Source organism: Nonomuraea sp. NPDC059194 (assembly GCF_042754765.1).
Lineage (GTDB): Bacteria > Actinomycetota > Actinomycetes > Streptosporangiales > Streptosporangiaceae > Nonomuraea.
Window position 1 is genome coordinate 110,378 of record NZ_JBHZBH010000020.1, and the last position, 49,408, is coordinate 159,785.

Consider the following 49,408-nt stretch of genomic DNA (forward strand, 5'->3'; position numbering starts at 1 on the left):
TGCTCGGCCAGCGTCCGCACCATGCCCGCGTGCTCTCTCAGCAGGTCGACCACCCGATCCCTGAGTTTGGCCTCCTCTCCTCTCGGCCACATGAGCCTGCCCGCCAGCAGCGCGAGCGCGCCGCCGGCGACCGTCAGCAGCACCCTGAACCAGGCCGCGTTCCAGTCGAGCGTGACGGAGAAGTCGGACAGCATGAGCGCGAGCGGCGTGGCGAACACCGACCAGTAGGCGTAGCTGACCTCGCGCACCGCGAACCCCACCGCCGCGAACGCCCACACGACCACCACCAGCGTCACCGGGCCCGGCACGGCGGCCAGCAGCAGCGCGGCCATCGTGGAGCCGATCACCGTGCCGCCCACGCGCAGCGCCACCCTGTCGATGGTGTCGCCGTAGGTGGGACGCAGCGCCACCAGCACCGTGAACACCAGCCATCTGCCGTAGTGCTCGTGCAGGCCGACCATCAGCGCCATCGAGAACGCGACCGCGATCCCCGACCTGATCGCGTGCGCGGTCGCGTCGGCGCTGAGTGAGGGCGCCTGCCAGGTCAGGTTCGGCAGCGTGGCCGGTGCCCGCACGCCCTCGGTGGCCTGCGCCGAGATGGCCCGCACCGCCACGCCGATCCGGTCCATGCACCGGCGAACCTGGCCGAGCACCGCCCGCTGGACGGGCGTCAGCTGCTCGCGCACGGCCGCCACCCCCTCGGCGAAGCGCGCCACCGCCGCCAGCGCCGCCTCGCTGTCGGGCCTGCCGCCCAGGAGGCCCGCCGTCCGCAGCGCCTTGGAGAGGGCGGCGACCGCCTCGGTCAGCTCAGGCGGTGTCGCCTCCGCCTTCACCGCCTGGTGGCGCAGCGACCGCAGCGCGACGCTCTCGTGGAAGACCCTGGTCAGGGACGAGATGACGGCGTCGGGCGAACGGTCGCTCTCCTCAGGGCTCTGGAAGGCGGCCGAGGCGGTCCGCGCCTCACCCAGCGCCTCCGACGCCTTCAGGCGCAGCTCCGCCCACTCCTCCGGCTTCTCGTCGAACCCGTCCAGCAGGTCGGCTATCGCCGTACTCGCCGCCCCCAGGGCCTGCCTCAGCGGATCGAGCCTGCGCACCGGCCACGGCGCCAGGGCGATCACGCAGTAGAGGACCCCGCCGAGCCCCATCAGCAGCAGCGGGCCCACCCCCGGCGGCAGGCCGCTGTAGAAGCCGGCCACCATGGCCAGCACCGGCGGCATCCCGATCGCCTTCCACTGCCCGCTCGCCGCCGCGGCCAGCCCCACGCACAGCGCGGCGACCCACGGGTTCACCGTCAGGAAGGCGCCGAGCCAGAAGCCCACCGCCACCAGCGGCACCGTACGCAACAGGGTCGTGGCCCGCGTGCCGTACGGCTGGCCGTACGTGTCGCCGAAAGCGGTGAAATAGGCGCCGAGCGCGACGACCGCGCCCTCCTGCGGCCGCCCGGCCAGCGCGCCGACCGCCAGCGGAAGCGCCACGGCCACACCGCACAGCAGGCCATACCGCCAGGGTGGCTTGGCGGGCAGCGAGAGGAACCCGTCGCGCAGCGCGGTGATCGCCCCCCGCATCCGATCCCCCTCACAGCGCCGACCAGCGAGAACCCCGGATGTTCATACCCGGCATGAGGCTGGAGACGACGCCTCGGAGCTGGCGGTGCAGGTACGGCTCTGCCCACGCCTTCGCAGGCGGCGCGGGAGGCGACCCCGCACGCGGTCAACCAAGCCGCCAACCTCGCCTCGCAAACCGCGCTTGCCACCGGCACCACTCGCAAATACGCCCTGCGTAAGCACATCTACGCGACGTTCAAGGAACGCGAGCTGGCTGGGCGCACGGATCGCCCAGCAGGTGATCGGTGAGTCACGCTGCCGACGACGCGGCCTGACCCGTCGAATCCATCGACGGCGATGAGCCGCACGCTCGGTCGTTCACGGCCGAGAAGCCGACTGCTCCTTGGGGTCCCAGTGGGTGACCAGGCGTCCCTCCCCTGGCCACAGCTCCACCCACGGCGCGTCGACCTCGACTACGGCGAACGCGCCCGGTTTGAAGGTGAAGTCGCCGCCGGTCAGGCTCATCGCCATCTCGTGCACGGAGGGATTGTGCCCGCACAGGACCAGCGTCTCGACGTCGGGGTCGAGGCGGCGGATCAGCTCGTAGAGGTCTTCGGGATAGGCCCCGTAGATGTCGCCCTCGAAGCTGGTCTCCACCGTGGGGAAGGCGAGCTCGGCCGTCCTGGTGGTACGGCGTGCGGGTGAGCACAGGACCAGCTCGGGAGCCAGGCCGAGCGCCTTGACCGCCTCGCCCGCCCTGACGGCGTCGCGCTCACCCCTGTCGGTGAGGGAACGCTCGCGGTCGGCCAGCCCCGGCACGTGGACGGCTTTGGCGTGCCGCAGCACGATCAGCGTGCGCACTCGCTCAGCCTCCGTTCGACGCCCACACGGCCAGACCGGCGATGACCGCGAGGATCGCCAGCATGGCGAGCAGGATGATCACCAGCGCCTTCGCGCCGGAGTTGGCAGGCTCTCCCATGCCTCCCAGTCTTCCACCTCGAAGGCGCGCCCCCGCAAACACCCTTCCCACGGCGACCTTCCCGCAAAACCCCCAATCACCGACCGCCGGGTACGGCGCCCGCCGCCCGCCCAACCGGGGACCGACCTTCGGCCACTGCACCCGGCTCCCCCCATCCGGAACACCGACCCTCGGGACAGCATGCGCCTCCCGCCGTCCCAGGCACAGACCGCGGGCACGGCAGCCGCTTCCCGCCCCACCCGGACACCGACCCTCTGGCAGGACACGCGCCTCCCGCCCGAGCCCAGCTCGCCCGTGACCGCCTCCCGCCGGGCGGGTCCCGGACATGGGGACGGCCCGCGCCAACGGAGGGCGCGGGCCGTACCAGAGCGACGGGTCAGGACCTGACGGTCTCCGCCTTCTTCGGGGTGCTCTCCGCGGGCGCGACGCTCACCCTTCGACGCTTGGAGATGACGATCGCCACCACCACGACGACCACGGCCACCGCCGTGACGCCGATCCGGAGGGCGACGTTGTCCGCGTAGACCACCACGGCGGGTGCGATCAGCAGCGCCACCAGGTTCATCACCTTGATCAGCGGGTTGATCGCGGGACCGGCCGTGTCCTTGAACGGGTCGCCGACGGTGTCGCCGATGACGGTCGCCGCGTGCGCCTCGGAGCCCTTGCCGCCGTGGTGCCCGTCCTCGACCAGCTTCTTGGCGTTGTCCCACGCACCACCGGAGTTGGCGAGGAAGACCGCCATCAGCGTGCCGCACGCGATCGCGCCCGCCAGGAACGCGCCCAGCGGCGCGTACCCGAAGGCGAAGCCGACCGCGATCGGCGTCATCACGGCCAGCAGGCCGGGCGTGGCCAGCTCGCGCAGCGAGTCGCGGGTGCAGATGTCGACGACGCGGCCGTACTCGGGCTTGACGCTGCCGTCCATGATGCCCGGGTTGTTGCGGAACTGGTCGCGCACCTCGAACACCACGCGCATCGCCGCCCGGCCCACCGCCATGATCGCCAGTCCGGAGAACAGGAACACGACGGCGGCGCCGATCACCAGACCGACCAGGACGTTCGGCTGGTCGATGCCGAGGTCGAAGGTCTGGAACGCGCCGAGCGCGCTCTTGACCGACGCGCTGGCCGTCGCCAGCTCGGCCTCGACGGCGGTGCGGAACGCGCCGAACAGCGCGGTCGCCGCCAGCACGGCCGTGGCGATCGCGATGCCCTTGGTGATGGCCTTGGTGGTGTTGCCGACCGCGTCGAGGCTGGTCAGGACGCGTGCGCCCTCCCCGTCGACGTCGCCCGACATCTCGGCGATGCCCTGCGCGTTGTCGGAGACGGGGCCGAAGGTGTCCATGGAGACGATGACGCCCACCGTGGTCAGCAGGCCGGTGCCCGCCAGCGCGACCGCGAACAGCGCGATCGTCACGTTGCCGAAGCCCAGCAGGAACGCGCCGTAGACCGCACCACCGATGATCAACGCCGAGTAGACCGCCGACTCGAGGCCGACGCTGATACCGGACAGGATGACCGTCGCAGGGCCGGTGAGCGAGCTCTCGCCGATCTCCTTCACCGGGCGCCTGTTGGTCTCGGTGAAGTAGCCGGTGAGGATCTGGATGGCGCTGGCCAGCACCAGGCCGATCAGCACCGCGCCGATCGCGATGATCCGCGGGTTGGCGTCGGACTGCACCGTCGCGCCCGACAGCTCGCTGAAGGTGGCCGGCAGGTACCAGTAGGCCGCGCCCGCCACCAGCACCGCGGAGATCGCGGCGGAGATGAAGAAGCTGCGGTTGATGGCCGCCATGCCGTTGCGGTCCTTGTCGCGCAGGCCGGTGACGAAGATGCCGATGATGGCGGTGACGACACCGATCATCGGGACGATGAGCGGGAAGATCAGGCCCTGCTCGCCGAAGGCGACCTTGCCCAGGATGAGGCTGGCCACCAGCATGACCGCGTAGGACTCGAACAGGTCGGCCGCCATGCCCGCGCAGTCGCCGACGTTGTCGCCCACGTTGTCGGCGATCGTCGCCGCGTTGCGCGGGTCGTCCTCGGGAATGCCCTGCTCGACCTTGCCGACCAGGTCGGCGCCGACGTCGGCGGCCTTGGTGAAGATGCCGCCGCCGACTCGCATGAACATCGCGAGCAGCGCCGCGCCGAAGCCGAAGCCTTCGAGCACGCCGGGCGCGTCGCCCTGGTACAGCAGGACGACGACCGCCGCGCCCAGCAGGCCGAGGCCGACGGTGAACATGCCCGCCACACCACCGGTGCGGAAGGCGATGCGCATCGCCTTCTTCTCACCGGACGTGCGGGCGGCAGCGGCGACGCGCACATTTCCTCGTACGGCCAGCCACATGCCCATGAAACCGGTCAACGCGGAAAAGCCCGCGCCGACGATGAAAAAGATGGAGCGCCCGATTTTCACATCGGTCGCTCCAGGAAGGAACCAGAGCACGATCGGAATCAGGATCACGAAGATCGCGAGTGTCCTGAACTGACGGGTGAGATACGCCGCCGCGCCTTCCTGTACGGCGCGCGCGATGTTCTGCATGCGTTCGGTGCCCTGGTCGGCGGCCAGGACCTCGCGCACGAGGCCGCCGGCCACGGCTAGCGCGATCAGGGCCACGGCGGCGACCACGACGACGATGGTGATGTTGTTTCCGCTCAGGGACAGCGCTGAGGCTGGCTCGGCGGCCAGATAGAGGCTAGACATCCGTTCTCCTCGGCAAGACGGGTACGTCCTGCCCGGACGGCGCTGCGGTATGCGGAGGGCCTGGTCAGCGGCGTCCGGGTTATGGGCTGCCGCTTCCGGTTGAGTCCCGCTGTTGTGCCGGATCACCTTGGCCGGTGCCGGGAGTCTACGCACGGGTTCCGCGGATATGAAGGCTCTTGGGGTCGCCAATTATCGGCGCGTCCACTAAGTCCCTGACAGTGGGCCGATTTGGTATTGACAGGGAAGAATTTCGTGTCGGTTACGGCCACCGCCGAGCACCAATTATGACCAGACCGAAATACAGGCAGACCGACTACGGCAGGGTCCGAGCGAACACGCGGTCGAGTTCCGCATGTGGCCGGACCGAACATCCGCTCGCGCTCCACGCGACCGGAGGAGCATGCGGCCGTGCGGGCACCTGGTCCGGACGGCATGCAGCCCGAAGGACATGCGGCCCGAACGGCATGCGGCCCGAACGGCATGCGGCCCGAACGGACGGCATGCGGCCCGAAGGGCTTACTCCTACGGTCAGGCGGCCAGGCCGGGCACGCGGTTAGGCGGTCGGGCCGGGCATGCTGTCAGGCCAGCCGCGCGGTCAGGCGGCCAGGCTGGGAACGTGGTCGCCTGCCGCGTCACGGTGCCCAGCCCCGCGCGCTGGAGGAGCGTCTCCCTGGAGGGACGCCCGCCCCGCGCATCGGGTGGGGCCAGACCGGCTTGCCGTACAGAAGACCGACCTGCACACCGGAGCAAACCCGCACCCCCGGGATACGGCCAGCCCACACCGAACAATCCCTCAGGGACTGACACGGCTGGGGGCGGGCCAGCTCATGCGGATGCGCATGCCCTTGGGGCTGGGGAAGACCTCGACGTCGTCGGCGAGGCCCGCGATCACCGCGATCCCGAAGCCGGACATGAAGGAATCGGACAGCGACCCGAGGTCGAGCGGCTGCTCCTGTTTGATCTCGTCGCTCGGGGCCTGATCGCTGACCGTGACCTCGAACCGCCCCGAGTCGTCCTTGAGCTCGATGCGGATCGGCTCCCCCGGGCAGTGGGCGCGGTGCGCCTCCACGGCCCGGGAGCATGCCTCACCGACGGCGAGCCTGACCTCGTCAAGAAGCGACTCCTCCACGCCCGTGCGGCGGGCGATCGCCGTGGCGACCAGCCGTGCGGTCCGCACGTGCGCGGGGAGAGCGCTGAACGTCAGCTCGACGGTAGCCATGACTACTTGTCTCGGCCGTGAGCTTCCTTGGCCTCGTCGACCGAAGCGTAGATGCCGAACACCTTGGTCAGACCGGTGATCCTGAAGATCTTCAGGATGCGCTCCTGCGTGCACACCAGCTCGAGGGAGCCGTCGTGCGCCCGAACCCGCTTGAGCCCGCCGACCAGGACGCCCAGCCCCGTCGAGTCGAGGAAGTCGACCTTCTCCATGTTCACGAGGAGGTGGTAGCTCCCCTTGTTCACCAGGTCGATCAGAAGCTCACGCAGCCTTGGCGCGGTGTAGACATCGATCTCACCCTCGACCTCAACGATGGTGAGTCGGTCGTCCTGGTGGTGATCCAACTTCAGATCCACAGATCCTCCAGCGCCTCGCCTGCGAAAGTACCCTTGCGGGCCTGGCAGTGTGGAACTGCCCGACCCCGACGCGCGGCATTCAACCACGGTCGCTGCTTGTGTCTATACGAAATCACGATTCCCGGCCACTTTGCCCATGGATGTCAGACTGGAAACCAGTGAGTTCCTCCGCTTCCTCCCCACACCGAGTCGGTCCACTCCTCCATCACCTGCTCGGCGTTCCCGCACGCCATGATCGGGTCACCCATGTGGAGCACGTTCCTGCACGTCAGGCGGGTAATGTTCGCTGGCCGGAGTGGGTTCATGACCTTCTGATTACGCGCTTGGCGAACCAGGGGATCTCGGGGCTTTGGTCGCACCAATATGAGGCCGCCGATCTGGCACGTCGTGGCCGAAACGTGATCATTTCCACAGGCACGGCGTCGGGCAAGTCGCTCGCCTACCTCGCTCCCGCCGTCACGGCCGCCATCGAGGGCGGCACGATCCTCTACCTCACCCCCACCAAGGCGCTCGCGGCCGACCAGCTGCGCGGACTGAGGGAGCTGCGGATCGCCCAGCTCCGCGCGGCGACCTTCGACGGCGACACCCCGTTCGAGGAGCGGGCGTGGGTGCGCCAGCACGCCAACTACGTCCTCACCAATCCCGACATGTTGCACCGTGCCCTGCTGCCGCAGCATTCGCGCTGGTCGTCGTTCTTCCGGCGGCTGCGGCTGGTCGTCGTGGACGAGTGCCACGGCTACCGCGGGGTCTTCGGCTCCCACGTGGCGCAGATCCTGCGCAGGCTGCGCAGGGTGTGTTCGCGGTACGGCACGACGCCGGTGTTCGTGCTGGCCTCCGCCACGGCCAGCGAGCCCGCAGCGTTCGGGACCCGGCTGACCGGCCTTGAGATGGACGAGGTGACCTCTGACGCCTCTCCCAAGGGTGCGACCACGTTCGCGCTGTGGGAGCCGCCCCTGACCGACCTGCGGGGCGAGGGCGGGGCTCCCGTACGGCGGACGGCCGCGGCCGAGACGGCCGACCTGCTGGCGGACCTGGTGCTGGCGGAGGTCAGGACACTCGCCTTCGTCCGGTCGCGCCGGGGAGCCGAGACGGTGGCGTTGACGGCCCGGGCCCGGCTGGAGGACGTCACCTTCGGCACCCCCCGCCACTTCGCCCACACCTTCCCCCTCCCGACCGACCTCACGCGATCGGAACCCCAACACACGATCGCGGAGGACACCGGCCTCGGGGACCCCACGCCATCCGCCGCCGCACCGTGCGATTCCGCCTCGTCCGCCGTCCCGCCGCCCGGCTCCGCGCCGTCCTCCGCCCCCGCCCCGTCCGGCTCCGCCGTACCGGCTCCCTCTCCCGCGGCCGACGACGGGACCAGCCCGCGCGCTCCGAAGGGCACTCTCGCCGACCGGGTCGCCGCCTACCGCGCCGGTTACCTCTCGGAGGACCGCAGGGTCCTGGAGAAGGCCCTGCGCACCGGCGAGCTCCTCGGCCTGGCCACCACCAACGCCCTCGAACTCGGCGTCGACGTCTCCGGCCTCGACGCGGTCCTGATCGCGGGCTGGCCGGGCACCAGGGCCTCCCTCTGGCAGCAGGCGGGCAGGGCAGGACGCGCCGGCCAGGACGCGCTCGCCGTCCTCATCGCCCGCGACGACCCTCTCGACACCTACCTCGTCCACCACCCCGAGGCGCTGTTCGGCCGCCCGGTGGAGGCGATCGTGCTCGACCCCGACAACCCCTACGTCCTCGGCCCGCACCTGTGCGCCGCCGCCGCCGAGATCCCCCTCACCGACGACGACCTCTCGCTGTTCGGCCCGACCGCCGAGAGCCTGGCGGCCGACCTCGTCGAGCAGGGCATGCTCCGGCAGCGTCCCGCCGGATATTTCTGGACCCGCCGCGAACGCGCCACCGACCTCGCCGACATCCGCGGCTCAGGTGGCGCGCCCGTCCAGGTCGTGGAGTCGTCCACGGGACGCCTGCTCGGCACCGTCGACGAGCCCTCCGCGCACTCCACCGTCCACACCGGCGCCGTCTACCTGCACCAGGGCGAGACGTTCCTCGTCGAACTCCTCGACCTGGAGGCGGGCATCGCCCTGGTGTCGTCCGCCGAGCCGGAATACAGCACGTTCGCCCGCGATGTCACCGACATCTCCGTGCTGTCCACCCTCCGCTCCCACGACCTCGGTACGGCCCGCCTGAACTTCGGCGAGGTCGAGGTCACCCGCCAGGTCGTCTCCTATCTCAAGCGCCGCCTCCAGACCGGCGAGATGCTCGGCGACGAACCGCTCGACCTGCCGCCACGCACGCTGCGCACCCGCGCCGTCTGGTGGACTCTGCCCGCCTCCCAGGTGGCCCCGCTGGCCGAGGAGGGCATCGACCTCGGCGGCGCTGCACACGCGGCCGAACACGCCTCGATCGGGTTGCTCCCCCTGTTCGCCACCTGCGACCGCTGGGACATCGGCGGCGTGTCCACCGAGCTGCACGCCGACACGGGGCTGCTGACAGTGTTCGTGTATGACGGGCACGAGGGCGGAGCGGGGTTCGCCGAACGCGGCTACGCCCGCGCCACCGACTGGCTCACCGCGACCCGCGAGGCGATCGCGTCGTGCGAGTGCGAGCGGGGGTGCCCCTCGTGCATCCAGTCGCCCAAGTGCGGCAACGGCAACGAGCCGCTCGACAAGGCCGGCGCCATCCGCCTCCTCGACACCCTCCTCACCACCGAACCTTGACCCCACCTGTGATACGGCTCGTCCGGAAGACACGGGCCGTACTGGATCGCGGGCCGCACCCGAGGTCATGGGACCGCGAGCCGCACCGGACGAACTCAAGGAAAAGCAAGCCGTACGCAAGATCGAACGGACACGGGCCACACCCGTGACCGGAGGACGCGCGCCACACCCGTGACCGGAGCGCGTACCGCATCCGACAACAGAGGACGCGCGCGCCACACCCGAGGTCGGGGCGCGGGACGCACCCAGGACCGGAGGACGTGGGCCGCACCCGAACCGGATGGCACACGCCTCACCAGACACCGGAGGACGCGGGCCGTACCGACAGGTGGTGGGTCAGCTCTCGCCGCCCAGGTGGCGCCGCCCGATGTATGCCGCCTCGTCGTCGTCCGCCGCCCAGAAGTCGCCCGCCCCGGGCTGCGGACGCTCCCAGAACCCGCTGTCCTCCATCGAGCGCGGCGCCGGTGGCAGGTAGTCGTCCCAGCGGTCCTCGATCCGGGCCGCCGTCGGCCGTACCGGCGGGATCTCAGGCTCGGCCGCCACGGTCGTCACCGCCGAGCTGGGCAGCGCGAGGCGGATCGGCTCGGGCCGTACCGGAGGCTCGGCCTGCTTCGCCTCCTCCGCGCTCACATACATCGGCAGCCGCAACCCCGCGCTCTCCGGCCCCGGCTGCTCGGGAACGTGCGGCTGGGGCTTGCGGGTCTTGGCCACCGCCAGCACCACGGCAGGTCGGCGCGGCGCGGCGGCGGTCGGCGGGATGCTGTCGCCAGGCTGCGGCGCGTCGGCCGTCGGCGGCACGGGCGCGGCCTGCGGACCACCGCCCGCGGAGGCGAGCGCTCGCCTGCGCGCCCACGCGCCGCCGTGCGCGGCCAGCAGCAGGAGAAGGAGGCCGCCTGCCACATAGATCCCGTACTGTCCGATGTTGCCGATCGACGACTCGGACGACTGCGCCTTGACACCCGTGTCGACCGTCGCCGCCTCGGACTCCTTCGCTGGCTCATCCTCGGCGGACGGCACCAGCACCTCATCGTCCGCCTTCTTCGGCTTGGCCGTGGGGAGCCGGTACTCGCCCTTCTTGTCCGTTTCCGTGGCGGGCAGCGCGGGCATCTTGCTCACGCTCTTCGGCACGGTCTGCTGCGGTTTGACCGTCGGCGTCACCCGCTTCTTCGGCGGGATCGACGGCAGCGGCTCCACGCCCGTCCGCGTCTTCTTGGCCTGCTCGGTGCCGCCCGTCTGCGCCTGCTTGGTCTGCGCCGCCTTCGGCTGCGCGGGTGGGGACGGCGCGGGGATGTTCACGTAGGCCGTGTTCGAGTTGCCCGAGCCGAGCATCCCGCCCTCGCCGTCGCTCCTGTAGGCCTTGACCGTGAAGCCCACCTGCTGGCCTGCGGCCTTGCCCGGTACGGCGAGCGTCGCCTTGCACGAGCCGCCCGGGCACGCGCTGTCGGCCGACACCTTGCCCACCGAACCCGACTGGCTGGTGGAGATCTCGTAGGACTGAAGGTCGGGCTCGGACCCCTTGCTCCACGTCACCACGATCTTGTCGCCACCCGACAGCGTGGCGGCCACCCCCGACGGCGGCTCGGCGGGGATCGCCTGGCGCAACGTCGAGGTGCTCTCGTCCCACTTGCCGCCGAGCAGCTTGCCCTTCTGGACCAGCCGGACCTGGTAGCTGCCGTTGGCGTGCTCGGCGGGGTTCCAGGTGTAGGTGACGCGCTGGTTGCCCTTGGCGACCTCGGTGCCGTCGACGTAGAGGATGGCGTCGAAGGCCAGGTCGACGGTGCCCTGGATGGTGACGGGCGCGTTCGTCGTCACCCGTGACGGCATGTCGATATCCGCTCGGGCCTGCGCCGGCGTCGCCACGCCGAACACCGCGGCTCCGATCACGATCGGCATCACCACGCCTGCGGCCATCAGCCTGCGAAGTGCCGTCACGACGCTTCCCTTCATCGAGAGCCTCGCACCGCCCGACCCCTCGCCCCCGACGAGCGACCAAACGGCGACCGGAAGTGCCAGTTCCTCGAATCCGCAACCGTCAGCCTCGACGGTGTCGTGCAGCCTAGCGAGAAAGGTCCGCGATATTACAGACCTCACCACCAGACGGCATGGACCGAAGTAAGCGCGACCTTATGGGAGAATTCCCGCTCTTGGACACGCCGTCCAAGAAGTCGTGATTCGATTGCGACATTGCCCCTCTGGCCTCTCCCGTCACCACCGTCGATATCGCGACTCCCCCAGGTTCAGCGACTTGAGCCGCCGCCCCGACCTCACCAGAGGGCACATCGGCGAGCTGAAGGGGGACGGTCTCGGCGAGCCTCCCCGACGGCTGTGCACCCCCGCCAGCAGGCTTGATCGCGGTGTCTTGCTCACGGGTCTCCGTCGCGACGAGGGTCCCTCGATGGGGTCGGGTTGAGAATTGACAGGGGCTCGGACAGCGGTCGCTTGCATGGCAGTGCCATCGGTCTCTTCACCGCCTACAATCACCGCCCATGACCGACCTGGACGAGCAGGGCCGACCGGAGCCTCCTCTTGCCTCGGACGAGGCCGCCACCCTCCTGGGCTTCCTGGACTACCAGCGCGCCACCCTGGCGTGGAAGTGCGCGGGTCTGGACGCGTCCGGCCTTCGAGCGACCGTCGGCGCCTCGTCGATGACCCTCGGCGGGATGCTCAAGCACCTGGCGTACGTCGAGGACAGCTGGTTCTCCCGATGGCTGCACGATCGAAACCGGCAGCCCCCATGGGACACCGTGGACTGGAAGGCCGACCCCGACTGGGACTGGAACTCGGCCGCCGAGGACACACCCGAGCAACTTCATGCCCTCTGGCGGGAAGCCGTGGCCCGCTCCCGCACCCTGGTCGCGGAGGCGCTGGCCGACGGCGGCCTGGAACGGCCCGCCCGGCGCACCTGGCCCGACGGTCGAGCCCCTAGCCTGCGGTGGATCCTCGTCCACATGATCGAGGAGTACGCCCGGCACAACGGCCACGCCGACCTCCTCCGAGAGTCGGTGGACGGACTAACCGGGGAGTAGCCGCCCTCGTTGCTGGGTGGTTAAGCCCTCAGGAGTCGGTGTCGCCGCCGTACAGCAACCCACCTGTCTTAATGATCAACATGGTGAACTGGAGCGTATTCAGCCCCTTCGAAGCCCGCTTATGGCAGACCTGTCAGATCATCGCCGTGCGCTTCTTCAAGCATCCGGGCGACCCCGACCTTCCTCGGCCGACGACCACGATCCCCCTGCGTCCGAGTGACCTCGTGTTCGCTGCCGAGACCGCGAGGGTGCGCTGGCTGAAGTCGAAGGCCCCCCAGCCGTACGAGCGCGCCACCTACCGCGACGCCATCGGCATCAGCAACGCGAACGACATCAGGTACGCCCAGTTCGGCCTGGCCATGAGTGACGAGATGAGCAAGTACACGCCAGGAAAGACAAGGATCTCGGGGTGGGCATGCTGACCATCACTGACTGCGGTCTCACCTTCGAGCGGCCTCGCCAGCCGAACCTGGTGGTCTACCACCAGCGCGTCGAGGGTACCGACCTGACGGCCGAGGGCGTCGTCGAGATCGCCACCGACAAAGCGGACGGCACTCGACTGGTCTTGGAGCACCACACCCGACCATCGGATGAGCGCCGTCGGACGAACACCGACGCACGAGCGCCATCGAACGAATACCGACGGACGAACACCGTCGGGCGAACACCGTCGGGCGAGCACCGTCGAGCCACCACCGCCGAGCCACCACCGCCGAGCGAGCACCGCCGAGCGAGCACCGTCGAGTGGGCACAAAGGTGTACACAGCGTTGGGTCCGCGGGAGGAGGCCAGCCGGTCCTCCCGCCTGAAGGATCGCATCATGACAATCGCCCTGTTGCTGACCCTCGCCGCGCTGGCGATCGTCGACAGCACGAGCTTCGGCACCCTCGGCATCCCCATCTTCCTGTTGCTGTCCTCCCAGCGGTCACAGGTGTCGCGCCTGATGGTCTATCTCGCCACTGTCGCGATCTTCTATTTTCTGGTCGGTGTGGCGCTCATGCTGGGCCTGTCCACATTGCTGGAGAACTTCGGTGATGTGCTGCGCAGCCGTACCGCCTACATGATTCAGCTCGCCCTCGGAGTCGGCCTGTTCGCGTTGAGCTTCCGGTTCGACCCCAAGCGGCGTAGGAAGCTCGGCAAGCCCGAGCACCGCTTCGAGCCGCGCATCGGCGGGCCGCGGGTGATGGTGATGCTCGGGCTCACCGCAGGGCTGCTCGAGGTGGCGACCATGGTGCCGTACCTCGCCGCCATCGGAATGATGACGACCTCGAGCCTGCCTGTCGCGCAGTGGGTGCCGCTCCTCGTGGCGTACGTGCTCATCATGATCTTGCCGCCGCTCGTGCTCGTCGGGCTCCGCGGCGTCGCGAGAGGGTGGCTGGAGCCCAAGCTGGAGCGATTGCGCGCCTGGATGGCCAAGCATTCGGCATCGGCTGTCAGCTGGGCCCTCGCCATCGTGGGCTTCCTCCTGGCTCGTGATGCGGCGGTGTATTTGTTCTTCCGCTGACGCCCAGCCCGCTCGGCTATCGTGCGGCGAGCGACCATGGCCACTCAGGGGCTGGGTGTTCGCGGACTTGATTCCCGGGCTGGGGCTGTCTGCGGACTTGACTCCGGGGCTGGGGCTGTCTGCGGACTTGACTCCGGGGCTGGGGCTGTTTGCCGCCTTGAGGGTGTGGGCAGCGCAGGGGTTGCGGCGGCTGGACCGGCGCGAGCGCGTGCATGGACGGTGCGTTCGCCGACTCCGGGGAGTGAGAGTCCGACAGCGACCGTCACGTCGGCCGTTGCCTCGGTGAGAGCGCAGCGGACCAGCCGGGCACCGTTCTGGACGGCCAGGCGGGATGCGCGTTCACACGCGTTCTCGGGGGAGGCGAGCGCCCATCTGGCGGCCACGAGGGCGCTCAGGTCCGCTGTGCTCTGTGCGCGATGGTGGGCGACTCGAACCGTCCCGAGCAACGCGAAGGCCGTCGCGACCGTGAACAGCACCGCCGACAGGGCCACACACCACAACGTCGCGGAACCCCTGTCCGGCGGTATGGCGGCTCGCCGGCTGCCACGAGACGCCGGGGACCGTTCGACGACTCCCCGCCGTCGAGGGCCACGTGGCGTGGGTCGCTCATGGCGCGCCGGCGGTCGCTGAGTGTCAATCGACGCCGCTCGTCGTTCAACGCCACGTGCCAGAAGCCACCACCAAGCGCCACCCGATACGGCCCGCCGTTCGGTGTCATGCGGCGCGGGTGGTCGACGAGGGTCCAGCGACGTCGATGGCGGTTCCTCTGGCGGAAGCTGCCGTCGGACACCATGCGCTACGGATGGGCGTTCGAGGTCACGCGGGGCGGATGGCCGATGAGAGTCGACTGGCGTCGCTGGCGGTGCGACCTCACGTTGGAGAAGCCGCCGCCGAGTGCCAGACGGTACGGCTGGCCCTGCGAGCGGGGCGGGTGGTCTTCTTGGACCGCAGACTGCGGTTGGGCATCTCATGCTGCTCTTCTCCCTCGGGCCTGGTCCGAGCGCTGGGAACGCACAGTGGATCTGTCGAACTCGTCGTCCGTCCACCGCTCGAGGTGCCGGTGGTTGTGCGGGTGTCTGGGGGCGTTGGTGTGCGGTCAGGGTTGGGCGGCGCCGGGTTCTGTTGCCGTGACCGCTGAGGCTTTGACCTCCACGGGCGGCAGTGCGGAGGCCCAGGACGGGCGAGCCTGAGTCGTGATGTCGACGCGGGTGACCTCGGCACCTCTGGTGATGTCTATGTGGGCGCCCCGGGGAGCGATTGCCTTGGTGCGCTCGCGGACTTGGGCGAGTGGTTCTCCTCGGGCGGCGGCTCGGGCACCTGTGCGCGCGGCGTCGACGCAGCGCAGGTGGGTGTTGACCACGGTGACCGCCCACAAGGCAGCGGCCAGGACGACCATGAGGGCTGGCAGTACCGCGGCGGTCTCCGCTGTCACGGAGCCTCTTGAACGTGGACTCGGTGCGGGTGGCGGGCTGGCGTGGCTTGGTGCGGTACTGGCCATCGGCCGGGCCGCAGGCCGAGCGGATCGTGCGTCGGCTGGACAATCGGGTCCCGAGCTCATAGACGGGCCACGCGACGCGAGCCCCGGCGAGCACGCGACCAGCGCACGGCCCGCGATGGTGTGGTGGTGGGGCGACGATCTCGGCATCTGTGGGGCTCCGCTGTGGACGACGAAGGGGATCTCGGGGGCCGGGGTTCAAGCTGCGGCCCCCGAGGCGGCTCATCCGAGATGGCGGTGTGTCAGGCAGGCATGGCGGTGTGGAGGAGGGTCAGCCGGCCGTGTTGAGGGCGCGGTTGACCAGCGTGGTGAGCATTTCCTGGACTTCGGTGCTGGTGACGACCTTGAAGAGCAGGGCTGCGAAGCCGCAGGCGGCGATGGTGCCGACGGCGTACTCGGCGGTCGACATGCCGCGGTCGAGGCCGAGGCGGGCGGCTTGGGCGGTGCGGGTGGTCCACAGCCTGTGGACGGCGGCGCGGGCACGCTTGGCGAACGGGGTGATGGAGCGGGGGTGTCGCATCGTTGCCTCCCAGGGTGGGGCCGGGTGGAGTCCGGCGATCGGGGGTCCAGATTCGCTGAGCGGTTGGGGGTCGGGAGGGGCCGAGTGCGGTTCTGTGGATAAGCAGGAAAAGGACCGGCGGGGTTGTGGATAACTTCACGACCTCGGCCCAACGAGTGGCCGACACCGTGGTCGGCCACGCCTGACGCTGACCGTGTCTTCAGGGGATGAGGACGCCGGCGGCCAGGCCCGCGACGACGGGGATGACGCCGAGGAGGACGAAAGCGGGCAGAAAGCACAGGCCCAGAGGAGCGACGGCCTGGACGCCGACTCTGCGGGCGGCGGCGAGCGAAGCCGTACGGGAGGCTTGTCGGGCGTCGTCCGCGAGTCGGGTCAGCACGTCGGCAATCGGGGCGCCGCTCTGGGCCGCCCGGGACATGGCGCGGGCGAGCGGTCCCATGGAGGGTTCGCGAGCGAGGGCCATCCAGGCGGGTTCGGGGTCGGCGCCGAGGCGGAGCTGACCGCTCACCCAGGCGAGGCGCTGTCCGAGGGGCCCGCCGACGGCCGTGGCGGCGATCTCGGTGGCGGCGCTGACGGGCTGGCCCGCCTGGAGGCAGGCCACCATCAGGTCCATCGCGAACGGCAGGTCGGCCGTGATGCGCTCGCGGTCACCACGGGACTGGTCTGCCGCCTGTTTGTGGACGAGTACGGTGGCCAGCGCCCCGACGACCGGGCCCGCCATGACGCCCGCGACACCGCCGACCAGCAGCATGGTGATGACCGCGACGCCGCAGCCGGACATGATGGCCCGGCGACCGGGACGTCGTCTCGCGGCGACGGCATGCCGGGGAAACCAGTCGGCGGCCGAGGGATGCGGTCTGCCACCGAGTGAGGCAGCGGGGCCATCTGGTGAGGTGGCCAGGCCGTCTGGTGAGGTGGCCAGGCGATCGAGTGGGATGGCGGGGCGGAGAGCGGCGAGGCGGTCTGCCGGGGTTCGCGAGGGGAACGACAGCCAGACCGCCAGGAAAGCGCAGGCGATCGCGACGATCACGCGGACTCCGCTCGGGACGACATCCGATGGGTCCACCACAGTCCGCAGGCGTCGAGGGCCACGCCGACGATCAGACAGCCCAGTCCCGGGAGGCTGCCGAACAGGAAGCCCAGCGGGTTCATGCCCAGGCCCGCGGCCATGAGGAGACCGAGCGCGGGCAGGGCGGCGAGCATCCTGGCGGTGGCTCGGGGGCCGGCGAGCTGGGCGGACACCTCGCCTCGGTGGGACTGAGCGGCGCGCAGCGAGCTGCCGACGCGGTCGACCAGCCCGGACAGGCCCGCGCCCACTGACACGCTGACTTCCCAGCAGGCGGCCAGCCGTCGCAGTCCTTCGCCGCCTTGCTTCGGGGCCACCTCGCGAAGGGCCGCCGCGACGTCGCCACCGTCCCGCGCGGCTGCCACCAGGGGGCTCAGCGGGCTGGAGAGTGCGGCCATGGGGTTGAGCGAGCCAGGGAGCGTGGTCACGGGGCTCAGCGCGCCGGGGAGCGCGCCCCTATAGCTCAGCAGGCGGGGGCGCGTGATCGCGGGGCTCAGCGGGTCGGAGAGTGCGGCTTGGGGGCTCAGTGGACCGGAGAGTGCGGTCACGGGGCTCAGCGGGCCGGGGGGTGAGGCCGGAGGGTTCAGCGGGCCGGGGAGGTCGACTGCGGCCAGGGCGCGGGTGAGGGCCTCTCCTGGGGTACGGCCGGCGGCCAGCTCGGCGGAGAGCGCTTGGCACAGCTCGATGGAGGCCACGCGCCAGGACTCGGCTTGGCGGGCGGCGGACGGGCGTTTGACCCTGGCCCAGAAGGAGGAGGGCCACGGCAGTGATGGTCGGGCGCCGAAGAGGCGGTCGAGGCGGAGCCGGGCGTGGGTGGGGCCGGTCCATAGCCAGACGGCGAGCGCCCCGCAGAGTGCGGCGGTGATGGTCATGTGGATTTCCGTAGTCGAGGGACGGGCTGGTCCTGGCGTGTCAGTGCGTGGGCGGGCTGGGGCTGTCGGTCGCGGGCGGACAGCGGGTCTCTCAGGGGGCAGGCAGGGGATCCCGCGGGCGGACAGGGGTCTCTCGGGGAGCGGGCAGAGGGTCCCGCGGGCGGACAGGGCGGGCAGGGGTCCAACCGTCCCGAGGCGCGGGCGAGGAGGCTCTACCCGACAGGCGCGCGCGGGGGAGGCGCGGCTCCGACGGGCAGGGCGCGGGCGGCTGAGGGGCGGTTAGGGCTCGGGTGGAGAGGACTGGGCGGCTGAGAGGCGATCAAAGCTCGGGCGGAGACAACGGGGCAGCTGAAAGGCGGTTAGGGCTCGGGCGGAGACAACGCGGCGGCTGAAAGGCGGTTAGGGCTCGGGCGGAGATAACGCGGACCCGCTGAGAGGCCGTCAAAGCTCGGGCGGAGGAGGCGCGGGCCGGGAGGGGGCTCTGGCGGTCAGGGCTGGAAAGGCGGGCCCGATATGAAGGCGCCCCTGGTCGTCGAAGGTCAGCGCCGGGTCCCCCTCCACGAACCCCGACTCCCGGCGGGACAACAGGCAGATCTCCGACACCCGTCGCCGTCCGTCGGACCGCCGCCGGGACAGGTGGATCACCACGTCGAGGGCCGCCGCCAGCTGGCTGTGGACCGCCTCGCGGCTGAGCCCCGCCGCGCAGGCCAGCGCCTCCAGCCGTGGCGGCACGTCGGCCGCGGTGTTCGCGTGGAGGGTGCCGCAGCCGCCCTCGTGCCCCGTGTTGAGGGCGGCGAGCAGGTCGACGACCTCGGCACCGCGTACCTCTCCGACCACCAGCCGGTCGGGCCGCATGCGCAGCGCCTGCCGTACGAGATCGCGCAGGCCGACGCCGCCGGCGCCCTCCAGGTTGGCTGGGCGGGTTTCGAGGCGGACCACGTGGGGGTGGAGGGGGCGCAGCTCGGCGGAGTCTTCCACGAGGAGCAGGCGTTCGCCGGGATCGGCCAGGGACAGCAGGGCGCTCAGCAGGGTGGTCTTGCCGGTGCCGGTGCCGCCGGTGACCAGGAAGGCCAACCGGGCCTCGACGACGGCCGACAGGACGGCGACCGCCTCCGGCGGGATGGTGCCCGCGGCGACCAGGTCGGTGAGGGTGAAGGTACGGCGGGGCGGCAGCCGTAGCGACACGCACGTGCCCTCGGCGGCGATGGGCGGCAGGATCGCGTGGAGGCGCACGCCACCGGCGAGCCGGGCGTCGACGTGCGGGGAGGCGTCGTCGAGTCGGCGCCCCGCAGCGGCGGCCAGGCGCTGGGCCAGACGCCGGACCGCCCCGTCGTCGGGGAAGGTGACGGTGGTGCGGCGCAGCCCGCGTCCGTCGTCGATCCATACCTCGCGCGGCCCGTTGACCAGGACGTCGGTGACGTCGGGCGCGGCCAGCAGCGGCTCCAGCGGCCCCGCGCCGATGAGGTCGGCGCACAGGGCGCGGGCCACGGCCAGGATCTCGGCGTCGCCGTACACGGACTTCTCGGCGCGCAGGGCCACGGCCACCTGGGCCGCGCTCGGCTCGACCCCGGCGCGGGCGAGGCGGACCCTGACCGCCTCGACCAGCTCCTGGGACACGCCGCTCATGCGGCCATGAGATCGGTCAGCAGCGTGGCGCAGAAGTGTCCGAGCACCGAGCGGCCGTCGATGAGGCTCAGGTCGCCCTTGTTGAGGGCGCCTGCCAGGCGGGGCTGGTCGGCGAGGTGACCGGCGCACGGCAGGTCGAGGGTGGTGGCCACGACCGGCTCCTCCAGCACGCCTGGCCGCAGCACCATGCTCACCTCGCCGGTGTGCCGTCTGACCTCACCGAGCACCTGGGCGGCCGCGAGGACGCCTCTGACGTCGGCGGTTACCAGCAGCAGGGTGGCCGAGGCCCTGCTCAGCGCCTCGGCCGCGGCGGGGTCGAGGTGGCGGGGCAGGTCGACGACGACGAGGTCGAAGCCGCGCCGGCCCGCCTCCAGCACCGATCTCATCGCCTCGGCGGGGATGGCGGCGACCTCGCCCCGGTGGAAGGCGAGCACGGTCAGGTCGCCGAAGGCGGGCAGCGCGGCCCGCAGCGCCGTGGAGCTGACGCGGCCCTCGCGGGAGACGAAGTCGGCCCAGCGCGCTCCCTGCGACTCCTCCTGGCCGAGCAGGACGTCGATGCCGCCGCCGAGGGGGTCGGCGTCGACCAGCAGCGTGCGGAGTTTGCGGCGGGCTCCGGCCAGCGCGAGGCAGGCCGACAGCAGGCTGGCGCCTGAGCCGCCGTTGCCGCCGACGACGCAGACGACGACTCCCGCCCGCGGTGAGGGGTCGAGGGCGTCGGCGAACTCCTCCACCAGCCGCAGCTCGCCTTCGGGCAGCTCGACCACCGCGTGGCCGCCGACGGCGACGCAGCGCCGCCAGCTGTCGGGTTCGCCGGGCTGCCGGGTGGCCAGGAACACCCTGGGTCTGCGGGGTGGGCCGGTCGCGGCGACGGCGTCGGCCTGGTCGTCGCCGACCACCACGATCGGCGCCTGCGCCCAGAAGGGGCGGGCGAGCGCGGGGGTGTGGGCGACGTCGAGCTGGGAGCCTGCCGCGGCGGCGACGCGCACCAGGTCGTCGAGCAGCTCGCGGTCCTCGGTGATGACGAGGGGTCGGGTCATGGGTGCCTCCTGCCGAAGGGGACGGGCGGAGGCACAGCATGGGCGAGGAGGCGTACGGCACGCGGGACCGAACGAGATTCTGTGGATAAAAAGCGGCGACCCCCGCCGGGGGGGAGAGCGGGGGTCGCCTGACCGGTCCGGCTCCGGGGGGGTAGAGCCGGTCCCGTTTCAGAAGAAAGCTTTCAACAGTTAACCAGAGCATGGCAAGGGACTTGCATAGCAATCCCGTGCACAGTCGCTCCAGTTTCGGGAGATACCCCCGTATGCTGCCCGATCAACTCGAGTTTCGTCGAGGAGCAATCTCCAATTTTCGCCAGTTTTTTTGGGGCGTAGTTGAACGACTACAGACCGCTAGATCACTCTCCGTGATCACCAGACCGGGGTAAAGGTCTTGGTCCAAGGGCTTCACATCGCCCCTGATTCGACGTAGAAAGGTGACACGGACGACATGTCCGGGTGCGTCAGCCGGGCACCCACGCGCGACCAGCCGCGGGAGGCGCGTCGTGACGGGCTTGACCCGCTCCGACGAATACAGGTGCACGCTTGGTAACCCGGTGTGACGCGCCGGCAGACGGCGTCTCGCTCATGAGGCGCCGTCAGCTATTGGGCACTAGCGCTGCATCGCCTCGCAGATCGCCGTCGTCTCCTTGACCCCCCATGTCACCGCGGCGGCACATTGCCGTACCCAAGCGGAGACCCCCTCGGACGTGCCCGACAGGTAGGCGCGCAGCCCCTCGGCGTACGGCAGCTCCAGGTGCCCGACCTCGGCAGGGACCAGCGACTTGGGGTCGAGGCCGTACTCCACCAGCGTCAGCCGCTCGGCCGCGCGCGCGACCACGCCGTCCGCCACCCCGAAGGGGCGCAGGACGGCCAGCTCGGCGTGCACGATCGCGGCCATGACCAGGGCAGGCGCCTTGGTCGGGCTGCCGATGAGCGAGGTGAGGGCGTCCATCCTGGCCGCGGTCTCCTCGACGCTCGGGACGGGACCGAGACCGAGCGGATCGGGTGCGAAGTCGGCGGAGCCGTGGCGGGGACGGCCGAGGTCCTCCTGGGCGGCGAGTCCGACGGCGGCCAAGGTGTGGAGCCTGGCGAGCACCTGCCGTGGCGCGCTTCTCCAGGTGGAGCCCAGCCTCCCCAGCTCGGCCGACGCCCTCAGCGCCCCCTGGACGACGGGCGAGGACGCCTCTCCCCTGCGCAGCACGTCCAGCGGCACGTCGTCACCCGACAGCGCCGCCGACGCCCGCGCGCCGCGCAGCGCGGCCTCGGCCGAAACCTCGGGGCTACGGCGGCGCAGAACGCGATGCCGGTAGAGCCGGTCGACGGCCTCGCGCGCCTCTTCGACGGCTTCTGGAACACCGGGAAGCCCGGCAATGATCGCCAATGGGTCACTCACAGGATCCGACCTTACCCGCCAGTAGCCAGCAATTCGTTCGGCCCATTCCGTAATTCTGAGATTTCAGGATGACAACGTTTTAATAGCGGTTGTCAGCGGCCCAGGTCAGCGGCAGGCTCTTGGTACAGACCTGTCTAGACCTCTTGTGGTGGCCCTGGGTTGCCTGGTGAAGTGGGACAGCAACACTCAATCTGGCCATATGAAGGAGCATGAAGTGGCCCCGGAGAACCCTGGCACCGAGCCTCAGGCGCTGTCCAACCTGCTGCAGGAGAACCGGCGGTTCGCACCACCCGCCGACCTGGCCGCGGCCGCGAACGTGACCGCCGCCGCCTACACCGAGGCCGAGGCGGACCGGCTGGCGTTCTGGGAGAGCGCCGCCGACCGGCTGACCTGGGCCAGGCGCTGGGACAACACGCTCGAATGGAACCCGCCGTTCGCCAAGTGGTTCATCGGCGGCGAGCTCAACGTCGCCTACAACTGCGTCGACAGGCACGTGGAGGCTGGCAACGGCGACAAGGTCGCCTACTACTGGGAAGGCGAGCCCGAGGGCGACAGCCGTACCATCACCTACGCCGACCTCCAGCGGGAGGTCAACAAGGCCGCCAACGCCCTCACCGAGCTGGGCGTGACCGAGGGCGACCGGGTCGCGATCTACATGCCGATGATCCCCGAGCTGCCCGTCGCGATGCTGGCGTGCGCCCGCATCGGCGCCGTCCACTCGGTGGTCTTCGGCGGCTTCTCCGCCAGCGCGTTGCAGAGCCGGATCGAGGACGCCGACGCCAAGCTCGTCATCACCGCCGACGGCGGTTACCGCCGCGGCGCGCCGTCCGCGCTCAAGCCGACTGTGGACGAGGCCGTCGCCAAGACCCCCGGCGTGGAGCACGTGCTGGTGGTCCGGCGCACCGGCCAGGACGTCGCCGTGCAGGAGCGCGACGTCTGGTGGCACGACCTGGTCGAACGGCAGAGCGACCAGCACGAGCCGCAGCCGCACGACGCCGAGCACCCGCTCTACATCCTCTACACCAGCGGCACCACCGGACGGCCGAAGGGCATCCTGCACACCACCGGCGGCTACCTGACGCAGACCGCCTGGACGCACCATGCCGTCTTCGACCTCAAGCCCGAGACCGACATCTACTGGTGCACGGCCGACATCGGGTGGGTGACCGGACACTCCTACATCGTGTACGGCCCGCTCGCCAACGGCGCGACCAGCGTCATCTACGAGGGCACGCCCGACACCCCGCACCGCGGCCGCTTCTGGGAGATCATCCAGAAGTACAAGATCACGATCCTCTACACCGCGCCCACGGCGATCAGGACGTTCATGAAGTGGGGCGACGACATCCCCGCCAAGTACGACATGTCGTCCCTGCGCATCCTGGGCTCGGTCGGCGAGCCGATCAACCCCGAGGCGTACGTCTGGTACCGCGAGCACATCGGCGGCGAGCGCTGCCCCGTCGTCGACACCTGGTGGCAGACCGAGACGGGCGCCATCATGATCAGCCCGCTGCCCGGCGTGACCTCCGGCAAGCCGGGCGCGGCGATGCGCCCCCTGCCGGGCATCGTCGCCGACGTCGTCGACGACCAGGGCCAGAGCGTCCCGAACGGCGGCGGCGGCTTCCTCGTCGTGCGCGAGCCGTGGCCCGCGATGCTCCGCACGATCTGGGGTGACGACCAGCGCTACATCGACACCTACTGGTCGCGGTTCGAGGGCATGTACTTCCCCGGCGACGGCGCGAAGAAGGACGACGACGGCGACCTGTGGCTGCTCGGCCGGGTCGACGACGTCATGCTCGTGTCGGGCCACAATATCTCGACGACCGAGGTGGAGTCGGCGCTGGTATCGCACCCGAAGGTCGCCGAGGCGGCGGTCGTGGGCGCGACCGACCCGGTGACGGGGCAGGCGATCGTGTCGTTCGTCATCCTGCGGGGCAGCGCGGAGGAGAGCGACGACATCGCGGCCGACCTGCGCAACCACGTGGCCAAGACGCTCGGGCCCATCGCCAAGCCGCGCCAGATCCTGGTGGTGCCCGAACTGCCGAAGACGCGGTCGGGCAAGATCATGCGGCGACTGCTGCGTGACGTGGCGGAGAACCGGAGCATCGGCGACGTCACGACGCTGGCCGACAGCACGGTGATGAACCTGATCTCGGAGAAGCTGCCCAGCGCCAAGTCGGAGGACTGACCCCAGCGCAGCTGGTGGATGTCGATTTCGACTCCGGCGGCGGCGCAGTAGGTTTGCCAGCGGTGGTGGGCGGCGGCGTGGGACAGCGGCCCACCAGCGCCGTTGATGCTGGCGCGGAGCAGTGGGGTAGCCGGCGCGGGCCGGGTCTTCGACGTACAGGCCGCACACCTCCAAGGCGCGGGCGCCGCAGACGTAGGCGGTCTCGAACAGCAGCCGGTCCAGCGGGAGGTCCTTGCGCGGCCGCCGGGTGCAGATCGCGGCCAGCACCTTGGCGACGTCGGCGGCAGCTCGGCGATCTCGGCCGGGTAGGCCCGGATCGGCGTCGCGGTCAGCTCGGCGATCTCGCTGCCGTGGTGGGCGACGAACTGCAGCAGGTCTCCGCGGTAGGGGCGCCGGGTGTGCGCTCGCACCAAGCCCGTTGAACAGCGAGCTCCGCGATCGCCGAGCCACCGAAGCCAGATCGCCGTGAACTTCAGCGATCTGGCTGGGCGGTTGCACTGCGCGGCCGTGCTTCAGGCCGCCATCTGATCCGTTCTCTCTTCGTGGCTCGTCGTCGCCATCGCATACGGGCGGGCGGCAACGGCGCCATGGCCGTCTCGGGTGGGCTGATGGTCACGCGCGATGGTGCGGATAGTGGCGGACCGGGCTGTCGTGTCGGCCGGCCACAGTGCCCAGGCCGCCGCGGCGGCGGTGAACCCGATCGCGGTGAGCACTCCGGCAGCCGTGGTCATTCCGGCTCCAGAAGCCAGCCATCCGGCGAGCGGGTAGGTGAGCAACCAGGCGGCGTGGGAGAGGGAGAACTGTGCGGCGAAGGCGGCAGGGAGGTCGGCAGGCGATACCGAGCGTCGGATCAGGCGGCCGATCGGGGTCAGCACCGCAGAGGTGGCGGCACCCAGCACTGCCCACGCGATCAGCAGCGACGGCCAGGACCGGACGCCCGCGGCCAGGCCGGCGGTGAGTACGGCAAGGACCATGATGAGAACGAAAGCGGCGGGCAGCATCGCCGTCCGGTCGCTGAACCTCTCCAGCATTCGGGGAAGCAGCAGGGCCACGGCCATCGACCCGGCGCCGAACGCGCCCAGCGCGAATGAGACGTCGCCGGCGGCGCGGTCCAGGTGATCGCGGACCAGGACCACGGTGTTGACGATGACCATGGCGCCGGCGGCTGCGACGGCCAGGTTCAGGGCGAGCAGGGCGCGCAGTTGCGGGGTGGTTCCGAACAGCCGGATGCCGTAGCCGGCTTTGGCGAAGGCGCCGCCGCTGCGCTGAACCGGTGTCGGCTTGGGGAGGACGACGGATACGACGAGTGCCGCGGAGGCGAGGAATCCGAGAACGGTTCCCAGGAACAGCCAGTTGTAGCTGATCTGGGTGAGCAGTGCGGCGGCGAGAACCGGGCTGAACAGGCTTTCCAGGTCATAGGCGAGCCGGGACATCGACAGTGCCCGGGTGTAGTCGCGCTCGGCCGGGAGCACTTCGGGGATGGTCGCCTGGAAGGTCGGGGTGAAGGCTGCCGAGGCGGCCTGCAGCAGGAAGATCAGGACGTAGACATGCCATACCTCGGTGACGAACGGCAGGGCGAGCGCGACGCCGGCGCGGATGAGGTCGGTGGCCACCATCAGGGTCCGGCGCGGGATGCGGTCGGCAATCGCGCCGATCATCGGGGCGATGCCGACGTAGGCGACCATTTTGATGGCCATGGCGGTGCCGAGCACCGCTGAGGCATCGTTCCCTCCGGCGAGGTCGTAGGCGAGCAGGCTCAGCGCCACAGTGGCCAGCCCGGTGCCTACCAGGGCGACGGCCTGCGCGGTGAACAGGTGCCGGTAGGTGCGGTTGCGTAGGACGAAGAACATGACCCTGCCCTCTCGGTGCGCGAAACCCAGTGCGCATATGTGCGCATTTGCGCACACATTAACCGATGGGGGTAGCGAGGTATTCCGGGATCTTGACTGCCAGGAGGCCCGCCGCGGCTACGGTTTGGTGAAGTCGGGGTTGGTTGATTGGGTTTGTCGCTATCGTCCGCGCCGTGCCGGTGGAGTTTCTGACCGATACTGGCGCATGTGCCACCGAACCGACTGTCGGCGCTGGCCCGCTACGAGCTGGGGAGTAAGACGCCGAACCTGGCCCGTGCGAGCGAGGTGGAACACCCGCTACGCCGACGCCACCGGCGCGCACCTCCGCCTGCATCCGCCCAAGGACCGCCAGGTGCTGGATGAGGACGTCGCCCGGCTTTCACCGCTCGGCCACAAGCACATCACCCGTTGGGCCGCTACAGCTTCACCGCCTCCCAGCCCCGCGACGGGCTTCGGCCCCTGCGTGACCCGGCTGTGTCCGATGACGAGAAGGACGAAGGCGAATAGGGGGAGTGCCGTTCCTTAGGCGCGGAGGGGGCGGTCCTGAGTGGTGAGGTCGGGCAGGACGAAGGGGAGCCAGCGGGCGTTGCCCTCTGAGGTCCGGGCGCTGGGGGCGAGCGTGACGTCGGGGTGCACATCTCCTTCTGCCTGGATGAGTGCGGCCAGGGCGGCGGCGGCCTCGGCGTCGTCCGCGACGCGTTCCAGCCAGTCGACGACGGTGGCCGCCACGAGGGCCCTCCTCTCGGGTCGGTACCACCAGAGGAAAAGTAGCTCTGTGTAATCGTTCGCGGCTCTCCTAGCTCGACCAGCGGCCTGTAAAGAGTTCGTCGTCCGGTGGCGAACCGGGCAAGGGGTCATGTCCCGGCCGGAGCCCCTCGAGCGCTATCGCGATCAGCCGGCGGCGAGCCTCGGCAGCGGCGGGGAGAAGATCGTCCCTGCCCTGCTTGCGAAGCTGTTCCACCACCGGGGAGCGGCCGAGCTGCTCGATGAGCAGGGAGATGTCGACCGCGCTCACATCGGCGCGCAGGACGCCGGACTGGTGTGCTCGCCGTACCAGCTCATTGAGCAGCTCATCACCGCGCCGGGACTTGGCGCTCATCTCCTGGGTCACCTCGATGGTGCCGGCAATGGGGCCCAGTGAGCCCTGCCCGAACTCGGCGCAGCCGCGGACGAACGCCGTCAGTCCCACCCACGGATCGGGATCGGCCAGTCCCTGCTCGGCCGCTTGGTTCCAGTGGTCGAGGGACATCACGCTGAGCTGCTGGAACAGCTCCTCTTTCGTCTTGAAACGGCGGTAGAGGCTTCCGATGCCGACACCCGCACGGGCTGCGATGGCGGCGACGGACGCGTGTGCGCCGTCTTCGGCGAGTACGTCGCGGGCGGCCTGGAGCAGTGCGCGGTCGTTGCGTTCTGCGATGTCGTTGCGTGTGGTCATCGTCACAGACTCTATCAGTTGCGGAGTGATTCGCTCCGCCGTAACCTCAACTGACGGAGCGAATCGCTCCGGCACTTGAGGAGATGGGTGACATGAACCTTGAGATTGAGGCGATCAAGCAGGTCGTCCGCGAAGCTGAAGAGCTGCAGAACGACGTCGCCGGTTTCACCGGACTGCTGACCGAGGAGGTGTCCCTGGTCAACTTCACCGGCATCCGGCTACGCGGACGCGACCAGGTCAAGGAGGTCATGTCCAAAGCACTGACGACCCCGCTGAAGGATGTGCTGACCACGAACGAACTGCTCGATGTCACGTTCCTGCGGCCGGACGTGGCCCTGGCCAACCTCGTCAAGCACGTCAACGACGGCCGGACCGGAGCGCTGACGTTCGTGATGGTCAAAGACGACGGCACCTGGCGGATCGCGCTGGCCCAGACCACCCCGGTGGTGAGGTCATGAGTGTCGCGCTGGTCATCGGCGCCACCGGCCAGCAAGGCGGCGCCACGCACGTCACCTGCTGAGCCGCGGCTGGCAGGTCCGCGCCCTGGTCCGCGATCCGGAAAGCCCCGCCGTCGCCCGGCTGGCCGGCGCCGAGCTCACTGTCGGCGACGTGGAAGACTCCCTGGCTCGGGCCATGCGCGGCGTGAACGCGGTGTTCAGCATGCAGGCCCTGGCCTACCAGCCGGAAACCCTCAAGGCCGAGGTACGGCAGGGCATGCGCGTCGCCGACGCCGTACTGGACGCCGGGGTCGGGCACCTGGTCTACAGCTCGGTCGGCGGCGCCGAGCGGCGCACCGGGATCGAGCACTTCGAGAGCAAAGCGGCGATCGAGGCGTACATCCGCATGCCCGTATTCCCGCACGGGGAGCGGGGTTCAGGAGTGCCAGGGCTCGCCGGTCACCTGATGCTCGGCGTGGCTCAGCGCCTCGACGACCAGCCTGCGCAGGTGTCCGTCGCGCAGCGAGTACACAACATGCTGCCCCTCCTTGCGGAACTGGACCAGGCCGGCCAGGCGGAGTTTGGCCAGATGCTGGCTGACGGCGGGCCTGGCTGCACCGCTGGCCGTGGTCAGCTTGGTCACGTCCGCCTCTCCCTCGGCCAGCAGCCACAGCAGATGCAGCCGGGTCGGATCTGCCATAAGGGCGAACACCGAACTCGCCGTCTCCAACTGCTCCCGGTCGGGGGTTCGCAGGTGTCGATGGACGGCTGAAGGTGAGGAGTGATCGCGCTCTGACATGCAGCCATCGTATGTGCGCGCCCTGGGGAGCCCCACGCCGGACTTCGCCATCGTCACGCCCGGTGGAAGGATGCCCCAGGAGGCTACCCGGTCGGCTCCGTCGTGGGCTGCTGGTCATCCTGCCCGCTAAGCCTGACGTAGGTGGGTTTGCCGGGGAGGTTCTGGTGAATTACCAGAACGGCCGAGCCGCTCGCTCCAGCGGTCGCCGGCTCGAACCAGACTCTTAGGACGCACTCGTCATCGACGTCAAGGTCCTGATTCGCGCAGGCGCCGTCGTGCTGAAAACTCCCGGGGGACTCTCCTTCAAACTCGATTTCCAAGATCTTCAGCGTGGCGGTACCCGTGCTGAGAATACGTACTTCTTCTGCGCAGTTCACGCTGGCGCATAGATTCAGGGATTTCGGTGTTACGGCGATATTGGGCGCCTTTTTCGGCCCTCGTGGCCGAGTTTCGGTCATGCCCCCGCGCTTCGTATCAGAGCTCGCTGGATCGCCGCCGATCTTTATCTGCCCGGAAGTGATCAACGCGGCTGTGATCGTCGCACAAGCGGCAATCAGAGCCGCGGTAATGGCCACACCTCGGGTCGACACGATGTTTCCTCCGGACGGGCAACGGAGTCCGGCCGCAGCATCCATGTGCGGCCGGATACAGTTTTCGGCATTCACCTGCTTCTGTCCACAAATTTTGACGCCACGATCGCGTGCATTCCAGAGCAATGGTCGTATTCCTGGATAACGGGGCAGTCATCCCAATGTGGGTTTTGGACTTAATACCTGTTTTTGAGCGTCGACGCCGTGCCAGAAACGGCTTGGGGCAGGATCCGGCCGCCCGTGACGGCGAGCAGCCGAGCTTGCAGTAGACCGTCAGGTCAGATTGGGCAGAGGGGACAGCCGGCGACGAGTCTGAATCCGTTCAGCTTCCGCTGTGCGCGGAAGGGCCACAGCATGGGCCAGACCCGGGCCGCGGCGGTGGCCGCGGCCTGTGTCGGCATGGGCCGGGAGCGGGCCAGTGGTACGGCGATGTCCTGTCCGTGCACGAGGACGTCGATGAGCGGTTCGAGGTAGGTCACGCCGGGCGCCTTCCTGCGTGATCCGACCATGCCGCGGAGCAGGAGGGCGTACTGCTCGACGGGCAGCTCGGCCTGTCGCACGGCGGTGTCATGGATCATGCGGTTGACGTTTCAGCGGGTTCGGAGCGTCGCCAGTGTCGCGGGAAGCAGGCCCATGTGGGCGAGAGTCAGGTGCGCCGCGACATCTTGCACACGCCAGCCGGCGCACAGGTGATCGACCATTTCATGGGCGGGACCGCCCTGTCGGCGCTCAGCTCGCGCGAGCGTGATGTGCTCGGACTCCTGGCGCAGGGGCTCAGCAACCTCGCCATCGCCCAGCGGCTGTTCCTGTCGGAGCGCACCGTCGAATCCCACCTCGGCTCGATCCTGGCCAAGCTCGATCTGCCGCCTGATGCCGAGCACAACCGGCGTGTCCGCGCGGCGCTGATGTGGCACAACCGGTGCTAGGTCCCGTGGATCTTTGATGGCGTTTTGATGTAGATCGGGGTCCCAGTAGCAACGGCGCAGGAAACAACGTCAACACAGGTCAGCGGCCACCCTCGCAAGCTGCGCCCGAAAGTCCCCTGGGGGCTCTGACCTGCATACCGATACTACCGGGACCCCAAGCCGTCCAGCACGAAGTGCGCCTCCCGAGCGTTCGGCACGATGATCTTGGCGCCGCCGCCGGACACCTTGGCCAGGCTCAGCTCGTGGTGGTGGTTGACCAGGCAGCCGTGGGGTCGTTGTTGGCGATCACCTCGCGCTGGCCGAAGTGCAGCCATCACCGTGTTCACCTCGGCGCGCAGGGCCGAGGCCATCGCATCCAGCGTCGAGAACGCCGGCAGCTCCAGCCCGGTCTCAACCAGCTTCTCCAACGCCGCGCTGATCAGGTCCGCCGGGTTGTTCTTCGAGCGTCCGGATCACCTCGCCGGCGACCTTGCGGGCCTGCGCCCGATCGTAGGTGAGCCCGACGCGCTGGCGGATCAACGCCCGATGCAGCTCACGCGCCGTGATCTGCCGCTTGAACCGCGGATACGCCGACCGCTCGATCGAGGTCACCCGCCGCCGCCCTTCTCCCCGAAGCCGGCCTCAACCCCCGATCTCACCCACCCACCTCAAAGGCACCAAACCGCAACCCACACCACCTTCAAGATCGCGATTGTGGCTTACCTTGGCTGGACCCCCTCCAGCACCCCAGCCCCGTCCAGCCCCACCCCCGGGGCTGGTCGTTGTGGGGTCACCTGGCGAGGTCTGGGTAAAATCATGCCTAGGTGTGCCGGGAAGTCTGGTCGGCGGAATGAACTGATCGCACTCGTACCGCCAAGGGGGAGACCGTGCGCCGAGCCGCCGAAGTGTGGCCGTTCCGACCGACCGTCCGCTATGCCCGTACCCTCGCCGAGGCCCTGCGCACGGAGACCATCGGCGGCGTGATCATGCTCCTCGCCACGGTCGCCGCCCTCATCTGGGCCAACCTCTCGTACGACTCCTACGCGGCCCTGCGCACGACCACGTTCGGCCCCGCGAGCCTCCACCTCGACATGGAGCTCTACAAGTGGGCCCAGAACGGCCTGCTCACGATCTTCTTTTTCGTCGCGGGCCTGGAGGTGAAGGAGGAGTTCGTCCACGGCGAGCTCGCCAACCTGCGCAAGGCCGCCCTCCCCATCATCGCCGCCATCTCCGGCATGATCGTCCCTGCGGTCGTCTACCTCGCCGTGAGCTGGGGCGCCGAGAACGCCACCCGAGGGTGGGCGATCCCGACCGCCACCGACATCGCCTTCGCCCTCGCGGTGCTCGCCGTGACGGCCAGCGCGATGCCCACCGCGCTGCGCGCGTTCCTGCTCACCTGCGCGGTCGTCGACGACCTCGGCGCCATCCTGATCATCGCGCTCTTCTACACCGACCACCTGAACACCGTCATGCTGCTGGCCGGAGCCGCCGTCCTCGCCCTGTACGGCCTGCTCCAGCGCAAAGGCGTCAGAAGCGTGTGGATCCACCTGCCGCTCGCCGTACTCGCCTGGTACTTCATCGAGGTCAGCGGCGTGCACGCGACGGTGGCGGGCGTCGCGCTCGGCCTGCTGACCAGGGTCACGACCAACGGCGGCGAGGACAGCTCGCCCGCCGAGCGGGCCGACCACCACCTCAGGCCGCTCTCGGCGGGCTTCGCGGTGCCGGTGTTCGCGTTCCTTTCGGCCGGTGTACGGCTGGACGGCAACAGCCTGAGCATGATCTTCAGCGATCGGGTAGTCCTGGGAGTGATGGCAGGACTGGTCATCGGTAAGTTCCTTGGCGTGTTCGGCGGTTCGTGGCTGTCGGTACGGCTGGGCATCGCGAGGCTGTCGAAGGAGCTGCGATGGCGGGACATGGCGGCGGTCTCGTTGCTCGGCGGCATCGGCTTCACGGTGTCGCTGCTCATCGGCGACCTCGCGTTCGGCGCGGACCAGTCGCGGGCCACGGCCGTGACGACGGGGATCCTCGCCGCCAGCCTGGTCGCATCGGTGCTGGCGGCGGCGCTGCTCCACCTCCGCGTGCGCAGGCGTCGTTACGAACTGGATGATGTTTGACACGGGCACCTGGCCCCGATAGGAGACGTTCATGCCGCAGACTTCCGAGGAAGAATCCCTGGGCGCGCTGGTCGCTCAGGCGAGCGACCACATCTCGACCCTGGTCCGCTCGGAGATCGAGCTCGCCAAGGCCGAGCTCAGGTTCGACGCCAAGCGGGTCGGAACCGCCGCCGGGCTGTTCGCGGCCGCCGCCTTCATGGCGCACCTGTGCCTGATCCTTGCCTCCTTCGCGATCGCCTACGTGCTCGTGGAGGTCGGCCTGCCGCAGTGGCTCGCCTTCGCCATCGTGACGGTGTTCTACTTGCTGGTGGCGGGGGTGCTGGTGTTCGTCGGCGTGCGCAGGCTGAAGGGCCTGGCCGCGATGAAGCGCACCACCAGGTCGCTGAAGGGCCTGAAGGAGATCGCCACACCGGAGGGCGAGCTGGTGAAACCGGATGCCTGACGAGAGTTACGTCCAGCTCGAAGGGCCGTGGACGCATCGGAGCGTGCACGCGGGCGGCACGCGTTTCCACATCGTGGAGGCCGGAGAAGGCCCGCTCGTGCTGCTGCTTCACGGCTTCCCGCAGTTCTGGTGGACCTGGCGCCACCAGCTGAGGAGCCTGGCGGCGGCGGGCTACCGCGCCGTGGCCGTCGACCTGCGCGGCTACGGCGGCAGCGACAAGCCGCCGCGCGGCTACGACCTGCCGACGCTGGCCGGTGACGCCACGGGCCTGATCCGCGCGCTCGGCGAGACGGGCGCGATCGTGGTCGGCCACGACTGGGGCGGGCTGCTGGCCTGGACGATGGCCGTCACCGACCCCAAGTCCGTGCACCGCCTGGTGGCGGTGTCGGCCCCCCATCCGGTACGGCTGCGCGGCGCCCTGCGCACCGACCCGTTCGGCCAGCTCAAGGCCAGCGGCTACGCCTTCGGCTTCCAGCTGCCCTTCCTGCCCGAGCGGCGGCTGACCCGCCACGAGGGGGCAATGGTGGGCAGGCTGCTCGACGACTGGTCGCGTCCCGGCTGGCCCGACGCCGACACCGCCCGCGTCTACCGCGAGGCGTTCGGCATCCCGGCCGTGGCCCACTGCGCGCTGGAGTACCACCGCTGGTTCGGCCGTTCCCAGCTGCGTCCCGACGGCATGCGTTACGCGCGAGCCATGCGCACCGAGGTCGAGGCGCCCACCCTCCACCTGCACGGCGCGCTCGACACCTGTGTCCTGCCGCGCACCGCGCAGGGCTCGGGCCGCTACGTCGCCGCGCCGTACCGGTGGCGGCTGATGGAGGGGGCGGGGCACTTCCCGCACGAGGAGACGCCAGAGACGTTCGACGCCGAGCTGCTGGTCTGGCTGGCCGACCCCGAGCCGGACAGATGAGGGCCGGACCGATGAGAGACAGAGACCCGCAGGGACGGCCGCGCAACGCCAGACCGCGCGACGAGTACGGCAGGCCGCTCCCCCACGGCGCCGAGGGCGTCGCCAGGGTGCCCGACGACTACGCCCCCACGACCGAGCAGGCGCTCGCCGACGCCCGCGCTTTCCTGGCGGAAGGCCGTCCCTTCCACGCCCACGAGGTCCTCGAGGGTCGCTGGAAGTGCGCCCCCGACGAGGAGCGGGAGCTGTGGCAGGGGCTCGCCCAGATCTGCGTCGGGCTCACCCACCTGCAGCGCGGCAACGGGCGCGGCGCCGTCACGCTGCTGTCCCGCGGCGCGGCCCGCGTCCAGCGCTACCGCGTGCCGTACGACGAGGTGGCCGCGGTGGCGCTCACGCTGGAGGAACGCAGCGACCCCGCGACGGCGATCACCGCCGTCCTCGACGCGCTCCGCGAGATCGGCTAGTCGCAGTCCATCGTGTCGGCGGGCACCGTGTCGTGCTCGCCCCTGATCGCGTCGGGCCTGACCTCGCCCGCGGTCAGCACGTAGCCGGTCTCGGCCTGGTTGGTCGCGGCGGCGAAGATGACGCCGAACACCCTGCCGTCGACGGTCAGCAGCGGGCCGCCCGAGTTGCCGGGCAGGACCTTGCCGCGGATCGCGTAGACCTCGCGCTCGACCGTGCTCGACCGGTAGATGTCGGGCCCCTTGGCCATGTGCTTGGTGCGGATGCGGGCCGACTCGGCGGTGAACCCCTGCCCCTTCGGGAAACCCGCGATGATCGCGTTGTCGTTCTTCTGCGCCGTGCCGTCGAAGGCGAGCGGCTGGATGCCCAGGTTCGGCACGTGGAGGATGGCGATGTCGCGCTTGGGGTTGTAGACGACGACCTCAGCCTCGCGCGACTTTCCCTGCTGGTCGGTGACCCTGAGGTCTCGGGTGACTCCCGCGACCACGTGCGCGTTGGTCATGATGCGGTCGGGCGCGTAGACGAACCCGGTGCCCTCGATGCGCTTGCTGCAGCTCGGCGCGGTGCCCTGCACCTTGACGATCGCCTTCTGCGCCTTCTGCAGCTTCGGCCCCTGCAGCTGGCTGCGCGGCGCGGGCGGCGCCACCTCGACGAACGGCCCGTTGGCGATCGCGTCGAAGACGGGCGGGAACTCCGACCTGTCGATGAAGTCCTTGAACGGCGGCTGCCAGTTGCGCATCGCGTCGGGCAACGCCTCGTCGACGGTGTTGAGCAGCAGGGAGTCTTTCACCTGGGTGCTGAGCACGACGAAGGAGGTGGAGACGATCAGCGAGCCGATGAGCCAGGCGATGACCAGCACCGACAGCGCGCTGGCGAACGTGCCGCCCACGGCGTCGGCCACCCGCGCCGGCTCCCACGTCACGTGGCTGCGGACCACCGCCCCGATGGTGGAGGAGGCGAACTGGCCGATCGTGGCGGTCAGGAAGACGATCACGATCGCGAGCAGCGCCTGCTCGGTCTCGCCGTCGACCACGGCCTTGGAGATCGGCGGCGCGATGAAGATGCCGAGGAAGGCCCCGCCGATGAACCCCACGAAACTGAAGGCGCCGATGACGAAGCCCTGCCGGTAGCCGGAGATGCCGAAGGCGATCATGAGGACGATCAGGATGAGGTCGAGCAGATCACCGCGCACGCTTCAAAGGTATCTACCGACACGGTCAAGCGTGAACGTCTTCCGCTACGACCCGCTCCGTGTGGGCAATACCCTGCCCATGATGCGCGATCTCATCGAGGCGGCACTCGACGACACCGATCCCGGCGGACCGGTGCGCTGGCACGTGATCTCCACTCTGCAGGAGCGCGGTGACCTGGAGACGTTCACGGAGGCGCGTCGGCTGTGCGCGGGCGAGGACGTCACCGAACGACTGCTGGGCGTCGACATCATGGGCCAGCTGGCCACGTTCAAGGACAGGGCGCTGCCGGTGCTGCGTTTCCTGGCCGCCAGCGAGGACGACCCCATGGTGCTGTTCTCCGTCCTGATCGCCTTCGGTCACCTCGGGGACCGGCGCGCGCTCCCGTCGGTGATCGAGCTGGCCGCCAGCCCCGACGCCAGAGTGAGGTACGGCGCCGCCTACGCGCTCCCGAACGTCCTCGGACGGCCGCCGGATCCCGCCGGGCTGGCCGCGCTGCGCAGGCTCAGCCTCGACGCCGACGACGACGTGGCCGACTGGGCGACGCTCGGCCTTGCGCTAACCACGGGCGGCCAGGTCGAGGACATCGGGCGGTAGATCCTCCACCTGACCGGCGTCCCACGGCCGCTCCAGACCGCCCTCACGCAGCACCGCGTCGAGCACCATCGCGGTGAACCCCCACACCAGCATTCCCCGCACCCTGAACGCCGGGCCCACGTGCCCGGTCGGAGTGCGCAGCAGGATCCGATTGACCGGGTCGACCAGCTCGGCCAGCGGGACGCGCTCCACGGACTCCACCTCGTCGGGAGCCGCGGCGTACACCGCGCACGGGGTGTGCCACCAGCCGATCACCGGGATCACCCGGTTGTCGCTGTGCCACACGAACAGCTCGGGCAGCGTGGCCAGCACCTTCACGCCCTCGGGGTCGATGCCCGTCTCCTCCGCCGCCTCCCTGAGCGCCGCCCCCACGGGACCGTCGTCCTCGGGGTCGACGCCGCCGCCGGGGAAGGCGGGCTGTCCTGCGTGCCTGCGGCCGCGGGAGCTGCGCTGGATGAGCAGGAGGTCGGGGCCGTCGGGGCCCTCGCCGAACAGCATCAGCACGGCGGCGGGGCGGCCGCCTCTGGCGGGTGGGCGCAGGCCTCGGGGGACGGGGGTGTGGACGGCTCGGGCGGCCAGCCTGTCCAACCAGTCGGGGACGTCGGTCACGCCTACCTCCAACGCATCATGCCGTCGCGAGCTTCCCCGGCCACCCTGCCAGCTTCGGTCGCGCCTCACCGGCCTTCCGGGCGTCTTCCAGGTCGGTACGGCTGGCGTCCTACGGAGGGACGGCGGGGCGGCCGACGCCCCGAACCCTCCCCACCCAACCCGAGCACACGGGCCGGGGCCCTTCGGAGGCAGGGAGACGGCACCTCCCGCCCGCGACGGAGGCAGCAGGCCCGGGGCTGGGGCGCCCGGGGGTCGGACATCGAGCCGAGGTCCGGGGATCCCGGGGTCCGGAGGCTCGGGGGTCCCGAGGGTCCCGACGGCGGCGGTCCCCGAGGCCGGAGATCCCGAAGTCCCGGAAGCGCGGGATCCCGGGGTTACGGAGGTCCCGAGGGGCCGGAAGGCGCGGGTTCCGGGGGTCACGGACGTCCCGAGGGGCCGGAAGGCGCGGGATCCGGGGGTCACGGACGTCCCGAAAGGCCCCGAGGTCCCCAGGTCCCGGGATTCGGGGAGGTCCGGGAGTCCGAGGCTCCTGGGACGTCCCAGGGGCTCCGGGAGGTCCCTGGAGGTCCCGTGGGGTCGAGGGTCGAGGGTCGAGGGGCGAGGGGCGAGAGGCGAGGGCAGCGGGTCCCGAGGGGCGACGGGTTACGAGAACGGGCCGGGGCGGACGAGTTTGGCGGCCTCGGCGGCGTCGGTGGGGCCGGTGCCGTACGACGGGCAGAGGGCGGCCAGCGGGCACACCCCGCACGCGGGCCGGCGAGCGTGGCAGATGCGCCGCCCGTGCCAGATCACCCGGTGTGAGAACACCGTCCACTCCCGCTTGGGGATCAGCTCCGCCACCACGTGCTCGATCTTCACCGGGTCCGTCTCGTCGGTCCACCCGAAGCGCCGCACCAGCCGCTGGAAGTGCGTGTCGACGGTCAGCCCCGGCACCCCGAAGGCGTTGCCGAGCACCACGTTCGCTGTCTTGCGCCCCACTCCGGGCAGTTTGACCAGGTCGGCGAGCCGTCCTGGCACCACGCCGCCATGCGAGGCGCATACTGCCTGGGCCATCCCGATGATGCTGTTGGTCTTCGCCCTGAAGAATCCGGTGGACTTGATGAACCCTTCCATCTCGTCGCGGTCCGCCGCCGCATAGTCCTCGACGGTGGGATATTTCGCGAACAGGGTGGGAGTGACCATGTTGACCCGCTTGTCGGTGCACTGGGCCGACAGGATCGTGGCGACGAGCAGCTCTAACGGGTTGGCGAAGTCGAGCTCGCAGTGAGCGTCGGGGTAGGTCTCGGCGAGGATCCTGTTCATCCGCCGCGCCCGCCGTACCCGACCGAGCGGGGTCTCCGACCCCCACTTACGGTTCGTCGCCATCCCGCAAGCGTATGGCCAGCCGGTTCTTCCCGGGAAACGATCCATTGAGTAACGCTTTGAGGGGTTCAGTCCGTAAACTCCCTCCTGGGAACTTCGTGGCGACCAGCAGGTGGCGTCCCCTCAGGCCATTGCGCATGGGTCACTCCTGACCTCTGCAGTGGGGTACGTCACAATGGCTGCTGAGGAGGCAGAGTGAACACCGAAGACGTGCTGGGCAAGGCCCCCCTGTTCGCCGCGCTCGACCGCGAGAGCGCGGCTGCGCTGCGCACGAGCATCACCGAGGTTCAGCTGTCCAAGGGACAGACCCTGTTCAGCGAGAACGAGACGGGTGACCGGCTCTATGTCGTTCTCGAGGGCAAGATCAAGCTGTCGCGTACGGCTCCCGACGGCCGCGAGAACCTGCTGAGCGTGCTCGGGCCGAGCGAGATGTTCGGCGAGCTGTCGCTGTTCGACCCCCGGCCGCGTACGGCCACCGCCTCCGCGCTGACCGACGTGCGGCTGGCGGGGCTCGGCCACGACGACCTGCGCCCGTGGCTGACCGGCCGTCCGGAGGTGGCGCTGCACCTGCTGCGGGCGCTGGCCCAGCGGCTTCGCCGGACCAACGACGTGCTGGCCGACCTGGTCTTCACCGACGTGCCAGGACGGGTGGCCAAGGCGCTGCTCGACCTGGCCGAGCGGTTCGGCACCAAGACCGACGACGGCCTGCGCGTCCACCACGACCTCACGCAGGAGGAGCTCGCCCAGCTGGTCGGCGCCTCGCGCGAGACGGTCAACAAGGCCCTGGCCGACTTCGCCCAGCGCGGCTGGCTGCGCATCGAGGCCAAGGCCGTGGTCATCCTCGACCCGGAACGGCTCTACAACCGGTCCAGGTAGTCGAGCTGGGCACGCACCGACATCTCGGCCGCGTGCCACAGCGCCTGGTCGACGTCCGCGTAGACGATCTCCACGATCTCGCGCGGCGTCCTGGCTCCTGCTGCCCGCGCGGCCCTGATCTGGTCGAGACGTTGGCGCCGGTGGGCGAGGTAGCCGTCGAGCGCGAAGACGGGGTCGGCCAGCGCGGGCCCGTGGCCCGGCAGCAGCGTCTCCGCTTCGAGCTCCTCGGCCGTGGCGCGCAGCAGGTCGAGCGAGCGCAGGTAGTCGGCCAGGTTCCCGTCGTGCGCGATGACCGTGGTGCCCCTGCCGAGGACGGTGTCGCCGGTCAGCATGGCCCTGTCGGCGGGCAGCCAGAAGCACAGGGAGTCGAAGGAGTGCCCCGGCGTGCCGTACACCCTCAACTCCAGGCCGCCGACCTCGATCACGTCGCCGTCGGACAGCCCCTCGGCGCCGAGCGTATGGCGCGGGTCGAGCGCCCGCACGGGCGCGCCGACCAGCTCGGCGAAGCGCCTGGCGCCGCCGCTGTGGTCGTGGTGGCCGTGGGTGAGCAGGATCTCGGTGACCCTGCGCCCGCCGATGTGTTCGGCGACCCTGCACAGGTGCGACTCGTCGTCGGGCCCCGGGTCGACGACGACCACGTCGGTCGTGCCGATCACCCAGGTGTTCGTCCCTTCGAGCGTCATCTCCGACGGGTTGGGCGCCAGGACGTTCTCGGCGTGGTCGGTGCGGGTCCCGTCGGGCCCGGCGAGGGGGACGTAAAGGCCGCTCATGTCGTGGTCAGCCACAGCTTGCCGTCGCGTTCGACGGCCCTGGGCATGATGGTGACGATCTCCCGCTCGGTCGCGAGGATCGAGTCGACGTCGGGGTGTTCGGCCAGCTCGGAGAGCGTCCGGTAGGTGGGCGGCATGAGAAAGATCTCCCCCTTGCGCGCCCGCTCGATCGCCTCGGCGGGACGCTGCCAGACGACCTTGTCCGCCTCCCCTCCCACGTCGCGGGTGCGCTGGCCCTCGGGGAGCGCGGCGACGAAGAAGCGGGTGTCGAACCTCTTGTGCTCGACCTCGGGCGTGATCCAGTGCGCCCACGGCCTGAGCAGGTCGGAGCGCAGCACCAGGCCCCGCCGGTCGAGGAAGTCGGCGAAGGCCAGGCTCCTGTCGATCAGCGCGACCCGGTCGGCCTCCCAGTCGTCGCCCGTGGTGTCGGCGACGACCGTGTCAGGCCCCGGGCCCGCCAGCAGTACGCCCGACTCCTCGAAGGTCTCCCGTACGGCGGCGCACACCAGCCCCCTGGCGGTCTTCTCCCCCGCGTGGAACACCCGGCCCCACTCCTTCGGCGAGGGGCCCGCCCACGCGACGGAGTGGTCGGTGTCACGCGGGTCGACCGACCCGCCAGGGAAGACGTAGGCGCCCGCGGCGAAGGCCATGGTCGCCTTGCGTCTGAGGAGGTAGACCTGCGGCCCCTCGCGCAGGATCACCACCGTGGCGGCGTCCCGCGCGGGGACCGGCTGGACACGTCCTGCCAGGATGTCGCGTGCTCGCTCACCGAACTCGCCGGGGAGCGGGATCCCGTCGTCCACATGACCTCCTCCAGAACATCACTCGGTCATGATGGACTTTCTACTAAACTTCCGCGATGAGTTCGACCTCGACCGGCGCGTCCAGCGGCAGGACGGCCACGCCGACCGCGCTGCGCGCATGCACGCCGAGGTCGCCGAACACGTCTCTCAGCAGCTCGCTGGCACCATTGCCGACCTGCGGCTGGGCGGTGAAGTCGGGCGCGCTGGCGACGAACACGACCACCTTCACGATCCGCTTGACCTTGGACAGCTCGCCGATCTGGGACTTGACCGCGGCCAGCGCGTTGAGCGCGCAGATCCGCGCCAGTTCGCGGCCCTCGTCGAGGCTCACCTCGGCGCCGACCTTGCCGGTCTGCGCCATCTTGCCGTCGACCATCGGGACCTGGCCCGAGGTGTAGACGTAGTCGCCGGTGCGCACGGCCGGGACGTAGGCGGCCAGCGGGGCGACGACCTCGGGCAGGGTCAGGCCCAGCTCGGCCAGCTTCTCCTCGGGGGTCATGCCTTCTCCCTCTTGAAGTAGGCGACCAGGCCCTGGCCGTCGGGGCCCGGCACGATCTGGACCAGCTCCCAGCCGTCCGCGCCGAAGTTGTCGAGGATCATCTTCGTGCTGTGGATCAGCACCGGAGCGGTGAGGTACTCCCATTTCTTCATGGGGGCCAGCGTAGTGAACCGCCCCATCCCGGACCGCCGCGCGGGGACCCGCCAGGGCTGGCGAGTGTGATGAATCTCAAGGCGGAGGGCAAGTAACCGTTCGGTAGCCTGGCAGATGTGACTGCTAGGGACACCGATTGGGACGGCGTGCGACTCCACGTCGTGACCGGTAAGGGCGGCACCGGCAAGACGACAGTGGCCGCCTCGCTCGCCCTGGCCCTGGCCTCAGGCGGTCGCAAGGTCCTTCTCGTCGAGGTCGAGGGAAGGCAGGGCATCGCCCAGATCTTCGACCTGCCGCCGCTGCCGTACGAGGAGCGCAAGATCGCCGTCGCCCCCGGCGGGGGCGACGTCTACGCGCTGGCCATCGACCCCGAAGAGGCCATGCTCGAGTACCTCGAGATGTTCTACGGCATGCGCCGCGCCGGACGCGCGCTGACCAAGATGGGCGTCGTCGACTTCGCCACCACCGTGGCTCCGGGCTTCCGCGACGTGCTGGTCACCGGCAAGACCACCGAGGCGGTACGGCGGCGCGGCAAGAACGGCAGGCGCGTCTACGACGCCGTGGTGCTCGACGCCCCGCCCACAGGTCGCGTCAGCCGCTTCCTCAATGTGACCCAGGAGGTCGCGGGCCTGGCCAGGGTCGGCCCGATCAAGAACCATTCGGACCTCGTGAGCGGCGTGGTGAAATCCCCCGAGACGGCTGTCCACTTCGTGACGGTCCTGGAGGAGATGCCGGTCCAGGAAACGCTCGACGGCATTGCCGAATTGCGTTCGGCCGGACTTCCCGCGGGCGGCATCTTCATCAACATGGTGCGTGAATCACTGCTTCCCGAAACCGTTCTTGACTCCGCTGTCAAGGGCCGATTCGACCCCGCGGAGATCGCGCTTGGTCTCAAGGCGGCCGGTCTGGCCGACGGCGCGAGCAACGCGGCGGCGGTGGCGGAGGCTCTGGCCGAGGAGGTCGTCGAGCACGCCCGCCGTACCGAACTGGAGAAGACCGAGCGGGCATCGCTGCAGGAAGCGGCGCTGCCGTGCTACGAGCTGCCGCTGCTGGCCGACGGCGTCGACCTGGCGGGGCTGTACGAGCTGGCCGAGACCATCTGCACCAAGGGAGCAGCGTGACCAGGATTCCCCCGGTTCTGGACGTCGACGCGATCCTCGACGACAGCCACACTCGCATCGTGGTCTGCTGCGGCTCGGGCGGCGTGGGCAAGACCACGACCGCCGCCGCGCTGGGGCTGCGCGCCGTCGAGCGCGGGCGGAGGGCGGTCGTGCTGACCGTCGACCCGGCCCGCAGGCTGGCCCAGTCGATGGGGCTCACCGAGCTCGACAACACCCCGCGCCTGGTCCACACAGCCACGGACGGCGAGGGCCAGCTGTTCGCCATGATGCTCGACATGAAGCGGACCTTCGACGAGATCATCGAGGCCCACGCCGACCCCGAGCGGGCCCGCCAGATCCTGACGAACCCCTTCTACCAGTCGCTCAGCTCCAGCTTCGCGGGCACGCAGGAGTACATGGCGATGGAGAAGCTGGGCCAGCTGCGCCGCTCCGACGAGTGGGACCTGATCATCGTCGACACGCCGCCCTCCCGCTCCGCGCTCGACTTCCTCGACGCGCCCGAACGGCTGGGCCGCTTCCTCGACGGACGCTTCATCAGGCTGCTGATGGCCCCCGCCAAGGCCGGGGGGCGCAGCGCGTTCAAGCTGCTCAACGCCGGTTTCGGGCTCGTCGCCGGAGCGATGACCAAGCTCCTCGGCGCCCAGGTGATCAAGGATCTGCAGACGTTCGTCTCGGCGCTCGACGCGGTCTTCGGCGGGTTCAGGCAGCGCGCCGAGATGACCTACAAGCTGCTGCAGGCGCCCGGCACGGCCTTCGTGGTCGTCGCGGCGCCCGAGCGCGACGCGATGCGCGAGGCCTCCTACTTCGTCGAGAGGCTCGCCGAGGAGCGCATGCCGCTGGCCGGGCTGGTGATCAACCGGGTGCACCTGTCGCCAGCCGCGGGCCTGTCGGCCGCCCGCAGCGCCGCCGCGGCCGAGGATCTGGAGGCCAGGGGCGAGCACGACCTGACCGCCGCCGTGCTGCGCCTGCACGCCGGCCGGATGCAGCTCGCCGCCCGTGAGCACCGCGAGCGCGATCACTTCGTCTCGGCCCACCCGACCGTGCCCGTCGTGGAGGTCCCCGCGATGCCGCAGGACGTCCACGATCTGGACGGTCTGCACGCGATCGGGCAACTGCTGGCCGCGGGCGCCGACACTGCAGTCCCGCGCAGCGCCTGACACCTCGATAGCAGTACGGCCGGCGGGGTCTCCGCCGGCCGTACTGTCATGACGTCAGCCGGCGATCAGCTCGTTCGTCCGCTCGTACTCCTCCTTCGCGGACTCGAGCAGCTCGCGCCACGAGTCCACGTCGGGCCGCCGCCGAAGCAGCGCTCGCCGTTCCCGTTCCGTCATACCGCCCCACACCCCGAACTCGATGCGGTTGTCCAGCGCATCAGCGAGGCATTCGGTACGGACCGGGCATCCTCGGCAGATGAGCTTCGCCCTGTTCTGAGCGGCACCCTGGACGAACAGCGCGTCCGGGTCCGCACCCCGACAGGCGGCACGGGAGGTCCAATCCGTGATCCACATTTCGACCCCACTCCCCTTAGGTGGTCAGTCGTCCGTATGGGGCCGACGGGCGCGGGCGCCGAGCCTCCGTATTCTGTTGCCGCAGAGGAGAACGTACGCAACGAGACGATCGGGCCGACAGACCCCGGCAGGACCAATTTCTCGCTAGCACCTTGACCGGGAATGACTAGTCACCTCGATCAGTCAAGGCGAAATGCGGTCCGGTTACCGATTACGCCTCACTTTCGACGTAGTCTTGGTTCCGTGCAAGCTCAGGGCAAAGACCACTCGAACCCGTTCGTGAACGTCGTGCGGCTTCTCGCCGCCGGCACGGCCGCGGGAGTGCTGGCCGCCGCCGTCGCCCTGCCCGCCGTGGGCGGCGTGGGTTTGACCGCCAAGTCGACCACCGAGACCTTGGCGCTGCGGCCGGAGAACCTCGACGAGCCGCCCCTCCCTGAGCGCACCGAGATCTACGACGCCGGCGGCACCCGGATCGCCCAGTTCTACTACCAGAACCGCGAATCCGTGAAGATCGAGCAGATCGCGCCGGTCATGCACACCGCGATCATCTCGATCGAGGACTTCCGCTTCTACGAGCACGGCGCCATCGACCTGGAGGGCACGGCCCGAGCCCTGGCCAAGAACCTCTCAGGCGGCGGCGTGGTCCAGGGTGGCTCCTCGATCACCCAGCAGTACGTCAAACTGGTGCAGTTCAACAAGGCCAAGACGAAGAAGGAAGCGATGGCGGCCATCGCGCCGACCGTCAACCGCAAGCTCAACGAGCTGCGCTACGCCATGGCCATCGAGGAGAAGTACACCAAAAACCAGATCCTCGAGAAGTACCTCAACATCTCCTACTTCGGCGCCAGCTCCTACGGCATCCAGGCGGCGGCCAAGCGCTTCTTCGGCAAGTCGGCCGCCGAGCTCGACCTGTCGGAGGCGGCGACGCTGGCCGGGGCCGTGCAGAACCCCGTGCGCACCGACCCGACGCTGGGCAAGACCGCCAGAGACCACCTGCTCAACCGGCGCAACACCGTCCTCGACCGCATGGCCGAGCTGGACAAGATCACCCCGGCTGAGGCAGCCGCGGCCAAGAAGGAGAAGCTGGGCTTCAAGGGCACCCCGATCCCCGGCGGCTGCGAGGAGAGCAAGTACCCGTACTTCTGCCTCTACGTCAAGCACGACATCCTCACCAACCCCGACTTCGGCGCCACGCCGGAAGACCGGGAGAAGCGACTCCAGCAGGGCGGCCTGCGCATCAAGACGACGCTCGACCCGAAGATGCAGGAAGCCTCCGAGAAGGCGATCAAGAAGTACGTCTTCGCCTCCGACAAGCCCGCCGCCGCGCAGGCGATGGTCGTCCCCGGCACCGGCGAGATCAAGGCGCTGGCCGCCAGCCGCAAGTTCGGCGACAACAAGAAGAAGAACGAGACCCTGATCAACCTGGCCGCCGACAGCAAGCACGGCGGCGGCGTCGGGTTCCAGCAGGGCTCCACCGCCAAGGCCTTCACGCTGGCCGCCGCGATCGAGAACGGCTGGAAGCTCGACGACGGCAACTCCACCGGCAAGGCCTACAGCGTCCCCTCCGTGGAGAACACCCCGTTCCGTGACTGCAAGGGCCTCAGGGTGGGCTCCCAGCACGAGGTCTTCAACTCCAGCGAGGGCGGCGGCGGCTTCAAGACCCTGCGCACCGGCACGCTGGGCTCGGTCAACACGTTCTTCATGAAGCTCGAGGAGCAGGTCGGCCTCTGCAAGGTCGTCAAGATGGCCGAGAAGCTCGGCATCAAGCGCGCCGACGGCGGCAAGCTCCAGCAGGTGCCCACCTTCACGCTGGGCGTCAACGAGATGGACCCCGTGACCGTCGGCAACGCCTTCGCCGTCTTCGCCAGCCGCGGCCAGTACTGCAGGCCGATGGCCATCACCGAGATCCGCGACAGGACCGGCAAGGTCACCGCCGCCAAGCCCAAGTGCAAGCAGGTCATCGACGAGGAGGTCGCCGACGCGGTCAACGAGGTCATGTCCGGCGTCTTCACCAAGGGCACCATGACCGAGGTCGGCGGCATCGGCCGCGACGCGGCGGGCAAGACCGGCACCACCGACGGCTACACCGCCGCCTGGTTCGCCGGCTACACCCCCAACCTGGCCTCCGCCGTCAGCCTCGGCGACCCGCGCGGCGCCTTCAACCACGACCTGACCGGCGTCACGATCGGCGGGCGCTACTACGCCTACGTATACGGCGCGTCGATCTCCGGGCGGATCTGGAAGGACTCGATGATGAAGGCGCTCAAGGGGATCGAGGCCGCCTCGTTCACCCCCTTCGACAGCGCCAAGTACGGCGGCTGCACCAAGAGCTGCGCGCCGAAGCCGCCGAAGAAGGACAAGGACCGCGACAGGGGCGACCGCGGCGACAGCCCGTTCGGCAACGCCGACGACGAGCAGAGCCCGCTGGACATCTGGGACACCGGCGACAACGGCGGCAACGGCCCCATCACCCCTGGCGACGGCGACAACGACGGCGACGGGGATGGCGACAGGCAGCGGGGCAGGGGCAACAGGGACTGACCCCTGGTCGCCGGTACGGCCCGCGTTCCCGTCCTGGTACGGCTTCGCGGGCCTGTACGGCTTCGCGGCTTGTACGGCTTCGCGGCTTGTACGGCTTCGCGGCTTGTACGGCTTCGCGGCTTGTACGGCTTCGCGGCTTGTACGGGTTTCGCGGGCGATGTTACGGCGGGTCGGCGGCGCCGCTGGAGCGGCGTGATGGACGGGCGGGCGGCGGTGACCACGGTGGGCTGGGGGCGGCTTGCCGTACAGACGGAAAGGGCGCGCACGCATCGCGGCGGCGCGCCCGTGACCCCCTGCGGACCCTAGGCCAGCTTGGCGCGGACGATCTGGGCCACCCTGCCGCCCTCCGCGCGCCCCGCGACCTTCGGGTTGACGACCTTCATGACCTGGCCCATCGCCTGCGGCCCCGACACCCCGAGCTCGGCGACGGCCTCGTCCACGATGCGGCCCAGCTCCTCGTCCGACAACTGCGCCGGCAGGTACTCCTCCAGCACCGCCTGCTCGGCGAGCTCCGCCTTCGCCTGCTCCTCACGGCCGGCGTTGCCGAACGCCTCCGCGGCCTCGCGCCGCTTCTTGGCCTCCTTGGTGAGGACCTTGATGATCTCGTCGTCGGACAGCTCTCTGGCCTCCTTGCCCGCGACCTCCTCCACGTTGATCGCGGCCAGGGCCATGCGGATCGTCCGCAGCCGTACCTCGTCCCTGCTCTTCAGTGACACCGACAGGTCGGCCTTCAGCTTGTCCTTCAATGCGCTCATGCGCTCCATCCTTTCAGGCATGATGAAGAGATGAGGAAAGCTGTCGCAATCCCCCTGTCCCTGATGGGCCTCGGTCTGGCCGGGCTCGGCTACGCCTCGGTCATCGAGCGCAACAGCTTCCGCCTCAGGCGCTTCGACGTGCCCGTCCTCGAACGCGGCCAGCGGCCCGTGCGCATCCTGCACCTGTCCGACCTCCACCTCACGCCCGGGCGCCGCATGCTCATCAACTGGGTGCGCTCCCTCGGCTCCCTCGAGCCCGACCTGGTCGTCAACACCGGCGACTCCATCGCCCACGCCGACGCCGTCCCCTCCCTGCTGCACGCGCTGGAGCCGCTGCTGTCGCGTCCCGGCCTGTTCGTGTACGGCTCGAACGACCTCTACGCGCCCAAGCCCAAGAACCCCGCTCGCTACCTCTGGCGGACCTCCAAGAACGACCGCCGCCAGCACGTCCCCTCCCTGCCGTGGCGTGAGCTCGGCGAGGGCATGGCCGCCGAGGGCTGGCTCGACATGAACAACACCACCGCCCGCGTCAAGGTCGGCGACCTCGACATCGCCGTCGCGGGCATCCACGACTCCCACATCGACCGCGACCGCTACGACCTCGTGGCCGGCCCCGCCCCCCGCGACGCCGACCTCCGCCTCGGCGTCATGCACTCCCCCGAGCCGCGCAACCTGAGCCGCTTCGCCTCCGACGGCTACCAGCTCCTGCTCGCCGGCCACACGCACGGCGGCCAGCTCTGCATCCCGTTCTACGGCGCGCTGGTCACCAACTGCGGCATCGACAGGGCGCGTGTGAAGGGGCTGCACCGGCACTCGTCCGCCTGGCTCCACGTCTCGGCGGGGCTCGGGACGTCGCCTTACGCGCCGGTTCGGTTCGCGTGTTTCCCTGAGGCTTCACTGCTGACGTTGGTCCCGCGACGCTGACGGGTCACATGTACTGCTGAAGTCCGCTAGACTCATGCAGGCACGCACAAGACGGGCGTGCACCGGGGTGTAGCGCAGCTTGGCAGCGCGCTTCGTTCGGGACGAAGAGGCCGTGGGTTCAAATCCCGCCACCCCGACTGGGTTTTCCCAGTTCAAGGGCACTTTCGAGAGATCGAAGGTGCCCTTTCTGCTTTCCTGAGTGACTAACTGCGTGACTAAGCCTCCCAGGTCAGCGGACGGGTGCCGACGGACGCGCGTCGCCGACGAAGAGGCGAGCGGTTCAAACGGACTCGTCAGCCCTCCTAGGATGACCTTGTTCGTGGTTCCTAGCATGGGGAAGTTCTCGGTTCGAGTCCGTGGCTCCCCAGGTCGGGGCCGTCGCTTGCATCTGTCTCCTGGTGGTTCCGGAACTCCGTGATCTCTGGAGGAGGGGGAAGGCGATGGTCTCTAAGCTCACGAAGTCGATGAAGTACACGTCCCTTCGGGTGTTCCTGGCGGTTGTTGGTGCAATCGGCAGCACGTCCCCGTCCTAGGGACCACGAGCCAGAAACAGCGATGCCCCCGTCCGGGAGTCCCGGCGGGGGCATCGCTGTTAAGCGGCTACTCATCTCCGAAGATGCGGTCCATGGCCACGGCCCCGCCTTGGAGTACAGGCCGGATCTGCTTGCGGTAGACGGCCTCGGTCACGGCGGTGCTGCTGTGGCCGACCAGGCGGGAGATGTCCTCAAGAGGAATCCCGCTGTCGGACAGGAGCGAGACGAAGCTGTGCCGAAGCTCCCTCGGCGCCTACGACGTGGGGCGAGACACGGTCAGAGATGCGCTCGCGAGCCTACGAGCGGAAGCGCTAATCCACACGGTACGCAAGCGGGGGTCCGTAGCAGCCAAGCCTGAGCGAGAGCCGTATGAGGTTTCGCCAGGCGCACAGGTCGTCACTCGCATGCCCTCACCGGATGAGCGTCGCGACCTTGCGACTTCCACGGAGTTGCGGGAGTTCGGTGGAATGCCAGAAGGCATTCCCGTCTTCGAGGTCCTCCCTGGACCGCGTAAGCATCGTCGAGTGCTACGAGGGGACCGCTCAGAGCTGGTCATCCGAGAGTCAGACGGAGTCGACACCTGAGGACACCCGGAAATCGCGGCGTCCTACGGAGGTCTGCGGATAGTGCGGATGACGTGAGCCTGCGGGAGTCTCACTTATTACGGGACGACCGCGCTGATGTGCGGATAGTTACGTAAGCGAGATCACGTACGTCAAGCCACAAGTAGTACTTCGTTAGGTTACGAAGTGTTGTGGGGCGAATACGGCTGGCAGCAGACGTGACAAGCGCCGGTCCAGGTGGCGAGTAAAGTCTGCAGTTCGCCGAGGACCTCATACAAGGTCAGGCCGGCGCAAGGGCTTTTGGGTCCGACCGCAGTTCGGTGCAGAATGCCTGCGCAACTGCGGCGAGGGTGACGTGTCGGTGCCAGCCGAAGAAGCTGCGGCCCTCGAAGTGCTTGAGGCCGAGACCGGTATTGAGTTCGCGGTAGTCGTG

General features: G+C 69.7%; 48 protein-coding genes, 1 tRNA gene and 1 pseudogene (1 of these 50 only partly in view). 19 read left to right on the forward strand and 31 right to left on the reverse strand.

Going from position 1 to position 49,408, the window contains the following annotated elements:
* From ACFXJ8_RS24225 to ACFXJ8_RS24245, 5 genes are all read right to left on the reverse strand, one after another.
* Window positions 1–1,565, reverse strand: partial view of an FUSC family protein gene (locus ACFXJ8_RS24225; protein ID WP_379646211.1) — the 5' portion only. It extends 469 nt beyond the left edge of the window; the window shows 1,565 of its 2,034 coding nt (coding positions 1–1,565); its start codon is at window positions 1,563–1,565; its stop codon lies off the left edge, out of view.
* Window positions 1,566–1,922: 357 nt separating this feature from the next.
* On the reverse strand, window positions 1,923–2,405 hold the full coding sequence (locus ACFXJ8_RS24230) for a SixA phosphatase family protein (protein WP_379646212.1): 483 nt from the start codon (window positions 2,403–2,405) through the stop codon (window positions 1,923–1,925).
* 494 nt (window positions 2,406–2,899) lie between these two features.
* Complete coding sequence (locus ACFXJ8_RS24235; RefSeq protein WP_379646213.1) at window positions 2,900–5,215, reverse strand: sodium-translocating pyrophosphatase; 2,316 nt, start codon at window positions 5,213–5,215, stop codon at window positions 2,900–2,902.
* A 793-nt stretch (window positions 5,216–6,008) separates the two neighbouring features.
* Window positions 6,009–6,434 (reverse strand): ATP-binding protein, encoded by a 426-nt coding sequence (locus ACFXJ8_RS24240; protein ID WP_379646214.1) that lies wholly within the window; start codon window positions 6,432–6,434, stop codon window positions 6,009–6,011.
* A gap of 2 nt (window positions 6,435–6,436) precedes the next feature.
* Complete coding sequence (locus ACFXJ8_RS24245) at window positions 6,437–6,787, reverse strand: STAS domain-containing protein (RefSeq protein ID WP_183652283.1); 351 nt, start codon at window positions 6,785–6,787, stop codon at window positions 6,437–6,439.
* Window positions 6,788–7,185: 398 nt separating this feature from the next.
* On the opposite strand from ACFXJ8_RS24245, the gene ACFXJ8_RS24250 reads away from it, so the two are divergent.
* A complete protein-coding gene (locus ACFXJ8_RS24250; RefSeq protein WP_379646215.1) occupies window positions 7,186–9,507 on the forward strand; it encodes a DEAD/DEAH box helicase in 2,322 nt (773 codons plus the stop codon).
* A gap of 336 nt (window positions 9,508–9,843) precedes the next feature.
* On the opposite strand, the gene ACFXJ8_RS24255 is transcribed toward ACFXJ8_RS24250, so the two are convergent.
* On the reverse strand, window positions 9,844–11,439 hold the full coding sequence (locus ACFXJ8_RS24255; RefSeq protein WP_379646216.1) for a hypothetical protein: 1,596 nt from the start codon (window positions 11,437–11,439) through the stop codon (window positions 9,844–9,846).
* Window positions 11,440–11,993: 554 nt separating this feature from the next.
* Here ACFXJ8_RS24255 and ACFXJ8_RS24260 point away from each other — a divergent pair.
* From ACFXJ8_RS24260 to ACFXJ8_RS24270, 3 genes are all read left to right on the forward strand, one after another.
* Window positions 11,994–12,533 carry a DinB family protein gene (locus tag ACFXJ8_RS24260; protein ID WP_379646217.1) on the forward strand — a complete coding sequence of 180 codons (540 nt, stop codon included), beginning with the start codon at window positions 11,994–11,996 and terminating at the stop codon, window positions 12,531–12,533.
* Window positions 12,534–12,679: 146 nt separating this feature from the next.
* The gene (locus ACFXJ8_RS24265; protein ID WP_379646218.1) at window positions 12,680–12,955 is read left to right on the forward strand and encodes a hypothetical protein; all 276 of its coding nucleotides are present in this window, start codon (window positions 12,680–12,682) and stop codon (window positions 12,953–12,955) included.
* 397 nt (window positions 12,956–13,352) lie between these two features.
* Entirely contained in the window at window positions 13,353–14,036 is a 684-nt protein-coding gene (locus tag ACFXJ8_RS24270) for a GAP family protein (protein WP_379646219.1), read from the forward strand.
* Window positions 14,037–14,080: 44 nt separating this feature from the next.
* On the opposite strand, the gene ACFXJ8_RS24275 is transcribed toward ACFXJ8_RS24270, so the two are convergent.
* The 8 genes from ACFXJ8_RS24275 to ACFXJ8_RS24310 form a co-directional block, all read right to left on the reverse strand.
* Window positions 14,081–15,007: an Rv3654c family TadE-like protein gene (locus tag ACFXJ8_RS24275; RefSeq protein ID WP_379646220.1), complete on the reverse strand. Its 927-nt coding sequence runs from the start codon at window positions 15,005–15,007 to the stop codon at window positions 14,081–14,083.
* A gap of 125 nt (window positions 15,008–15,132) precedes the next feature.
* Window positions 15,133–15,468: a TadE family type IV pilus minor pilin gene (locus tag ACFXJ8_RS24280; protein ID WP_379646221.1), complete on the reverse strand. Its 336-nt coding sequence runs from the start codon at window positions 15,466–15,468 to the stop codon at window positions 15,133–15,135.
* Between the two features lie 334 nt (window positions 15,469–15,802).
* A complete protein-coding gene (locus tag ACFXJ8_RS24285) occupies window positions 15,803–16,051 on the reverse strand; it encodes a DUF4244 domain-containing protein (protein ID WP_379646222.1) in 249 nt (82 codons plus the stop codon).
* Between the two features lie 199 nt (window positions 16,052–16,250).
* Window positions 16,251–17,081 (reverse strand): type II secretion system F family protein, encoded by an 831-nt coding sequence (locus ACFXJ8_RS24290; protein WP_379646223.1) that lies wholly within the window; start codon window positions 17,079–17,081, stop codon window positions 16,251–16,253.
* Window positions 17,078–17,989: a type II secretion system F family protein gene (locus tag ACFXJ8_RS24295; protein WP_379646224.1), complete on the reverse strand. Its 912-nt coding sequence runs from the start codon at window positions 17,987–17,989 to the stop codon at window positions 17,078–17,080. The genes ACFXJ8_RS24290 and ACFXJ8_RS24295 overlap by 4 nt, the downstream gene beginning before the upstream one ends.
* 441 nt (window positions 17,990–18,430) lie before the next feature.
* Window positions 18,431–19,615 carry a TadA family conjugal transfer-associated ATPase gene (locus ACFXJ8_RS24300; protein WP_379646225.1) on the reverse strand — a complete coding sequence of 395 codons (1,185 nt, stop codon included), beginning with the start codon at window positions 19,613–19,615 and terminating at the stop codon, window positions 18,431–18,433.
* Window positions 19,612–20,652, reverse strand: coding sequence for a septum site-determining protein Ssd (ssd, locus tag ACFXJ8_RS24305; RefSeq protein WP_379646226.1), 1,041 nt, complete (start codon window positions 20,650–20,652; stop codon window positions 19,612–19,614). The genes ACFXJ8_RS24300 and ssd overlap by 4 nt, the downstream gene beginning before the upstream one ends.
* A gap of 610 nt (window positions 20,653–21,262) precedes the next feature.
* Window positions 21,263–22,045, reverse strand: coding sequence for an oxidoreductase (locus tag ACFXJ8_RS24310; RefSeq protein ID WP_379646227.1), 783 nt, complete (start codon window positions 22,043–22,045; stop codon window positions 21,263–21,265).
* Between the two features lie 199 nt (window positions 22,046–22,244).
* Here ACFXJ8_RS24310 and acs point away from each other — a divergent pair, with 199 nt between their 5' ends.
* A complete protein-coding gene (gene acs, locus ACFXJ8_RS24315) occupies window positions 22,245–24,233 on the forward strand; it encodes an acetate--CoA ligase (protein ID WP_379646228.1) in 1,989 nt (662 codons plus the stop codon).
* 512 nt (window positions 24,234–24,745) lie between these two features.
* Here acs and ACFXJ8_RS24320 read toward each other — a convergent pair.
* From ACFXJ8_RS24320 to ACFXJ8_RS24330, 3 genes are all read right to left on the reverse strand, one after another.
* Entirely contained in the window at window positions 24,746–26,083 is a 1,338-nt protein-coding gene (locus ACFXJ8_RS24320) for an MFS transporter (RefSeq protein ID WP_379646229.1), read from the reverse strand.
* 522 nt (window positions 26,084–26,605) lie between these two features.
* Window positions 26,606–26,812 carry a hypothetical protein gene (locus ACFXJ8_RS24325; protein WP_379646230.1) on the reverse strand — a complete coding sequence of 69 codons (207 nt, stop codon included), beginning with the start codon at window positions 26,810–26,812 and terminating at the stop codon, window positions 26,606–26,608.
* Window positions 26,813–26,879: 67 nt separating this feature from the next.
* Window positions 26,880–27,518: a TetR family transcriptional regulator gene (locus ACFXJ8_RS24330; RefSeq protein ID WP_379646231.1), complete on the reverse strand. Its 639-nt coding sequence runs from the start codon at window positions 27,516–27,518 to the stop codon at window positions 26,880–26,882.
* 92 nt (window positions 27,519–27,610) lie between these two features.
* Between ACFXJ8_RS24330 and ACFXJ8_RS24335 the strand changes: the two genes are divergently transcribed.
* A complete protein-coding gene (locus ACFXJ8_RS24335) occupies window positions 27,611–27,976 on the forward strand; it encodes an SgcJ/EcaC family oxidoreductase (protein WP_379646232.1) in 366 nt (121 codons plus the stop codon).
* A gap of 85 nt (window positions 27,977–28,061) precedes the next feature.
* Window positions 28,062–28,307 (forward strand): annotated as a pseudogene (locus ACFXJ8_RS24340) (NmrA family NAD(P)-binding protein); the annotation flags it as partial.
* Between the two features lie 84 nt (window positions 28,308–28,391).
* Here ACFXJ8_RS24340 and ACFXJ8_RS24345 read toward each other — a convergent pair.
* The 3 genes from ACFXJ8_RS24345 to ACFXJ8_RS24355 form a co-directional block, all read right to left on the reverse strand.
* Window positions 28,392–28,805: an ArsR/SmtB family transcription factor gene (locus ACFXJ8_RS24345; RefSeq protein ID WP_379646261.1), complete on the reverse strand. Its 414-nt coding sequence runs from the start codon at window positions 28,803–28,805 to the stop codon at window positions 28,392–28,394.
* 32 nt (window positions 28,806–28,837) lie between these two features.
* Window positions 28,838–29,344: a hypothetical protein gene (locus ACFXJ8_RS24350; protein ID WP_379646233.1), complete on the reverse strand. Its 507-nt coding sequence runs from the start codon at window positions 29,342–29,344 to the stop codon at window positions 28,838–28,840.
* A 278-nt stretch (window positions 29,345–29,622) separates the two neighbouring features.
* On the reverse strand, window positions 29,623–29,922 hold the full coding sequence (locus ACFXJ8_RS24355) for a hypothetical protein (RefSeq protein WP_379646234.1): 300 nt from the start codon (window positions 29,920–29,922) through the stop codon (window positions 29,623–29,625).
* A gap of 72 nt (window positions 29,923–29,994) precedes the next feature.
* Here ACFXJ8_RS24355 and ACFXJ8_RS24360 point away from each other — a divergent pair, with 72 nt between their 5' ends.
* Window positions 29,995–30,270, forward strand: coding sequence for a helix-turn-helix transcriptional regulator (locus ACFXJ8_RS24360; protein ID WP_379646235.1), 276 nt, complete (start codon window positions 29,995–29,997; stop codon window positions 30,268–30,270).
* Window positions 30,271–30,413: 143 nt separating this feature from the next.
* On the opposite strand, the gene ACFXJ8_RS24365 is transcribed toward ACFXJ8_RS24360, so the two are convergent.
* Window positions 30,414–30,677, reverse strand: a complete 264-nt coding sequence (locus ACFXJ8_RS24365) for a hypothetical protein (protein WP_379646236.1) — start codon at window positions 30,675–30,677, stop codon at window positions 30,414–30,416.
* Window positions 30,661–30,861, reverse strand: a complete 201-nt coding sequence (locus ACFXJ8_RS24370) for a hypothetical protein (protein WP_379646237.1) — start codon at window positions 30,859–30,861, stop codon at window positions 30,661–30,663. The genes ACFXJ8_RS24365 and ACFXJ8_RS24370 overlap by 17 nt, the downstream gene beginning before the upstream one ends.
* A 275-nt stretch (window positions 30,862–31,136) precedes the next feature.
* Here ACFXJ8_RS24370 and nhaA point away from each other — a divergent pair, with 275 nt between their 5' ends.
* Genes nhaA through ACFXJ8_RS24390 form a run of 4 tightly spaced genes read left to right on the forward strand, consistent with a single transcriptional unit; the run spans window position 31,137 to window position 34,176 of the window.
* Window positions 31,137–32,363 carry a Na+/H+ antiporter NhaA gene (nhaA, locus tag ACFXJ8_RS24375; protein ID WP_379646238.1) on the forward strand — a complete coding sequence of 409 codons (1,227 nt, stop codon included), beginning with the start codon at window positions 31,137–31,139 and terminating at the stop codon, window positions 32,361–32,363.
* A gap of 31 nt (window positions 32,364–32,394) precedes the next feature.
* Window positions 32,395–32,805: a phage holin family protein gene (locus tag ACFXJ8_RS24380; protein ID WP_379646239.1), complete on the forward strand. Its 411-nt coding sequence runs from the start codon at window positions 32,395–32,397 to the stop codon at window positions 32,803–32,805.
* Entirely contained in the window at window positions 32,798–33,715 is a 918-nt protein-coding gene (locus ACFXJ8_RS24385) for an alpha/beta fold hydrolase (RefSeq protein WP_379646240.1), read from the forward strand. Before ACFXJ8_RS24380 ends, ACFXJ8_RS24385 begins: the two co-directional genes overlap by 8 nt.
* Window positions 33,716–33,726: 11 nt before the next feature.
* Window positions 33,727–34,176 (forward strand): DUF309 domain-containing protein, encoded by a 450-nt coding sequence (locus ACFXJ8_RS24390; protein WP_379646241.1) that lies wholly within the window; start codon window positions 33,727–33,729, stop codon window positions 34,174–34,176.
* On the opposite strand, the gene ACFXJ8_RS24395 is transcribed toward ACFXJ8_RS24390, so the two are convergent.
* A complete protein-coding gene (locus tag ACFXJ8_RS24395; protein ID WP_379646242.1) occupies window positions 34,173–35,366 on the reverse strand; it encodes a MarP family serine protease in 1,194 nt (397 codons plus the stop codon). The two genes, ACFXJ8_RS24390 and ACFXJ8_RS24395, sit on opposite strands and share 4 nt — an antisense overlap.
* Before the next feature lie 82 nt (window positions 35,367–35,448).
* On the opposite strand from ACFXJ8_RS24395, the gene ACFXJ8_RS24400 reads away from it, so the two are divergent.
* On the forward strand, window positions 35,449–35,961 hold the full coding sequence (locus ACFXJ8_RS24400; protein WP_379646243.1) for a HEAT repeat domain-containing protein: 513 nt from the start codon (window positions 35,449–35,451) through the stop codon (window positions 35,959–35,961).
* On the opposite strand, the gene ACFXJ8_RS24405 is transcribed toward ACFXJ8_RS24400, so the two are convergent.
* Together ACFXJ8_RS24405 and nth are read right to left on the reverse strand one after the other, a co-directional pair.
* The gene (locus ACFXJ8_RS24405) at window positions 35,923–36,570 is read right to left on the reverse strand and encodes an NUDIX hydrolase (RefSeq protein WP_379646244.1); all 648 of its coding nucleotides are present in this window, start codon (window positions 36,568–36,570) and stop codon (window positions 35,923–35,925) included. The genes ACFXJ8_RS24400 and ACFXJ8_RS24405 overlap by 39 nt on opposite strands.
* A gap of 642 nt (window positions 36,571–37,212) precedes the next feature.
* Window positions 37,213–37,932 (reverse strand): endonuclease III, encoded by a 720-nt coding sequence (nth, locus tag ACFXJ8_RS24410; RefSeq protein WP_379646245.1) that lies wholly within the window; start codon window positions 37,930–37,932, stop codon window positions 37,213–37,215.
* Between the two features lie 192 nt (window positions 37,933–38,124).
* Here nth and ACFXJ8_RS24415 point away from each other — a divergent pair, with 192 nt between their 5' ends.
* Window positions 38,125–38,805, forward strand: coding sequence for a Crp/Fnr family transcriptional regulator (locus ACFXJ8_RS24415; protein WP_379646246.1), 681 nt, complete (start codon window positions 38,125–38,127; stop codon window positions 38,803–38,805).
* Here the strand turns inward: ACFXJ8_RS24415 and ACFXJ8_RS24420 are convergent.
* From ACFXJ8_RS24420 to ACFXJ8_RS24435, 4 genes are read right to left on the reverse strand one after another with little or no spacing between them, the layout of a single operon-like run.
* Window positions 38,787–39,575 (reverse strand): MBL fold metallo-hydrolase, encoded by a 789-nt coding sequence (locus tag ACFXJ8_RS24420; protein WP_379646247.1) that lies wholly within the window; start codon window positions 39,573–39,575, stop codon window positions 38,787–38,789. The two genes, ACFXJ8_RS24415 and ACFXJ8_RS24420, sit on opposite strands and share 19 nt — an antisense overlap.
* Window positions 39,572–40,378 carry an NUDIX hydrolase gene (locus ACFXJ8_RS24425; protein WP_379646248.1) on the reverse strand — a complete coding sequence of 269 codons (807 nt, stop codon included), beginning with the start codon at window positions 40,376–40,378 and terminating at the stop codon, window positions 39,572–39,574. The genes ACFXJ8_RS24420 and ACFXJ8_RS24425 overlap by 4 nt, the downstream gene beginning before the upstream one ends.
* A gap of 43 nt (window positions 40,379–40,421) precedes the next feature.
* Window positions 40,422–40,877, reverse strand: coding sequence for a RidA family protein (locus ACFXJ8_RS24430; protein WP_379646249.1), 456 nt, complete (start codon window positions 40,875–40,877; stop codon window positions 40,422–40,424).
* Window positions 40,874–41,029 (reverse strand): hypothetical protein, encoded by a 156-nt coding sequence (locus ACFXJ8_RS24435; RefSeq protein ID WP_379646250.1) that lies wholly within the window; start codon window positions 41,027–41,029, stop codon window positions 40,874–40,876. Before ACFXJ8_RS24435 ends, ACFXJ8_RS24430 begins: the two co-directional genes overlap by 4 nt.
* A 117-nt stretch (window positions 41,030–41,146) precedes the next feature.
* On the opposite strand from ACFXJ8_RS24435, the gene ACFXJ8_RS24440 reads away from it, so the two are divergent.
* A complete protein-coding gene (locus ACFXJ8_RS24440; RefSeq protein WP_379646251.1) occupies window positions 41,147–42,151 on the forward strand; it encodes an ArsA-related P-loop ATPase in 1,005 nt (334 codons plus the stop codon).
* Window positions 42,148–43,308 (forward strand): ArsA family ATPase, encoded by a 1,161-nt coding sequence (locus tag ACFXJ8_RS24445; RefSeq protein ID WP_379646252.1) that lies wholly within the window; start codon window positions 42,148–42,150, stop codon window positions 43,306–43,308. The genes ACFXJ8_RS24440 and ACFXJ8_RS24445 overlap by 4 nt, the downstream gene beginning before the upstream one ends.
* A 54-nt stretch (window positions 43,309–43,362) precedes the next feature.
* Here ACFXJ8_RS24445 and ACFXJ8_RS24450 read toward each other — a convergent pair whose 3' ends face one another.
* Window positions 43,363–43,659: a WhiB family transcriptional regulator gene (locus ACFXJ8_RS24450; protein ID WP_148036282.1), complete on the reverse strand. Its 297-nt coding sequence runs from the start codon at window positions 43,657–43,659 to the stop codon at window positions 43,363–43,365.
* Between the two features lie 243 nt (window positions 43,660–43,902).
* Between ACFXJ8_RS24450 and ACFXJ8_RS24455 the strand changes: the two genes are divergently transcribed.
* Window positions 43,903–46,200, forward strand: coding sequence for a transglycosylase domain-containing protein (locus ACFXJ8_RS24455; RefSeq protein ID WP_379646253.1), 2,298 nt, complete (start codon window positions 43,903–43,905; stop codon window positions 46,198–46,200).
* A 302-nt stretch (window positions 46,201–46,502) separates the two neighbouring features.
* Here ACFXJ8_RS24455 and ACFXJ8_RS24460 read toward each other — a convergent pair whose 3' ends face one another.
* Window positions 46,503–46,955, reverse strand: a complete 453-nt coding sequence (locus ACFXJ8_RS24460) for a GatB/YqeY domain-containing protein (RefSeq protein WP_379646254.1) — start codon at window positions 46,953–46,955, stop codon at window positions 46,503–46,505.
* A gap of 30 nt (window positions 46,956–46,985) precedes the next feature.
* On the opposite strand from ACFXJ8_RS24460, the gene ACFXJ8_RS24465 reads away from it, so the two are divergent.
* Window positions 46,986–47,879, forward strand: coding sequence for a metallophosphoesterase (locus ACFXJ8_RS24465; protein ID WP_379646255.1), 894 nt, complete (start codon window positions 46,986–46,988; stop codon window positions 47,877–47,879).
* Between the two features lie 63 nt (window positions 47,880–47,942).
* Window positions 47,943–48,016, forward strand: a tRNA-Pro gene (locus ACFXJ8_RS24470).
* Window positions 48,017–49,408 lie beyond the last annotated feature (1,392 nt).

Coding starts and splice junctions, on each gene's coding strand:
- ACFXJ8_RS24235 (WP_379646213.1), bottom strand. CDS start 5,215: ATGTCTAGCCTCTATCTGGCCGCCGAGCCAGCCTCAGCGCTGTCCCTG.
- ACFXJ8_RS24240 (WP_379646214.1), bottom strand. CDS start 6,434: ATGGCTACCGTCGAGCTGACGTTCAGCGCTCTCCCCGCGCACGTGCGG.
- ACFXJ8_RS24260 (WP_379646217.1), top strand. CDS start 11,994: ATGACCGACCTGGACGAGCAGGGCCGACCGGAGCCTCCTCTTGCCTCG.
- ACFXJ8_RS24270 (WP_379646219.1), top strand. CDS start 13,353: ATGACAATCGCCCTGTTGCTGACCCTCGCCGCGCTGGCGATCGTCGAC.
- ACFXJ8_RS24275 (WP_379646220.1), bottom strand. CDS start 15,007: ATGAGATGCCCAACCGCAGTCTGCGGTCCAAGAAGACCACCCGCCCCG.
- ACFXJ8_RS24285 (WP_379646222.1), bottom strand. CDS start 16,051: ATGCGACACCCCCGCTCCATCACCCCGTTCGCCAAGCGTGCCCGCGCC.
- ACFXJ8_RS24295 (WP_379646224.1), bottom strand. CDS start 17,989: ATGACCATCACCGCCGCACTCTGCGGGGCGCTCGCCGTCTGGCTATGG.
- ACFXJ8_RS24300 (WP_379646225.1), bottom strand. CDS start 19,615: ATGAGCGGCGTGTCCCAGGAGCTGGTCGAGGCGGTCAGGGTCCGCCTC.
- ssd (WP_379646226.1), bottom strand. CDS start 20,652: ATGACCCGACCCCTCGTCATCACCGAGGACCGCGAGCTGCTCGACGAC.
- acs (WP_379646228.1), top strand. CDS start 22,245: ATGAAGGAGCATGAAGTGGCCCCGGAGAACCCTGGCACCGAGCCTCAG.
- ACFXJ8_RS24320 (WP_379646229.1), bottom strand. CDS start 26,083: ATGTTCTTCGTCCTACGCAACCGCACCTACCGGCACCTGTTCACCGCG.
- ACFXJ8_RS24330 (WP_379646231.1), bottom strand. CDS start 27,518: ATGACCACACGCAACGACATCGCAGAACGCAACGACCGCGCACTGCTC.
- ACFXJ8_RS24335 (WP_379646232.1), top strand. CDS start 27,611: ATGAACCTTGAGATTGAGGCGATCAAGCAGGTCGTCCGCGAAGCTGAA.
- ACFXJ8_RS24345 (WP_379646261.1), bottom strand. CDS start 28,805: ATGGCGAAGTCCGGCGTGGGGCTCCCCAGGGCGCGCACATACGATGGC.
- ACFXJ8_RS24355 (WP_379646234.1), bottom strand. CDS start 29,922: ATGATCCATGACACCGCCGTGCGACAGGCCGAGCTGCCCGTCGAGCAG.
- ACFXJ8_RS24380 (WP_379646239.1), top strand. CDS start 32,395: ATGCCGCAGACTTCCGAGGAAGAATCCCTGGGCGCGCTGGTCGCTCAG.
- ACFXJ8_RS24385 (WP_379646240.1), top strand. CDS start 32,798: ATGCCTGACGAGAGTTACGTCCAGCTCGAAGGGCCGTGGACGCATCGG.
- ACFXJ8_RS24390 (WP_379646241.1), top strand. CDS start 33,727: ATGAGAGACAGAGACCCGCAGGGACGGCCGCGCAACGCCAGACCGCGC.
- ACFXJ8_RS24400 (WP_379646243.1), top strand. CDS start 35,449: ATGCGCGATCTCATCGAGGCGGCACTCGACGACACCGATCCCGGCGGA.
- nth (WP_379646245.1), bottom strand. CDS start 37,932: ATGGCGACGAACCGTAAGTGGGGGTCGGAGACCCCGCTCGGTCGGGTA.
- ACFXJ8_RS24420 (WP_379646247.1), bottom strand. CDS start 39,575: ATGAGCGGCCTTTACGTCCCCCTCGCCGGGCCCGACGGGACCCGCACC.
- ACFXJ8_RS24430 (WP_379646249.1), bottom strand. CDS start 40,877: ATGACCCCCGAGGAGAAGCTGGCCGAGCTGGGCCTGACCCTGCCCGAG.
- ACFXJ8_RS24435 (WP_379646250.1), bottom strand. CDS start 41,029: ATGAAGAAATGGGAGTACCTCACCGCTCCGGTGCTGATCCACAGCACG.
- ACFXJ8_RS24450 (WP_148036282.1), bottom strand. CDS start 43,659: ATGTGGATCACGGATTGGACCTCCCGTGCCGCCTGTCGGGGTGCGGAC.
- ACFXJ8_RS24460 (WP_379646254.1), bottom strand. CDS start 46,955: ATGAGCGCATTGAAGGACAAGCTGAAGGCCGACCTGTCGGTGTCACTG.
- ACFXJ8_RS24465 (WP_379646255.1), top strand. CDS start 46,986: ATGAGGAAAGCTGTCGCAATCCCCCTGTCCCTGATGGGCCTCGGTCTG.